We start from the raw sequence: 56,649 nt of genomic DNA on the forward strand, positions 1-56,649 counted from the left end.
GGTCGGTTCCCGCGCCGTGTTGGTGGCCCCCCCCCCCCGCCCCCCGCCCGCACCCCCCCCACCCCGGCCCCGACCCACAACCCACCGCACGCGCTACACAAGCCCCCACCGAAGCCGCACCGGCCGCCGCAGGCATCTCAGGGGCGCGGGACTGTGTCCATATGCGGCTCCGCCGCGTGGGCGCAAAAACGCCCGCCCCCACCGAACCCGCACCCACACCGTCACGACCCCACCGGCCCCGCCCGATCCAGCAACCCCGTCCGCGCAGCCAACGCCGCCGCCTCCAACCGAGACCCCACCCCCAGTTTCATCAGCACCCGCTGCACATGCGTCCGCGCCGTGGACGGCGCTATCCCCATCCCCGCCGCGATCAGCCGCGTGTCCTCCCCGTCGGCCACCCGCACCAGCACCTCCACCTCCCGAGGCGTCAGCATCTGGAGCAACCGCTGCCCCTCGTCATCCGGCTGGGCCGCGGGATTCAGCAGCTCACTGAACGCCCCCTGCAGCAGCTGCGGAGCGACCGCCGCCTCCCCCGCCCGAGCCTTCATGATGGCCCGCTCGACCCCCTCGATCCGCTCGTCGTGCCGGACATACCCCGACGCACCCGCCGCGAAGGCCGCCGCGATCCCGCGAGGGCTCGGCACGGGCCCCAGCACCAGCACCGCCACCTGCGGCCGCTCCCGCTTGATCTTCACGACCGGATCGAACATCCCCGGCTCGGCCGGCGTGGCCGTACCCAGCAGGCACACCTCGGGCGCCCGGCTGATCACCAGCTCCGCCGCCCCCGCGGCGGGTGCCGCCGCCGCGAGCACCCGGTGCCCGCGCAGTTTCAGCGCCGAGGCCAGTGCCTCGGCGAGCAATCGGTGGTCGTCGACCACCATGAGCCGAACTCCCATCGAGCAACCCCCCAGTCCCCCCCATGGATCCGCGTGAATGCCCCACTATGAAGCCCACTGATCCGCACGGGCAGAGGACCTCTCCCGGCACCCTCTCCCGGCACCCCCGCCCTTCATGCCCCCGGAAGCTACACGCTAGTTCGACGTTGCGCTTCCCCTACCGGTGAGAAGTGTCCCGGAAGTGCTGAATTCCCGGCTTTCCTGTCGTTCGAGGACGATGTGCCGCACCTTCACGCGTCCTCGGCCAGCTCCAGCCACCGCAGCTCCAGTTCCTCCCGCTCCCCGGCGAGGTCCCGCAGTTCGGCATCCAGGGAGGCCACCTTCGCGAAGTCGGTGGCGTTGTCGGCGATCCGGGCGTGCAGCTTCGTCTCCTTCTCGGAGATCTTGTCGAGCTGCCGCTCGATCTTCTGAAGCTCCTTCTTGGCGGCCCGCTGATCGGCGGAGCTCTTCTCCACGGCGGGCTTCGACACCACGGGCGCCGAGGCGGCGGCCGCCTCCTCCATGCGCTGCCGCCGCTCCAGGTACTCGTCGATACCGCGCGGCAGCATCCGCAGGGTGGCGTCCCCGAGCAGCGCGAAGACCCGGTCGGTGGTCCGCTCGACGAAGAACCGGTCGTGGGAGATCACGACCATCGAGCCGGGCCAGCCGTCGAGGACGTCCTCCAGCTGGGTCAGCGTCTCGATGTCGAGGTCGTTCGTGGGCTCGTCCAGAAACAGCACGTTCGGCTCGTCCATCAGCAGCCGCAGCAGTTGCAGCCGCCGCCGCTCACCACCGGACAGATCCCCGACCGGTGTCCACTGCTTCTCCTTGTTGAAGCCGAAGGTCTCGCAGAGTTGCCCGGCGGTCATCTCGCGCCCCTTGCCGAGGTCGACGCGCTCCCGCACCTGCTGGACGGCCTCAAGGACCCGCAGGGCCGGGTCGAGTTCGGCGACCTCCTGCGAGAGGTAGGCGAGCTTGACGGTCCTGCCGACCACGACCCGTCCGCCCGCGGGCTGTGTCTCGCCCTCGGTCCGCGCGGCCTCGGCCATGGCGCGCAGCAGGGACGTCTTGCCGGCGCCGTTGACCCCGACGAGACCGATCCGGTCCCCGGGGCCGAGCTGCCAGGTCACATGCTTCAGCAGCACCTTGGGTCCGGCCTGGACGGTGACGTCCTCCAGCTCGAAGACGGTCTTGCCGAGCCGCGAGGAGGCGAACTTCATCAGCTCGCTGCTGTCCCGCGGCGGCGGCACGTCGGCGATGAGCTCGTTGGCGGCCTCGACGCGGAAGCGCGGCTTGGACGTACGGGCGGGGGCGCCGCGCCGGAGCCAGGCCAGCTCCTTGCGGACGAGGTTCTGCCGCTTGGTCTCCTCGGTGGCGGCGATCCGCTCGCGCTCGGCTCGCGCGAAGACGTAGTCGGAGTAGCCGCCCTCGTACTCGAAGACGTCGCCCTTCTGCACGTCCCACATGCGGGTGCAGACCTGGTCGAGGAACCACCGGTCGTGGGTGACGCACACGAGCGCGGACCGGCGCTCGCGCAGGTGCTTGGCCAGCCAGGCGATGCCCTCGACGTCGAGGTGGTTGGTGGGCTCGTCGAGGACGATCAGGTCCTGTTCCTCGATGAGCAGCTTGGCGAGGGCGATACGACGGCGCTCGCCACCGGAGAGCGGTCCGATGACGGTGTCGAGGCCCTGCGGGAAGCCGGGCAGGTCGAGCCCGCCGAACAGCCCGGTCAGCACGTCGCGGATCTTGGAGTTGCCCGCCCACTCGTGGTCGGCCATGTCCCGGATGACCTCGTGGCGCACGGTGGCGGCCGGGTCGAGGGAGTCGTGCTGGGTGAGGACCCCGAGGCGCAGTCCGCCGGAGTGCGTGACGCGTCCGGTGTCGGTGTCCTCCAGCTTGGCGAGCATGCGGATCAGAGTGGTCTTGCCGTCGCCGTTGCGGCCCACGACGCCGATGCGATCACCCTCGGAGACGCCGAGCGAGACACCGTCCAGCAGGGCACGGGTGCCGTACACCTTGCTGACGTTCTCGACATTGACCAGATTGACGGCCATTTCTCTCCTGCCCAGGGGGATCGATCGACCCTCCAGGGTAGTCCGCCCGCTACGCCCCCATCACCGTCGCACCCGGCACCGGCCCCGAGGCCGTACGCACGGCCCGGCAGGTCCCGGAGGCGCGCAGCGCGTCCGCGATCTTCGCCGCCGACTCGCTGTCGCGGGCGAGGAACGCGGTGGTCGGGCCCGAGCCCGAGACGAGCCCGGCGAGCGAGCCGGCGGCGCTGCCGGCCGCGAGGGTGCCGGTGAGCTCGGGGAAGAGGGAGAGGGCGGCGGGCTGGAGGTCGTTGGAGACGGCGGCGGCGAGCGCGTCCGGGTCACCGCTCGCCAGGGCGTCGAGCAGGTGCTCGGAGGCCACGGGCGCGGGGACGTCGAGGCCCTCGGTGAGCCGGTCGAACTCCCGGAAGACGGCCGGGGTCGACAGTCCGCGCTCCGCCATGGCGAAGACCCACGAGAAGCTCCCGCCGACCTCCAGCGTCCTGAGCTTCTCCCCGCGTCCGGTCCCGAGCGCGGCCCCGCCCACCAGGCTGAACGGCACGTCGCTGCCCAACTCGGCGCAGATGTCGAGCAGTTCCTCGCGGGAGGCACCGGTGCCCCACAGGGTGTCGCAGGCCAGCAGCGCACCCGCGCCGTCCGCGCTGCCGCCCGCCATGCCGCCGGCGACGGGGATGTCCTTGGCGATGTGGAGGTGGACGGCGGGATCCAGGCCGTGGCGCTCCGCGAGGGCGATCGCCGCGCGGGCCGCGAGGTTCGTACGGTCGAGGGGGACCTGGGCGGCGTCCGGGCCCTCGCAGGTGACGCGGAGCTCGTCGGCGGGCGTCACGGTCACCTCGTCGTGGAGGCCGACCGCGAGGAAGACGTTGGCCAGGTCGTGGAAGCCGTCGGGGCGGGCGGCGCCGACGGCGAGCTGGACGTTGACCTTGGCGGGGACGCGGACGGTGACGCTCACTGCTGGACCGGCTCCTTGTTCTGTGCGTGCTCGGCGATGCGCGCGAACTCCTCGACGGTGAGCGACTCCCCGCGGGCCTGGGGCGAGACCCCGGCCGCCACGAGGGCGCTCTCGGCGGCCGCGGCCGACCCCGCCCACCCGGCGAGCGCGGCCCGCAGGGTCTTGCGGCGCTGGGCGAAGGCGGCGTCGACGACGGCGAACACCTCGCGCTTCGACGCGGTGGTCTTGACCGGCTCGGTCCTGCGGGTGAGCGAGACAAGGCCGCTGTCGACGTTCGGCGCGGGCCAGAAGACGGTGCGGCCGATCGACCCGGCCCGCTTGACCTCGGCGTACCAGTTGGCCTTCACGGACGGGACGCCGTACACCTTCGAGCCGGGCGGCGCGGCGAGCCGGTCGGCGACCTCCGCCTGGACCATGACGAGGGTGCGCTCGATGCTCGGGAAGGTGTCGAGCATGTGCAGCAGCACGGGGACGGCGACGTTGTAGGGGAGGTTCGCGACGAGTGCGGTGGGCGCGGGGCCCGGCAGGTCGGTGACGAGCATGGCGTCGGAGTGCACGAGGGCGAAGCGGTCGGCGCGGTCGGGCATGCGGGCCGCGATGGTGGCGGGCAGCGCGGACGCCAGTACGTCGTCGATCTCCACGGCGGTGACGCGGTCGGCGGTCTCCAGGAGCGCGAGGGTGAGCGAGCCGAGGCCGGGGCCCACCTCCACCACCACGTCGTCGTTCCTGACGTCGGCGGTGCGGACGATCTTCCGGACCGTGTTCGCGTCGATCACGAAGTTCTGGCCGCGCTGCTTGGTGGGGCGTACGCCTAGGGCGGCCGCGAGTTCGCGGATGTCGGCGGGGCCGAGGAGGGAGTCTGGGGAGGGGCTGCTCACGTGGACAGCCTAGCCGCGGGCCGGTGGGGGCCGGTCGCGCCCGCTCATCCGTGCAGCCGGCCACCGCAGTGCGGCCAAGGGCTCGCCCCCCGCCGGACGTACAGCTTCTTCGCCCGGAGCGTCTGCTCCGCCGCCGGGGCGTCCTGGGGGCGGCCGGACCCGCCGAGCGCCTGCCAGGTCCTCGTGTCGAACTGGTACAGGCCGCCGTACGTCCCCGACGGGTCCACCGCGTTCGGGCGGCCGCCGGACTCGCAGTGCGCGAGGCCCTGCCAGTTCAGATGGTCGGCGCCCCGCACGGAAGTCGGCATCGGCTTCGTGCCCACCCGCACCCTCTGCGTCCGGGGCTCGCGCACCACCTCGACCCGGAGCCGCCGCGGCTTCTGCCGGACCCCGTTGACGGTCCGCAGGGAGTACGTGACCCGGCGCACGCCCGGCGCACCCGCCTGGTCGATGACCTCCGTGCCCTTGAACAGGGAGGCGTCCTCGGTGCGCTCCTCGCGGAAGGGGATCTGCTCCTCGCGCACTTCCTTCGTGGCGGTGATCCGCAGCACCGTGACGGTCTGTCCGTCGCGCGGGAAGCTCCCCGGCGGGACCGAGGTGGTGTCCATGCCGCTGAGCGTGACCCCGGCCTCCTCGACGGCCTCTCCGACGGTCGCCGCGTTCGTCCGGATGGTCCGTGCCCGGCCGTCGGCCATGATCGTCACGGAGCGCTCGGTCCGCACGTCCAGCGCGAGCCCCTCGCGCCCGATCCGCCGGGAGCGCGAGGTGGACACATACGCGCCCTCCGCACGCACCCCGAGCTGTTCGAGCGCTCCGTCCACCGTCCGTGCCGTGGTCCACACCTCACGCGGGTGGCCGTCGAGGGTGAGCCGCAGGGGGCGCCCGTAGCGCACGGCGACCTCGTCCCCGCTGGCGAGCTGCTCGCCGGGCGCGGGCGCGACCACGTCGTGCGCCCCGACCGCGACACCCTCCTCGGCGAGGAGTTCGTCCACGTCGTCCGCGAAGGTGTGCAGGGTGCGCGGCTTGCCGTCGACCGTCAGCTCGATCGCCTTGTCCTCGGCGACGAAGGCGGTGGTCCCGCCCGCCAGGAACGCGACGACCAGTGCCTGCGGGAGCAGCCTGCGCATCGCGCTGTCCTGGCGCTCCGTGGATCTGGCTCTGCGCCGGCGCGCCGCCCGCCGCCCCGCCTCGGGCTGGCGCGGGAGCGGTGCCTCCGTCATCTCGTACGCGGGCCGGTAGGTGTCCTCGTACGCCAGCGTCCGGCCCGTGTCGGGCACCCCGTACACCCCGTAGGCGATCGTCTGCGCGGTGTCCGGGTCGGCGGGGGCCGTGCCGACGGCGCCGTAGGCCTGTGGTCCGTACGGTTCGGTCGGGCCGTACGTCTCGTAGGCCTCGTACGTCTCGTACTGCGAGTTGCTCACGACGACACGCTCCAGGGGTCCGGATCGGGCCCACAGAACCTAGCGGAGCGACCGTCACTCTCCAAAGCGACTCGGCTACCCGGAGTTACGTTCGAGAGGGGGTGATACCCCGTCAGTATCCGAAGGCGCGTGCGGTGTTGGCGGCGAGTGCCGTGGCCAGCGCGTCCTCGTCGATGCCGCGCACGGCGGCCATGGCGCGCACCGTGACCGGAACGAGATAGGGGGCGTTGGGCCGTCCGCGGTACGGCGCCGGGGTCAGGAACGGCGCGTCGGTCTCCACGAGGAGGAGCTCCAGGGGGGCCACGGCCACCGCGTCCCGCAGGTTCTGGGCGTTCTTGAAGGTGACGTTGCCGGCGAAGGACATGAAGTATCCGGCGGCCGCGCAGATCTCCGCCATCTCGGCGTCGCCGGAGTAGCAGTGGAAGACAGTCCGCTCGGGGGCGCCCTCCTCCTTCAGCACGCGCAGGACGTCGGCGTGGGCGTCGCGGTCGTGGATGACGAGCGCCTTGCCGTGCCGCTTGGCCATCTCGATGTGGGCGCGGAAGGACGCCTCCTGCGCCTCCTTGCCCTCGGGCCCGGTGCGGAAGTAATCGAGGCCGGTCTCGCCGACGCCCTTGACCTGCGGAAGTGCGGCCAGGCGGTCGATCTCCGCGAGCGCCTCGTCGAGCGCCGCTGTGCCCCCCGCCTGCCGCGCGCCCTGCCGCGACCAGCCGTCGGGGTCGCCGTGGACGATCCGGGGCGCCTCGTTGGGGTGCAGGGCGACGGCGGCGTGGACGGCGTCGTACCGGGCCGCCGTCTCGGCCGCCCACCGCGAGCCGCGGACGTCGCAGCCGACCTGGACGACGGTGGTCACCCCGACCGACGCGGCTTTGGCGAGCCCCTCCTCCACGGTCCCGTCCTGCATGTCCAGGTGGGTGTGGGAGTCGGCGACCGGCACCCGCAGGGGCTCCGGGAGCGGCGGGGCCGCGTTCTTCTCGCGGGGGCTGTTCGAAGGCATGCCCCGATCCTACGAAAGGGGCATGCCCACCCCGAGGGCAGAGCGGTCAGCTCGCCTTGCGCTGGAAGACGTGCAGCAGGTCGGCCAGGTGCCAGTGGTGGCCCTCACCCGCCACCTGCGCGCCGTCCCCGGGCGCCTCGACGGGGCCGGCGGGGGGCGTGCGGTGCGCCGCGTCACGGGCGGAGGCGACCCTGCCGGGCCGCATGATCCGTACGACGTGGTGGTCGCAGTTCGCGCACGTGGGCTTGGAGAGCGGAGAGGGCACGACCCGTCCGTCCGCCGTGTACTGCACGAACTCCCGGCCGTCGCCGTCGATGTGGTGCTCTATCTCGTACGACTGCTCCCACCCGTGCCCGCAGCGCATGCAGGCGAAGGAATAGGACTCGTTGACGACGGCTGTGGCACCGGGGTGCCCTGCGATCTCGCTCATGCCAGCTCCTGTGTGTCCGCTGGTTCGAAGGACGGGTACGTCCCTCACCCCAGTGGACGCCTCCCGGGACCCGATGGCGACAGGCCTGTCGACTGTTGGAGCCGATTTGGACTTTCCTTGCCGAACCGGCCCGTACGGCCCCGCGGAGCTTTGCATTCCGAGACACCGCTTTGCGCGCACATGGGGCGCACGCTCAGAAGTCATGCGCCCTGCTCAGAGGGGGTGTGACCCACCTCATCCCAGGCCGGGGGACGGGGCGTTCTTCGCGGCGACGACCGCATCGAAAACGACCCGCTTGGGCACTCCCGCCTCAACGGCCACCGCGGCGATCGCCTCCTTGCGCCGCTCCCCCGCCTCCTCCCGCACCCGCACCCTGCGCACCAGTTCCGCGTCGTCGATCTCCTCGGCCCCCTTCTCGGGCGCCCCCTCGACGACGACGGTGATCTCGCCCCGCACCCCTTCGGCGGCCCACTCGGCGAGGAAGCCCAGCGACCCCCGCTTGACCTCCTCGTAGGTCTTCGTCAGCTCCCGGCACACCGCCGCCCGCCGCTCTGCCCCGAACACCTCGGCCATGGCCGCGAGGGTGTCGTCGAGCCGGTGGGGGGCCTCGAAGTACACGAGGGTGCGCCGCTCCTCGGCGACCTCCCGCAGCCGCGACAGCCGCTCACCGCCCTTGCGGGGCAGGAACCCCTCGAAGCAGAACCGGTCCACGGGCAGCCCGGACAGCGCGAGCGCGGTGAGCACCGCGGACGGTCCCGGTACGGCGGTGACGCGGACGTCCTTCTCCACGGCGGCGGCGACCAGCCGGTACCCCGGGTCGGACACCGACGGCATCCCGGCGTCGGTGACGAGCAGCACGCGCGCGCCGCCGAGGAGTTCCTCGACGAGTTCGGGCGTACGGGCGGCCTCGTTGCCCTCGAAGTACGACACGATCCGCCCCTTGGGCGTCACGCCGAGCCCCTGGGTCAGCCGCCGCAGCCGCCGGGTGTCCTCGGCCGCGACCACGTCGGCCCCGGCCAGTTCCTCCGCGAGCCGGGGAGGCGCGTCCGCGATGTCGCCAATGGGGGTGCCCGCCAGGACAAGGGTTCCAGTCACGCCCCCATCCTCCCAGCCGCGCCCCGAACCGGACGCATCCGCCCATGCACGGGACTCACACAGCGCCGTTCCTTACGATGGCGCGGTGACCAGTACCGCGTCCTCCACGGACACCCGGCAGGACCAGGCCCCCCAGGACCGGCGGCCGTCGTGGCAGCAGAGGCTGCGCCGTTTCGGCTACACGCCCGAGGCCGGCAGCGACGTGCGGGAACGCCTGGTGCCGCCCTTCGTCACTCCCAGTCCGCGGATGTGGCAGGTCCTGGGCGTGCCCGGGCCGCTCGCCGAGCGGATCGCGCGCTGGTCGGGCTGGCTGGGGCCGCTGCTGGTGACGCTGGTGGCGGGGCTGATGCGGTTCTGGAACCTGGGCAGCCCGAAGAAGGTGATATTCGACGAGACGTACTACGCGAAGGACGCGTGGGCGCTCGTGCACCGGGGCTTCGAGCTGAGCTGGGGCAAGAACGTCGACAGCCAGATCCTGTCCTCGAACGGGCACGTCCCGCTGCCGACGGACGCCGCGTATGTCGTGCATCCGCCGGTCGGCAAGTACGTCATCGGGCTCGGCGAGCTGATGTTCGGGTTCAACCCGTTCGGCTGGCGGTTCATGACGGCGCTGCTCGGGACGTTGTCGGTGCTGATCGTGTGCCGGGTGGGGCGGCGGATCTTCCGCTCCACCTTCCTCGGCTGCCTGGCGGGCGCGCTGATGGCCGTGGACGGGCTGGCCTTCGTGATGGCGCGGACCGCGCTGCTCGACGGTGTGCTGATGTTCTTCGTGGTGGCCGCGTTCGCCTGCCTGGTCATCGACCGCGACCGGGCCCGGGAGAAACTCGCGGCCGCGCTGCCGGTCGACTCCCACGGGTTCGTGCGCCCCGACGCGGGGGTCGCCGACAAGCTGTGGCTCGGCATGCGGCCGTACCGCTGGCTGGCGGGTCTGCTGCTCGGCCTGGCCATGGGCACCAAGTGGAACGGCGGCTTCTTCATCATCGGGTTCGGCATCATGACGGTGCTGTGGGATGTGGGCTCGCGCCGGGTCGCGGGCGCGAGGCGCCCCTACGACGCGGTCATCAGGTACGACTTCGGCATCGCGTTCCTGGCCATGGTGCCGCTCACGATCGTCACCTACCTCACCTCGTGGATCGGCTGGATCCTCTCGCCCGCGGACGGCACCGGCGGCTACTACCGCAACTGGGCGGCGACCGACGGCAAGGGCGGCAGCTGGACCTTCCTGCCCGACTGGTGGCGCAGCCTGATCCACTACGAGCACGAGGTCTACAAGTTCAACATCGGCCTGTCCTCGCCGCACACGTACATGTCCAACCCGTGGAGCTGGATCGTCGACGGCCGCCCGGTCTCCTACTTCTACGAGTCCCCCTCGCCCGGCACCGACGGCTGCCCGGCGGACGCGGGCGAGAAGTGCGCCCGCGAGGTCCTGGCGATCGGCACGCCGCTGCTGTGGTGGGCCGCCTGCTTCGCGATCCTCTACGTCCTGTGGCGCTGGTTCTTCCGCCGTGACTGGCGGGCGGGCGCCATCGCCTGCGGCGTCGCGGCCGGCTACCTCCCCTGGTTCAACTACCAGGAGCGCACGATCTTCTTCTTCTACACGATCGTCTTCCTCCCCTTCCTCTGTCTGGCCGTCGCCATGATGGTCGGCGCCCTCATCGGCCCACCGCGCGCCTCCGACACCCGCCGTGTGGCGGGCGCCACGGCGGCGGGAGTCCTGGTCCTCCTGATCGCCTGGAACTTCATCTACTTCTGGCCGCTGTACACGGGGACGGCGATCCCGATCGACGACTGGCGGTCGCGGATGTGGCTGGACACGTGGGTCTGAGGACTCCGAGTTCACGTATGTGATTGAGCACCCGCTCCCACGAATCAGGAAACTCTTACCCCGCTTGTCACACCCCCCGCTTAGGCTGCCCCCAACAACGGGGTAATCGGGGAGGTGGCCACACCATGGCCAAGGGGGTGAAGGTCGCTGTCGTCAGCACGGTGTTCGCCGTGATGGTCGGCGGGGCCGGATACGGCGCGTACAACTTCGTGTCGGCGATGAGCGACGACGGCAGCGGTGGCGTCGGGGACGCCAAGCGGAGCGGGCCGCCCAGCGCCGACGAGATCAAGGAGACCTCCCGGGACTTCTTCGCCGCCTGGGAGAAGGGCAACGCGGTGAGCGCGGCCGCGCTCACCAACAACAGCACGACGGCCGAAGTGCTGCTGACGGACTACGCGGCGGACGCCCACATCGGCGACGTGCGGATCACCCCCGGCAAGGCGACCGGCGCGACCGTGCCGTACAGCGTGAAGGCGACCGTGTCGTACGAGGGGAAGTCGAAGCCGCTCGCGTACAGCAGCAAGCTGACCGTCGTGCGCGGGGTGACCACCGGCAAGGCGCTCGTCGACTGGCAGCCCTCCGTGGTGTACCCGAAGCTCCAGCAGGACGACCGGCTCGTCACCGGCGCGTCCGCCAACCCGGCCATCGAGGCGGTGGACCGCGACGGCAAGGTGCTGACCAAGGAGAAGTACCCCTCCCTCGGCCCGGTCCTGGACGCCCTGCGCGAGAGGTACGGCAGCGACGCCGGCGGCACCCCGGGCATCGAGCTGGTCATCAAGCATCCGGACCAGACCCCCGACACCTCCCTGCTGACCCTCGCCGAGGGCAAGGCGGGCAAGCTGCGGACCACCATCAGCGCCACCGCGCAGGCGGCCGCGGAGAAGGCGGTCAAGCTGTACGACCAGTCCTCGGTCGTCGCCGTCAAGCCCAGCACCGGCGAGGTGCTGGCCGTGGCCAACAACCGCACGGACGCCTTCAACGCGGCCTTCGAGGGCACCAAGGCCCCCGGCTCCACCATGAAGATCATCACCGCCGCGATGCTCATCGACAACGGTGTGACCTCGATGAACGGCCCGGCACCCTGTCCGCCCGACGCCGTGTGGCAGGGGCAGACCTTCAAGAACCTCACCGGCATGCAGCCCAACGAGAACGCCACGCTCGCCAACAGCTTCATGCGGTCCTGCAACACCGCCTTCATCAAACTGATCGACGAGAAGCCGCTCACCGACGAGTCGCTGACCCTGGAGGCCCAGGACCGCTTCGGGATCGGCGAGGACTGGAGGACCGGCATCGTCTCCTTCGACGGCAAGGTCCCCGCGGTCAGCGGTCCGGACCGCGCGGCGAACGCGATAGGCCAGGGCCAGGTCCAGATGAACCCGCTGAACATGGCCTCGGTGACGGCCACCGCCATCACCGGCGCCTTCCGCCAGCCCTACCTGGTCTCGCCCAAGCTCGACGACCGCGAACTGGCCACCGCCAAGGGGCTGCCGTACAACACCGCCTCCCAGCTGAAGCAGATGATGCGGCTCACCGCGACCCAGGGCACCGCCGCCAAGGCGATGGCGGGGCTCGGCGGGGACATCGGCGCGAAGACGGGTTCCGCGGAGGTCGACGGACAGCAGGTGTCCAACAGCTGGTTCACCGGCTTCCGCGACGACATGGCCGCGGCGGCCATGACGGAGGAGGGCGGCCACGGCGGCGACGCGGCGGGCCCGATTGTCGCAGCTGTGCTACGAGCCGCAGGCTGAACTCATCCGGGCTGGACAGGGACTCTAGGCTGTTGCCGTCGTTGGGATGGATGAGGGCAACGGGGACCCTGGGAACTGGCGGAGGAATCGGAAGCCGTGGGTAGCAGAAGGCGCGTCGCCGAGCGACGGAAGACCAAGCCCGCCGTGGTCGGCGGGATGATCGCCGTGGTCGTCGGCGGCGCCGGCTTCGGCGTCTACGCGCTGTACGGCGCGGGGGCCGCGGCCGACGACCGGACGCAGAACACCTCCGTGTCGGCCCAGGACCACAAGCCGAAGGTCAAGACGGGGCCGCTCTCGGCGACCGAGGTCACCACCACCGCGACCACCTTCCTGACCTCCTGGCAGCAGGGCAAGGTGGGCACGGCCGCCGCCGCGACGAGCGACACCGCGGCCGCCACCGCCCTCCTCACCGACTACGCCAAGGACGCCCACATCACCGGCGTGACCCTCGCCCCGGGCACCCCCACCGGCGACACCGTGCCCTTCTCCGTGAAGGGCACGGTGTCGTACAAGGGCCTCACCAAGCCGCTGGAGTACGCCAGTTCGCTGACCGTGGTCCGCAACACCGGCACCGGGAAGCCGCAGGTCGACTGGACCGCCTCGGTCGTCCACCCCGATCTGACGGACGGCGACACCCTGGTCACCGGCGAGTCCGGCACCCCGCCGATCAAGGCGGTCGACCGGAACGGCGGCGAGATCACCGCGGCCGAGTACCCGTCGCTGGGCACGGTGCTGGACGGTCTGCGCGAGAAGTACGGCAAGAAGGCCGGCGGCAAGGCGGGCATCGAGCTGCGGGTGATCCGCGGCAAGGAGTCCAAGTCCTCCGACAAGACCCTGGTGGAGCTCAGCAAGGGCACCCCGGGGACCGTGAGGACGACCCTGAACCCGACACTCCAGGCGGCCGCCGAGGCACAGGTCGCCAAGCAGGCGAGGTCCTCGGTCGTGGTTCTGCGCCCCTCGACCGGCGAGATCCTCGCGGTGGCCAACGCCGGCCACGGCTTCAACACCGCCTTCCAGGGCTCCCTCGCGCCGGGCTCCACGATGAAGGTCATCACCTCCTCGCTGCTCATCGAGAAGGGCCTCGCGTCGGCGGACAAGCCGCACCCGTGCCCGAAGTACTTCACGTACGGCGGCTGGAAGTTCCAGAACGACGACAAGTTCGAGATCAAGGGCGGCACCTTCAAGGCGAGCTTCGCCCGCTCCTGCAACACCGCCTTCATCAGCCAGGCCGGCAAGCTGGACAACGACAGCCTGACCAAGCAGGCCCAGCAGGTCTTCGGCCTGTCCATGAACAACTGGGCGATCGGCGTCCCGTCCTTCGACGGCTCGGTGCCGGTGCAGAGCGCGGCCCAGAAGGCGGCCTCGCTCATCGGCCAGGGCGGGGTCCGGATGAACCCGCTGAACATGGCGTCCGTCGCCGCCACCATCGAGTCGGGCACCTTCAAGCAGCCCTACCTGGTGTCCCCCTCGGTCGACCACCGCACCCTGGCCACGGCCTCACGCACGATGTCCTCGGGCACGCTCTCGCAGCTGCGCGAGCTGATGGCGTACACCGCGGGCTACGGCACGGCGGCCGAGGCGATGTCCGGGGTGTACGGCAACGTCGGCGCGAAGACCGGCTCCGCGGAGGTCGACGGCCAGAAGAAGCCGAACGGCTGGTTCACCGCGTACCGGGGCGACCTCGCGGCCGCGGGCGTCGTCCAGGCGGGCGGCCACGGCGGCGACACGGCGGGCCCGATCGTGGCGACCCTGCTGAAGCTGGGCGGCTAGGGCCTGTCGTTTGGATCAGGCCGGCTGTGAGGTGCGGTGCTTTTCAGCGGACTCGAGCGGGGTCTGGTGCGTGCAGCTGCAAGGCGGAGGAGGGAGTCGACGCGGAGCGTCGGCGACCGACGACAACGCCGCAGATGTGCGTGCCAGACCCCGCGACGCCGGGATGATCCAAACGACAGGTCCTAGCCCCGGACCGGAGTGGTCGCCGCCATGTACGTCCGCCGCAGGAATCTGAGCAGGGCCTTCTGCTCGAACTGCACCACCGACACGCCCTGCGGCGAGTGGAACTCCACGACGGCCTGCACCCGTCCGCACGGCCACACCCGCACCTCTCCGGTGCCGACCGGCGCCCTGAGTCCCTGCTCCAGGAGCGCCCGCGAGAAGGTCCACTCGGGGGTGCCCGGCAGGCCGATCCGTACCGAGCGCGGGTCGGCCTCCGGGTCGTAGCGCAGGACCACCGGGACCGCCTCGTCCTGCGCGATGTCCGCGTCGGAGACGATGTGGGCTCGTGCGTACTGTTCGACTACAGACATCGTGACGGCCCTCTCACGCTGCGTAACCTGTGCGGAAGCTGTGCGTCCACCCCCCTCCCAGCGTCGCACATTTCCCGTGTTCCGCCCCCTGGACCGAAAGCCCGTGACTTGCTGTTCGTGGCACGACTCTCTTGCAAAGAGTTCGCAACAAGCCACTATCATCGAACGGTGCATGTGCCTGACGGATTCATAGACGCCCCCATCTCGGCAGCGACCGGAGTCGTCGCCGCGGCCGCCGTCGCGGTGAGCCTGCGCGGTGCCCGCCGTGAACTGGACGAACGCACCGCGCCGCTGGCCGGCCTGGTCGCGGCGTTCATCTTCGCCGTGCAGATGCTGAACTTCCCCGTCGCGGCCGGAACCAGCGGACACCTGCTCGGCGGGGCACTGGCCGCGATCCTCGTGGGCCCCTGCACGGGAGTCCTGTGCGTCTCCGTGGTCCTGCTCATGCAGGGCATCCTCTTCGCGGACGGCGGCCTGACCGCGCTCGGCGTCAACATCACCGACATGGCCGTCGTGACCACGGTCGTGGCGTACGCCGTCTTCCGCGGGCTGGTGAAGGTGCTTCCGCGCAGGCGGAGTTCGATCACCGCGGCCTCCTTCGCGGCCGCCGTCCTCTCCGTGCCCGCCGCGGCCGCCGCGTTCACCCTGGTCTACGCGATCGGCGGCACCACCGACGTCTCCCTCGGCAAGGTCGCCACCGCGATGATCGGCGTCCACGTCCTCATCGGCATCGGCGAGGCGGTCATCACCGCGCTGACCGTCGGCGCCGTCGTCGCCGTACGCCCCGACCTGGTGTACGGCGCGCGGGGCCTGAAGCAGAAGCTCAAGCTGCGGGTCGGCGACGAGCTGGTCGACGCACCGGACACCGCGCCGGTCGCCGCCGCCCGTTCGCACCGCAAGGTGTGGATCACCGGCCTGGTCACCTCCCTGGTCCTCGCCGGGTTCGTCAGCTTCTACGCCTCCGCCGCCCCGGACGGGCTGGAGAAGGTCGCCGCCGACAAGGGCATCGACGCCAGGACCGAGAAGCACACCACGGCGGACTCGCCGCTCGCCGACTACGGCGTGAAGGACGTCGAGAACGCCCGCCTGTCCGGGGGGCTGGCGGGCGTGATCGGCGTCGGCGTCACCGTCGTCGCGGGCAGCACGGTGTTCTGGGCGGTGCGCAGGCGCCGTACGACCGACACCACCCCCGTCAGCACGAGCAGCGTCTGAGATGGGCGCCGGGCACGCGCACAGGCTCTACCGGCACGGGCACTCGCCCGTGCACGCCCTGCCGCCGCACACGAAACTCGCGGCCGTCTTCGCCTTCGTGGTGGTCGTGGTCTCGACCCCGCGCGAGGCGATGTGGGCGTTCGGCCTGTACGCCGTCCTCCTGGGCGTCGTCGCCTACCTCGCGCGCGTGCCCGCCCGGTTCCTGCTGAAGCGGCTGCTGATCGAGGTGCCGTTCGTGGCGTTCGCGGTGCTGATGCCGTTCGTCGCCGAGGGCGAGCGGGTCGGGGTGCTCGGGATGTCCCTGAGCGTGAGCGGCCTCTGGGGCGCCTGGAACGTGCTCGCCAAGGGCACGCTCGGCGTCGCCGCGTCGGTGCTCCTCGCCTCCACCACCGAACTGCGCGAACTGCTCCTCGGCCTGCAACGGCTGAGGCTCCCCCCGCTCCTCGTCCAGATCGCGTCCTTCATGATCCGCTACGGCGATGTCATCACCGACGAGATGCGGCGCATGCGGATCGCGCGGGAGTCGAGGGGGTTCGAGGCGAGCGGCGTCAAGCACTGGGGCGTCCTCGCCAAGTCGGCCGGCGCGCTGTTCATCCGCTCCTACGAGCGCGGCGAGCGCGTGCACCTGGCCATGGTCAGCCGCGGTTACGCCGGTTCGATGCCGGTCATCGACGAGGTGACCGCGTCCCGGGCGCAGTGGTCGTACGCCCTCGCGCTGCCTGTGACCGCCCTCGTCGTCTGCGTGTTGGGATGGACTCTGTGACAGCTTCCCTCGAAGTGACCGGACTGGCCTTCGCCTACCCCGACGGGCACCAGGCCCTGTTCGGCGTGGACTTCTCGATCGCGCGCGGCGAGCGGGTCGCGCTGCTCGGCCCGAACGGCGCCGGCAAGACGACCCTGGTGCTGCACCTCAACGGCATCCTGAGCGGCGGGGTGGGCACGGTGAGGGTCGCCGGGCTGCCCGTGGACAAGAAGCACATGGCGGAGATCCGGCGCCGGGTCGGCATCGTCTTCCAGGACCCCGACGACCAGCTCTTCATGCCGACCGTGCGCGAGGACGTGGCGTTCGGACCGGCGGCGGCCGGGCTGCGGGGGCCCGAACTGGAGGAGCGTGTGGACCGTGCGCTCACCAGGGTCGGCATGGCGGAGTTCAAGGACCGGCCCCCGCACCATCTCTCCTTCGGCCAGCGGCGCCGGGTGGCGGTGGCGACCGTCCTCGCCATGGAGCCGGAGATCCTCGTCCTGGACGAGCCCTCCTCCAACCTGGACCCGGCCTCCCGCCGCGAACTCGCGGACATCCTGCGCTCGTTGGACGTGACGGTCCTGATGGTCACGCACGACCTGCCGTACGCCCTTGAGCTGTGCCCGCGCTCGCTGATCCTGAGCGAGGGCACCATCGCCGCGGACGGCAAGACCGCCGAACTCCTGGCCGACGACGCCCTGATGCGGGCCCACCGGCTGGAGTTGCCCTTCGGATTCGATCCGCGGTCCGTGACAATGGGCGGGTGACGAACGAAGAGGACGCCGGATCACTGCTGCTGGACGACCAGCTGTGTTTCGCGCTGTACGCCGCCCAGCGCGCGGTGACGGCCGCGTACCGGCCGCTCCTCGACGAGCTGGGGCTCACCTACCCGCAGTACCTCGCGCTGCTGGTGCTGTGGGAGCGCGGCGAGACGACGGTGAAGGAGCTGGCGAGCGCCCTGCGCCTGGACTACGGCACGGTCTCGCCCTTGCTGAAGCGCCTGGAGGCGGCGGGGCTGGTGCGCCGGGAGCGCGCGGCGGCCGACGAGCGCTCGGTGCTGGTCGCCTGCACGGCCCGCGCGGAGGAGCTCAGGGAGCGCGCGGCCTGTCTCCCGGGCGCCCTGCTCGCGGCGACGGATCTCGACGGCACGGAGGCAGGGCGGTTGCGCGAGGAGTTGTGGCGGCTCGCGCGACGGGCGGACGCGGCGGCCGAGCGCCCCCACTGACCTCCTGTTACCTGAAGTCACTACCCCTGGTGGTCCGGCCCCGACCTACCGGCCGGTACCTTGTGCACGATGTACTTGCGCGCACTTCTCCGGGGGGAGATCAGCCATGCCTGAGGAAACAGCCGTCGACACCCGGCCGACGAAGATCATGTACGTAGCCGAGGCCACCGCGCACGGCGGCCGGGACGGCTATGTCACCAGCCAGGACGGCCAGATCGAGCTGAAGGTCGCGATGCCGCCCGCGCTCGGCGGGGACGGCAACGGCACCAACCCGGAGCAGCTGTTCGCCGCCGGGTACAGCGCCTGCTTCCACAACGCGCTGATCCTCGTCGGCAACCGCGCGGGCTACGACCTCAGCGGCTCGACGGTCGCCGCGAAGGTCGGCATCGGCCCGAACAGGACCCAGGGCTACGGCCTCGCGGTCGCCCTGAGCGTCTCCCTCCCGATCCTCGACGCCGGCCTCGCGGCGAAGCTCGTGGACGCGGCCCACGAGGTCTGCCCGTACTCGAACGCGACCCGCGGGAACATCGACGTGACGATTCTGCTTGGCTGAGAGGGGCACCGAGCAGCAGCAGGAGGAGTACGGCGTGGACGTGAACGGCACAGTCGCCGAGGGCTTCGAGCCGGTCAGGGACGTGTTCGCGCGGAACTTCGAGGCGCTCGGGGACCGGGGCGCGGCGGTCGCCGTGTACCGGGACGGGCGCAAGGTCGTCGACCTGTGGGCCGGCACCAAGGACATCGACGGCACCGGGCCCTGGGAGCGCGGTACCGCGCAGGTCGTGCGCTCGGCGACCAAGGGCGTCGCCGCCGCCGTACCCCTGATGCTGCACCAGCGCGGGGAGCTGGACCTGGACGCGCCGGTGGCCGAGTACTGGCCGGAGTTCAAGGCGCGCGGCAAGGAGCGGCTGCCGGTCCGGCAGGTGCTCAGCCACCGGGCCGGGCTGCCGGTGATCGACCGGCCGCTCACCCCCGAGGAGGCCCTGGACCCGCTCAGGGGCCCCGAGGCGGTCGCCGCGCAGGCACCCGCGTGGGAGCCCGGCACGGACCACGGGTACCACGCGCTGACGTACGGCTGGATGCTGGACGAGCTGGTGCGCCGGGTGACCGGGCTCGGTGCCGGTGAGTGGATCGCGCGGGAGATCGCCGGGCCGCTGGGGGCGGAGTTCTGGCTCGGGCTGCCGCAGGCGGAGGAAGCCGCCGGGCGGGCGGGGCGGGTCGGCCGGGTCGAGGCGCCGGAGCCCACCGGTGCCCTGCGCGCGCGTCCCAAGCGGTCCGTCACCGAGGCCTACGAGGATCCCGGCTCCCTCACCCGCCGCGCCTTCGCCGCGATCACCCCCTTCCCCGACCAGAACGCACCGGAGTACCGGGCGAGCGCCCTGCCCGCGACCAACGGCATCGCGACGGCGGACGGGCTGGCCCGGATCTACGCGGCGCTGATCGGCGAGGTCGACGGAGTACGGCTCTTCGACCCGGCCACGGTCGGGCTCGCCCGCGCCGAGGAGTCGGCGGGCCCGGACCGGGTGCTCGTCGTGAACACCCGGTTCGGGCTCGGCTACATGCTGCACGGCAGCGCGTCGCCGTTCCTCGGCGCGGGCTCCTTCGGGCACCCCGGCCGCGGCGGCTCCCTCGGCTTCGCCGACCCGGAGACCGGCATCGCCTTCGGCTATGTCACCAACGGCTTCCGCAAGACGGTCACGGCGGACCCGAGGGCGCAGGCGCTGGTCAGGGCGGTGCGGGCGGCCCTGTAGCGGCTGGCAGGGCTCATACGTTGATGGTGTGGGACGTCCGCCCCGACACCTCGTCGATCTCGTCGTGCGCCTTGGTCAGCAGCTGCATGGCGAGTTCGTTCAGGGCACGCGCGCCCGCGACCTCCTCCCCCACCCTCGGCTGATTCGTGTCGCTGCGGTGACGGCTGGCGTGTCCGTGCGCCCGTACCTCGGTCCCGTCGGGCAGGCGCACCATCGCGACCGCCCGGGTGTGCCGATCGTCCTCCAGGAACTCCATTTCCACATGCCATCCCACTGCGGTGCGCATCATGACGGTCACCTCCGGAGTGTGTCCTTCCAGGGTGCTCCTCGATGAGCGGCCGCGCACGGGGCGCTGTTGCGGACATCACGGGCCCCGTTCACCGGCCGTTCATGTCAGGACATGCATCATTCAGGCTGAACGACCACTACACGGGGGGACGGCCATGGTTCCGCGCAGGTCCGCGCTGGGTACGTCACTCGCCGCCGGGCTGCTCGTCTGCGTCACCGGGTGCGGCGCGGCGGACGGCGGTGTCCGGACCGAGGGCCCGGCCCCCACCCGTGTCCCCTGGACCGGACCCGTGTACGTCCTGAACTGGGAGTCCGAGCCCGCCGAGCGACCCGGCCTGATGGACCTGACCGACTACACGACCCTGGACTGGATGCGGTGGCGCGGCTGGGGCTCGCCCCGGGCCACCGCGACCGGCTTCGTGATGGACTACGCCTGCACCTCCGACTGCCCCGGGGACGCGCTGCCGAGCTACCGGGTCGAGATCGTGCTCAGCGGGCTGGTGAAGCGCCAGTACGCGGCGTACTACAGCCACGCGGCCGTCACCCCCGTGCACCGCCCCGCGCCCGACTGGGCGGAGGACGTGAGCAGCGTGCCCCTGCGGGTGCCCAAGCCCTGACAACGCAGCCCTGACGACGTTGCCCGGCCCACGGGAGAGACAGACCATGCACGACATCCTGCTCGTCGAGGACGACGAGATGATTCGCGAGGCCACCCGGCTGACCCTGGAGGGGCACGGCTACCGTGTCCGCGCGGCGGCCGACGGGGTGCGCGGCCTTGAGCTGTTCCGCGCGTCCCGGCCCGACGTGGCGATCCTCGACATCATGCTGCCGGGCCTCAACGGGGTGAGCCTGGCGGGCCGTATCCGCGAGGAGTCCGGTGTCCCCGTGCTGCTGATCTCGGCGCGCAACGACCCGGTGGACGTGGTGATGGGCCTGGAGGCGGGCGCCGACGACTATGTGACCAAGCCGTTCGACGGCCCGGTCCTGGTCGCCCGGGTCCGCTCGCTGCTGCGCCGGGCGGCACCCGCCCGACCGGCCCCGCAGGACCACGGAACCCCTCGCCTGTGCTTCGGTGACCTGGAGTTCTGCCCGACGACCCTGGAGGTACGGCGGGGCGGGAGCCCCCTCGCGCTGACCACGACCGAGCTGAAGCTGGTGCGGGAGTTCGCCGGCGCACCCGGCATCGTGCTCACCCGGGATCTGCTCCTGGAGCGGGTCTGGGACTACGCCTGGTCCGGGGACACCCGGGTGGTGGACGTCCATGTGCAGCGGCTGCGGGCCAAGATCGGCCGGGAGCGGATCGAGACGGTACGGGGCTTCGGCTACCGGCTGTGCCGCTAGGCCGCTGTGAACATCGGTACGAAAGTCGCCGTAGCCGTCGCCACGGCGGCCGTGGCCGTCGCCGCCGTGATCGGCGTCCTGGTCCACCGGGTCACCGCCGCCGACCAGCTCTCCACCGCCCGCTCCGAGCTGGACCGGCAGTTGGTCGGCGCCGCCTACGACTACGCCGCCGCGCGCAGGTCCCCGGCCCGGATCAACCCACCGGATCTGCCGGGGCCGGTGGCGGACGCGGTGCGGAGCGGGTCCCGGGTGACGTATCTCCACGACGGCAGGCTGTGGGCGGCGACGCAGGTGGCGGATGGGGAGGTGCTGACGCTGTCGCGGTCGTACGCACCGGAGATCCGGCGGCTCGCGACGCTGGACCGGACCCTGGCGGCGGTGGGGGCGGGCGCGATCGTGCTGGTGTCCCTGGCGGGGCTGTTCCTCGGGATGCGGATGGGCCGCCGGGCCGAGTCCGCCGCCCGCACCGCGGAACGCATCGCGAACGGCGACCTCGACGCCCGGGTCCGGCCCGGCGGGCGGGACGAGATCGCCCGCCTGTCGGCCGCCGTCGACACCATGGCGGACGCGCTCGGCGCCCGTCTGGAGGCGGAGCGCCGGGTGACCGCCGACATCGCGCACGAGCTGCGCACGCCGGTCGCGGGCATGTCGACGGCGGCCGGACTGCTGCCGCCGGGGCCGGCCACGGACCTGATCGTGCGGTCCGTGACGAACCTGCGCTCCCTGGTCGAGGACGTTCTCGAAGTGGCCCGCCTGGACGCCCGGGTCGCCGCGCTGGACACGGAGGAGCGACAGGTCGGCGCGATGGCCCGGCGCGCGGTGACCGGCCTCGGGCGGACCGGGCAGGGGCCGGACGAGGCGGAAGCCGGGGCCGGCCGGTGGCAAGCCACGGCAGACGACGGGACCGGCCAAGTGCGGGTGGTCGTGGTGGCCGACGCCGTCGTGGTCACCGATCCCCGGCGTGTGGAACGGGTGCTCGCCAACCTCGTCTCCAACGCGCTGCGGCACGGGGCGCCGCCCGTCGAGGTCGAGGTGGACGGGCCCGTCGTGCGGGTCCGGGACCACGGTGAGGGCTTCCCGGCCGATCTCCTCGCGGTGCTGCACACCTCAGGACCGCAGCGGTTCCGTACGACCGCCGCGGGCACCGGGACCGGGCTGGGGCTGACGATCGCGGTCGGCCAGGCGCGGCTGCTGGGCGCCCGCCTGACGTTCCGCAACCGTCCCGACGGCGGCGCGGAAGCCGTGCTCACCCTTCCGGACCGGCCTTCAGGGTGAGCCCGTCGTGATGAACCGCTGATACACAGTCGTGCGGCGGTCGAGATGTTCGCTTCCTACGTTCCTCACGCCGGCCCGACCGACAGGCCGGGATCCCCAGTGAAGGAACCACCTCGTATGAACGCAACCCTCGCCACGGCCCCCGCGCGCCAGGAGCGCACCGCCGGGCAGACATCCGGGCCCTGGTGGCGCAGCAAGCGTCAGCTGTCCGTCCTGCTGCTCCTCGCCGCCCTGTTCACGGGCGCCTTCCAGACCGTCCCGGCCCTCCAGAACCACGCGGGCGCGGCCGTCTCCGGAAACCTCAACGGAACGACCAGCCCGCCGAGCGGCTTCAACACCGCGATCAACTACTGGTCGAGCCAGGGCTGGCCGGTCAGCACCTCGAACCGGACGCACACCCGGATCCTGTGCGAATGGGACGGCGTCCACAACTACTGCGTCAACCACCGCCAGTTCATCGACGGCGGCGGCCGCTACAACGACCGCGACGGCCAGCTGCGGCGGTACCTCCTCAACGGCTACTCGGGCCCGCAGGTCTGCTCCCAGCACGGCTCCACCGTGTGCACCGGCCGTCCCGCGAGCAGCTGGATCGGCAACTTCCACGAGTACGACGTGAACTGGCGCCACACCCGCGGCGCCGCCCGCGACGCCATGCGTATCGTCCGCGTGCACGGCGGCCCGAACGACGGTGACACCTTCGTGACGACCGACCACTACCGCAACTTCACCTTCATCGGCTCCCGCCACTGACACCGCCGGCACCCCGACGCTCCCTGAGCGGGCCGACCCCCTGACAGGTCGGTGGACGGATCCACCACTCCCCCATGGGTCCGTCCACCGGCCGCCGTACGAAGGAGTCCACCCAGAGATGACACCGAGCAACGCCGCCTGGGAGGCCATGCCGGAGGAGGAGTCGGAAGCGCGCTGGTCGCGGTTCATCGACCGCTTCCGTTTCCACCCCGGCGTGCACCCCGAGGACTGGCCCGCCGTCGACGAGCCGGCGCCGTCGGTCACCTACGACCTCACGCCCCTCTTCGAGGCGGCGGAGCCGGAGTCCTCGGCCGTCCTGGACCGTCTGGAGCGGCAGGTCCTGGCCTCCCTGACCGAGGCGTTCCCCGCGGGCGAGCGCCTGGCGGTGCTGGACTGGCAGCACACCGGCCAGTGGTTCCGCCCGCATCTGGCCGCGGACGTCCCCTGGCCGGTGCCGGTCTTCCCGAACGGCGACTACCACCTCTTCCTGACCGAGGACCTGACCGACGGCATCCTCGGCCACCCCTGGGAGCGGACCCTGTGCGTCTTCGGCCCGCGCCTGACCGCGACGCTGGTCCCGCGGCTGAACTGGCTCCCGGTCGCCCGGTCACGGTCGTGAGCGACCAGGGCCCCGGTCCGGGGCCCTGGTGCGGTCGGGCCGGTCAGCCGTCGGACTCGGCCGACGGAAGGTAGGCGCCCGGTACCTCGGCGGGGGCGTAGACCTCCTTGTCGCCGGGGTACGGCTTGGTCCAGTCGTGGGTCTGGTACCAGGTGTAGCGGTTCATCTGCTCGGCGTTGGCGTAGTCCGGCACGGCGTGCGCGCCGGTCAGGCGCTGGTGCGAGGCCCAGGTCTTCCACTCGGCGGCGAGGTCCTGCTTGGCCGCCGGTACCGCCGCGGAGGTCGGCGCGGGGGCCGCGTCGGTGTCCTGGGCGGCCGGGGTGTCCGGGCCGCAGGAGGGCGTGGGGCTCACGCCGAGGGTCAGCGAGGTGCGGTTGGGCACCGCGGTGAACGGGGTGGGGTCCGGCTTGCTCGTGAACGCCCCGTACATCGGGGTCGCCGCGCTGTCCTTCTGGTTCATCGGGTGGATCCCGAGGATCTGCTCGACGGTGCGGATCATCGTGATCTGCGTGTAGTAGTGGCTGTCGACGGTGCCGTGCTGGGCGTAGGGGCTGATGACCTGGACCGGGGCCCGGTGGCCGTCGACGTGGTCGAGGCCGTTCTGGGAGTCGTCCTCGACGACGAAGATCGCGGAGTCCTTCCAGTACTTGCTGTGGGAGATCTCGTCGACCATCCGGCCGACCGCGAGGTCGTTGTCGGCGACCTCGGCGGCGGCGTTGGCCGGGCCGCCGGTGTGGTCGTTGGAGAACCAGAACATGTTCAGGTTCGCCGGGCCGTTCTTCTCGAAGTCCTGCTGCCAGATCTGTTCCTTGTAGATGTCCGGGACGCTGAGGTCGAACATCGGGAAGCCCTGCACCGACACGTCGTTCAGGGACGGAATCGCCGAGCCGGTCTGGATGGGGTACTGGGTCCCCGCATCGGTCGCGGCCATGTTCTTGGTGTCGCAGTACAGGTTCTGCCAGGTGGCACCGGCCGGCTTGGTCTCCGTCGACTGGAACTCGCCGAAGTCCTTGACCGACTTGCCGGCCGCCTGCGCGCCGCTCCAGATGAAGCCGGACTTCTGGTGGCCGAGGACGTCGTTCTCGGTGTCGTAACTGCGCGTGTACTCACCGGCGGAGGACTCGGTGTACTCCGGGTTGTCCGACTGCATCAGCCAGTTGTGGCCCTCGGCGGAGTTGGTGCCGATGTCGTAGAAGTTGTCGTAGAGGCCGAACTGCTGGGCCAGGGCGTGCTGGTTGGGTGTGACGTTCGCGCCGAAGGTCGTGAGCGCCGGGTCGCCGTCGCCCTGCGGGAGGTCGCCGTAGACCTGGTCGTAGGTGCGGTTCTCCTTGACGAGCAGGAAGACGTGCTTGATCGTCGAGGGGTCGCCGAGGCGGGCCGGGACCGGGACGGGCCTGGCGTGACTGGTGCCCTTGGCGGTGGTGACCGAGCCGGGCGTCCAGCCGTTCTGCTGGAAGACCTTGGCGGTCTGCGCCTTGACGACGAGGTCGCTCGGCAGCGTGAACTCGGTGAGGCTGGACGTGGTGTCGTGGGTGCCGTGTCCGGAGGCGGTGGTGGGCCGGCGGGCGTCTATGCCACGGGTGTTGGAGACGACCACCTTCTTGCCTACTGTGGTGATCTCGGCGGGGAAGTAGTCGGTGGGGAGCAGGCCGACGTAACTGGCGGGCTCCTGCGCCGACTTGTACCGGTAGACGGCGACCGCGTCGGCCCGGCCCAGCGTCACCAGCAGGTGGCCGTCGTCGGTGAGGGTGACCGCGTCGGGCTCGTAGCCGACCTTCGCCTCGGGCCAGGGCTGGGTGGCGATGGTCTGGACGACCTTGTCCTTGCGGGTGTCGATGACCGAGACGGTGTTGTCGGCGGTGTTGGTGACGAACACCGTGCCCTTCTTGGCGTACACGGCGGTCGGGTGCAGGCCGACGGTGATGGTCTGGACGGCTTTGCCGCCAAGGGTGTCGATGACACTGACCGTGCCGGACGTCGAGGCACCGGTCTCGGGGTTGGCCGGCACCTGGGTGCCGTACGAGTTCATGGTGGTGTCGCCGGCCTTCGCCGGACGCCCGCCCTCGTTGCTGACGTACAACGTGCCGCCGACCAGGGCGAGTCCACGGGGCGCGTTGCCGACAGGCCAGCTCTGCTTGACGGTTCCGGTCGCCGCGTCGATGGCGACCACCGTGTTCTGGCCGTTGACCGCGGAGTACACGGTGGAGCCGTCGGCGGAGAACACGGCCGCGCCCACCAGCGCCTGCTGGGAGCCGACGGCCGGGATGTTGACGGCCACCGGGTGGGCCAGGGTGCCGTCCGCGTTGACGGTGAACTTGGTGTAGCCGTTGGCCTGGCCGAGCCACAGCTGCTTGCCGTCGGGCGAGTAGGTGGGTCCCTCCTGGCCGACCGCGGCACTGCTGATGCGCAGGTCGTCCGCCGCGCTCGCGCCGATCTTCTGCTTCACCTGCCCGGTCGCGAGGTCCAGGATGACGAGGGCGGCGTCGCCGTCGGTGACCGCGGCCGCGAGGTGGGTGCCGTCCGGGCTGACCGTGGACGACATGATCTTGCCGTCGTTGATGACGGTCCGGCTGCCGTACGGCTTGAGGTACTGGTCGCTGGAGATGACCTCGCCCTTGGCGGTGTCCTGCGCGACCTGCTGGGTGCCGAACTGGTAGGTCGAGGCGACCGCGGTGCCGGTGACGCCGAGGGCGACGGCGATGCCGGCCGTCACCAGCGTGGTCCGACGGCTGAGGCGTCTGACCTGTTGGCGGCTCCGGCGCTGCCGAGTTACCTGCATGGGACTATCCCTTCGAGGTGGTGTCCAGCAGCTCGACGTTGCCGTCGAACTGCCACAGCGGGTTGGGCGCGTCCCCGGTGGAGGTCCGCACCAGGAAGTAGCCGTTCACTTCCTTCGGCCCGTCGCCGTCGGCGACGAACCGCCCGTCCGATCCGACGTCCAGCTGATAGACAGCCGTCCCCGCCACCGGTACGCCGGGCAGGTGCCAGGTCACGACACACCGCCAGTCATTGCCCGCCCCCCGCTGAGCGGCCTGGCCGTCGCTCTTGGTGCACGCCGCCGAGGCCCTGAGCTGCGCCTCGGTGACGGCGGGGCGGTGGAGTTGTTCGGTCTGGATGCGGTAGAGGTGGGCGAAGGCCGTGGCGAGGGAGCGCTGGACCTTGGCCTGGGTGATGCCCGTCGAGGGGGCCGCCACGGCGATCACCGCGACGCTGAGCGCGGTCAGCGCGGCGAGCGGCAGCACGCCCACCGTGACCGCGCGGCGCCCGGTACCGTCGTAGGCGAGGTGGGTGAAGTCCCGCCGCAGGAACAGCAGATAGGCCAGTCCGGTCGCGAGCAGGGCCCACGCCAGGCTGACGGCGACGCCGATCAGGAGCGGGGCGAGCTGGGCCGGGGCGGTGAACAGGCCGTTGAAGGAGACGAAGGCGTAGCCGGGCAGGGCGAGGCGTACCGCGACGGGCAGCGGCAGCATCTGGGCGACCTGCATGCCGAGCGCGACCAGCGGGGGCAGCAGGAGTCCCATGGGGGACCGCCCGAGGGCGACCGACCCGAGCAGGCCGATCGCGGCGAGGGCCAGGGTGGGGGCGAGGGCGGCGGCCCAGGCGAGCAGGACGTTCCGCGCGGCGTCCCCGGCGGACAGCAGATGGCCGTCGAGGCCGACGAGCGGCTGGTCGCCGACGGACGCGAGGCCGCCGACGGTGCTGGAGCAGGCCAGCCCGGCCACCAGCAGCAGGATGACGGTGAGGCTGGCCAGCGCCTTCGCCACGAAGATCCGCCGCGGCGAGCGGACCGCCACCAGCAGGTGCCGCCAGGTGCCGAGCCGGTCCTCGGCGGCAAACACGTCACCGGCGACCACGGAGGTCAGCAGCGGCAGCGCCCAGGTCCCCGCGAAACCCAGCATCACCAGCGGCCCGGCCCAGCCGGTGGCGTGCATCCAGCGGCCGAAGAGGGTGTCGGAGGGCAGGGTGCTCTGTTGGCCGACCCCGGCGACGAAGAGTCCCGGCGCGATCCAGCAGGCGAGGACGAGGAGGCGGATACGCCACTGGGAGACGAGCTTGACGAGCTCGAAGCGGTAGCTGCGCGAGACCGGGACCGGGCGGAGGGGGACGGGGGCCGCGCTGAGGGTGGTGGTCATCGGCCCGCCACCCGGTTCTCGGTCAGGGCCAGGAACGCGGCTTCCAAGGGCGAGACCACGGGCGCGAGTTCACGCACCGCGACACCCGACGTCACGAGCCGCGTCACCAGGTCGTCGAGGGCGGGGACCTGTGCGCGGACGACGAGCAGTTCGGTGTCCTGCCGTGTTCCGGCATCGTCGACGATCCGGATCCCGTCCGTGCCGTCGGCCAGCCGCCGCGCGGCCCCCGGGTCGGACGTCCGTACCCGGTAGTCGAGTTCACGGCTCTCGGCGGCCAGCTTGCCGAGCGGCCCCGAGAACACGACCCGGCCGGTGGCGAGGATGGTGACCTCGGAGCACAGCGCCTCCAGGTCGTCCATGCGGTGGCTGGAGAGCACGATGGCGGTGCCGTCCGCGGCGAGCCGGGTGAGGACGCGGTGCACATGCCGTTTCCCGGCCGGATCGAGGCCGTTGGCGGGTTCGTCGAGCACGAGCAGCCGCGGCCTGGTGAGCAGTGCGGCGGCGAGGCCGAGCCGCTGGCGCATGCCGAGGGAGAAGCCGCGGGCCTTGTCGTCGGCGACGTCGGTGAGCCCGACCTGGTCGAGCACGTCGTCGATGTCGGCCGTACGACCGTCCCGGCCGCGGAGTCGGGCCAGCGCGGCGAGGTTCTGCCGGGCGGTGAGCGAAGGGTAGAGACCGGGGCCGTCCACGAACCCGGCGACCCCGTCGGCAGCGGCGAACGCCCGCCCGGCCGGCGCCCCCAGGATCTCCAGGCGGCCGTCGTCGGCGACGGCGAGGCCCAGCAGGAGCCCGAGCAGAGTGGTCTTGCCGGCGCCGTTCGGTCCGACCAGGCCGTGGATCTGTCCCCGCGTCACATCGAGGTCGACGCCGTCGAGCGCCACGACATCACCGAAGCACTTGGTGATCCCGCGGGCCCGGACTGCGTGGAGTGCGTCCATGAGTCCCTTGCGTCCCTTCTTTCGCGGTCCGCAGGGACCTTAGGGACGACACCCGGCCCCGCCACGGACGTCCGCCTGAACGCCCAGGGAACGAAACGTCAAGGCATCGGCAAGTAGGCAAACGAAGGGGCGGGGTTGGGCGGGACTTGGGCGGGACTTGACCGGCTCGGGCCGACAATGAGTTCGACCGCCCCTCCCAGGGCGGTCCCTGCGAACGGGAGACCTCGATCAGCAGAACGCTCGTGGCGGTGTGGGGACTGGCGGCGACGCTCTCACTCGCTGGCTGCACCGACGACCAGGACGATGCCGGGGCCCCTCCCCGGACATCGCCGCCCCGTTCCGTCTCGGCACCGGCGAAGCCGTCGACGCCGTCGACGCCGGACAGTGTCAACCACGTACCGGGCGAAACCGTGGCCAAGGCTCCGGCTTACCCGGACGGCAAGGCCGTGGTGCGGAGGGCGAACGTCCAGGGCAGCGAAGAGCTGGAGATTCCGGGCGGACTGAAGGCCGGGCACCTCGCGGTCCTCGTGAACTGCCAAGGAGAGGGAACGCTCACCGTCGGCCAATGACCGCTGTCCCATTAAATCTACCTTTGCAGCGATCACCATCGAAACAGGAAAAGAAATTACTTTCCGCAACAATGTAATGAATGTGACTCCTCAAGGGAAGCTCAGAAAGATTCCATGAGGGTTGCATCAAAGCCTCACCTATGTGAATGTCATGAGCACACGGAGTTGCCGAATAAATTCGAAAGCTCCAGTTTAGGGGGGGCTCGCACCTCTCTTTCGCTCTTCCGGTTCCGCAAACGGAAAGCGCCCCTTCCTCTATGGCGTGCACCCTCAAGAAATGGATCAGAGTGAACATAGGCAAGAAGCTCCTTACGACGGCTGCGCTCACTACGGCAGGTCTTGCTCTCGCAGCCGCGCCGGCCATGGCTCAGAGCAACGCTCACGGCTACGCCTCCTACGAATCGTGCGGCGCGCTCAGCTGCATCACCGTCGAAACGGCTGAAGGCTGGTTCACGGCCGAGGGCGAGACCCTGAAGGTCTGCGATATCCATCCTGACGGCCACCGCGCGGCGGGCGAACTGCAGTGGTACAGCGGAGGTGCCACCCACATCTACGGTGCCGCTGCCACCGGCGGTGAGGGCTCTTGTGCCACCTGGAGTGACAAGGACATCCCCGAGGGCACCTCGGTCACGATGCGACTCTGGGACCAGGACGGAGCTTCCGGGAGCCGTCAGCACACCAAGGAATACCACGGCACCGCGTGATCCACAGTTGACCGTGTGACCGGTCAACGCTAATCGGCCCCGCTGAGCATCGGCTCAGCGGGGCTTAGTGCTGCGAAGCGGCAGGCAATGCCGAATACAACGCGCTGTTCGGAAAATGCGATCAGGCCGAGGCCGGCGAGAACGAAGAGCACCGTACCGGAATCCGGCATCGCGTAGACAAGGGATCATGCAATAGCGGCACTCAGCCGCGATCCGACGTCGCCCCTCCCTAGGGCCGTTCCGCCACCCCGTCCCGTCATGCAGGATGCTCGGATGACCCCGTCTCCCTTCGTACGCCCCTACCGCCCCCAAGACCGCGCCGCCCTCGAGGACATCTGCGTCCGCACCGCCCACGCGGGCCGGGACAGCCGCCCGCACTACCAGGACCCCGGCGTCTTCCCGGCGGCCTTCGCGGCGCCCTACGTGCATCTCGAACCGGAGCTGGCCTTCGTCCTGGACGACGGGGAGGGGCGGGCCGTCGGGTACGTCCTCGGGACCGCCGACACGCCCCGGTTCGTCGAGGACTACCGGGTGAAGTGGCTGCCCCTGGTGGCCGACCGCTACCCGGAGCCCCGCCACGAGCCCCGCACTCCCGACGAGGAGATCGTCCGGCTCCTGCACCGCCCCGAGCGCATGCTCGTGCCCGAAGTCGCCGCCTACCCCGCCCACTTGCACATCGATCTGCTCCCGGAATGGCAGGGGCGCGGGTACGGGCGGGCGCTCATGGAGACCTTCCTGCGCGCCCTGCACGAGCGGGGCGTGGCCGCCGTACACCTGTCGATGGTGTCCGCCAACACGCCCGCCCGTGCCTTCTACGACCGCCTCGGCTTCCACGCGATCGACGTGCCGGACGCCGACGCGACCGTCACCTACCTGGGCCGCTCGACGAGTCCGGCCGAGGAGCTCAGGATCCGGCGCTGAACGCGACGTCCTTCGCCGCCACCACGTCCGCCCTGCGGCCCGGTGCCGAGTGGTACCGCCAGTAGAGGTTGGTGTGCGCGATGACCTGGTCCGGCGGCGGGGAGCCCCACTTGCTGTTGTCCGGGGCGGTGTGGGCGTCGGCGACGAGCGTGACGTCGTAACCCCGCACGAAGGCGCCGTGGATGGTGGAGCGTATGCAGGCGTCGGTCTCGGCGCCGGCCACCACCAGGTGCCCCACCCCGGCGCGGGCCAGGACGTCCTCCAGGTCCGTGTCCTCGAAGGAGTCGCCGTACGACTTGTGCACCAGGGGCTCGGTGTCCAGGCGGGGCAGCTCGGAGACGTACTCCCAGGCTTCGCTGCCCTTCTCCAGCCCCTCGTCGGAGTGCTGGACCCAGACGAGGGTGACACCCTGCTCGCGGGCCCTGTCGACGAGGGAGGCGATGGCGGCGACGACCTCGTCGCGCTGGTACGCCTCGGCGACGACGCCCTTCTGGACGTCGATGACGAGCAGTGCTGTGTGGGGCCGTTCAGACAGTGTGGTCATGTCCCTCACGCTAGACCGTGCCACTGACACTCACCCCGCTGGAATCCGGGCCGGGTCGGCCCGGACGAAACCGGCCAGTGCGGGCGCCCCGTCCCCACGGATCCCTCACCGGCCGGTTCTCATCTCAGGCGGTACGTCAGACGCGTACCAGCTCCCGGTCCTCGTCCGGATCCGCGTCCTTCTCGGCCCGGGTGCGCAGGCCCTCGCCCTCGACGTCGACGTTGGGCAGCGCGCGGTCCAGCCACTTCGGCAGCCACCAGGCGCGGCGGCCGAGCAGGGCGAGGACCGCGGGGACGATCGCCATGCGGACCACGAACGCGTCGAAGAAGACGGCGATCGCGAGGCCGAAGCCGATCATCTTGATCATCGACTCGCCGGAGCTGATGAAGCCCGCGAAGACGGCCATCATGATGACCGCGGCGGCGACCACGACCCGGGCGCTGTGCTTGAACCCGGTCACGATGGCCTGGCTCGGGGACTCGCCGTGGACGTAGGCCTCGCGCATGCGGGTCACGAGGAAGACCTCGTAGTCCATCGCGAGGCCGAAGACCACGCCGACCATGAAGATCGGCATCATCGACATGATCGGGCCGGTCTCCTCGACGCCGAGCACCCCGCCCAGCCAGCCCCACTGGAAGACCGCGACGACGGCGCCGAGCGCGGCGAGCACCGAGAGCAGGAAGCCGAGGGCCGCCTTCAGCGGGACCAGGATCGAGCGGAAGACCACGATCAGCAGGAGGAAGGCGAGGCCGACCACCAGGCCCAGGTACGGGATCAGGGCGTCGGAGAGCTTCTGCGAGAAGTCGATGTTCATCGCGGTGGTGCCGGTGACCAGGACGTCCGCGTCCGCCTTGGACGCGACGTCGTCGCGGATGGCGTGCACCAGGTCCTCGGTCCGGGTGGAGGACGGCTTGGAGCCGGGGACGACGGTGATGGTCGCGGTGTCGCCGGCCTTGTTGAAGGCCGCCGGGGTGACCGTGACGACGTCCTTGAGGCCCTTGATCCCGTCGGTCACGGTGGTGGCGGCGGCCTTCGGGTCGTCGCTGTCCTTCGCGTCGACCACGATCATCAGCGGGCCGTTGAAGCCGGGCCCGAAGCCCTCCGAGAGGAGGTCGTAGGCGCGGCGCTGGGTCGTGGACGTCGGCTGCGAACCGTCGTCGGGCAGGCCCAGTTCCAACTGGCTGACCGGCAGCGCGACGGCCCCGAGGCCGACCACGCCGAGCAGCAGCACGGCGACGGGACGGCGGATGACGAAGCTCGCCCAGCGGGTGCCCAGGTTGGGCTTCACCACCGCTGTCCCGGAGGACTTCTCGCGCTTCTCTCCCGCCGGGCGGATCTTGCGGCCCGCGTACCCGAGCAGCGCGGGGATCATGGTCAACGCGATGAGGACGGCGATCACGACCGTGCCGGCCGCGGCCAGGCCCATCTTGGTCAGCATCGGCACGTTGACGACGGCGAGACCGGCCAGCGCGATCACGACCGTGAGGCCGGCGAAGACCACCGCGGAACCGGCGGTGCCGGTGGCCCGGCCCGCCGCCTCCTCGCGGTCGCGGCCCTCGGCCAGCTCGGCGCGGTAGCGGGAGACGATGAACAGGGCGTAGTCGATGCCGACCGCGAGGCCGATCATCCCCGCGAGCGTGGAGGTGGTGCTGCCGAGGTCGAGCGCCTTGGCGAGGACGGCGATGGTGGAGACGCCGATCGACACGCCGATGATCGCCGTCAGCAGCGGCAGCCCCGCCGCGACGAGCGAGCCCAGGGTGATGACCAGGACGACCGCGGCGAGGGCGAGTCCGATGACCTCACCGATCGCTCCCGCCTCCGGCTGGGCCTGGAGCGCGTCGCCGCCGACGTCGACGGTCAGGCCGGTGTCCCGGGCCTCGGCGGCGGCCTTCTCCAGGGCGTCCTGGGTGGCGTCCTTGAGCTCCATGCCGGGAACGTCGTAGCGCACCGACGTGTAGGCGACCGTGCCGTCCTTGCTGACCGCGCCGGTCGTGAACGGGTCGGTGACGGAAACGACCTCGGAGCCGTCGCCGAGTTCCTTGACGGTCTTGGCGACGGTCGCCCTGTTGGCGGCGTCCGTCATCTTCTCGCCCTCGGGCGCCTTGAAGACCACGCGTCCGGTCGCGCCGTCGGCGCTGGCCCCGGGGAAACGCTGTTCCAGCAGGTCGAAGGCCTTCTGGGCCTCGGTGCCGGGGATGGAGAAGGAGGTCGAGCCGGCCGCGGGGGCGCTGAACGCGCCGACGCCCGCGAGCGTCAGCAGGGCCACCCACATGAGGGCGACGAAGTGCCGTCGCCGGAAGGCGAGCCGGCCGAGTTGGTAGAGGAAAGTGGCCACGAAGGCGTACTCCCGGTCAGGTCGTGGTTCTTCAGGGCAGGGGTGTTCAGCCCGACGACGTGAGCGGTTACGTCAGGTGGAGGGCTTGCTGGGGCGACTGTGGGTCAGTCGTTCGGAACACCGAGGGCGGGGAGGACCACGGCGTCGATGTACGAAAGGAGGAAGGCCTGGGTCGGCGGCAGCTCGTCGATCATCGTGCGGGCCGCGAACCCGCCGATCATCATGTGCATCATGAACTCGATCGCCGGGTTGTCGGGGCGTACCTCGCCCCGGTCGATCGCCCGCTGCACCAGTCGGCGGAACTGCGCCGTCTCGGGTTCGATGAGATGCTCGCGGAACGCCTTCAGGAGATCCGGGTTGCCGTGGATCGCCATGGCCAGGCCCCGCATGAGCGCGGAGTTCTGCTCCATCGTGCAGTCGTCCGAGCGCATGGTGAGGGCGTGCAGGTCGCCCTTGAGGGACCCGGTGTCGATGTCGTCGAGACCGATACCGCCCGGCTTGCTGTGCCGCACGGCTTTCGCCACCAGCTCGGCCTTGCCGCCCCACTGGCGGTAGAGCGTGGCCTTGCTGGAACGGGTGCGGGCGGCGACGGCGTCCATGGTGAGGGCGTCGTAGCCGACCTCGCGGAGCAGTTCGAGCACGGCCTCGTAGAGCTCGGCCTCGCGCTCGGGGGTGATGCGGCTGCGACGTGCGGTCGAGACCTCGGTCATGTCACTCACCCTTTCCGCTCCGGTACGTGGAACGACACTGTTTCGTACGACACGAATGTAGCGCATCCGCCAGCGAAACGAAACTGTTTCGTTCGTGTTGCGGGTCACCTCAGTCCGTCCCCGGTGGATTTTTCACAAGTTGCTCCGGTCCATCCCCGGGAAAAGCATGGGGAGGTGAGCTATCTGCGCCTTCCGCATCTGAGCGGCGACCTGCTGTGCTTCGTGGCCGAGGACGACCTCTGGCTGGCCCCCCTCGACGGCCCGGGCCGAGCCTGGCGGCTGACCGTGGACCGCACCAAGGTCGGCCACCCCCGCTTCTCACCCGACGGCCGCCACATCGCGTACACGAGCTGGCGCAGTCTCGTCCCCGAGATCCATCTGGCGGACGTGGACGGCGGACCGGCCCGGCGGCTCACCTACTGGGGCTCGACGGACACCCAGGTGTGCGGCTGGACCCCCCAGGGGACGATCCTCGCCGTCGCCTCCCACGGCGAGCCCTTCTCCTACTTCACCTGGGCGTACAAGGTCCCCACCGACGGCTCCCCCGGCCAGAAGCTCCCCTGGGGTCCGGTCTCCGACATCCAGGTCGCCGACCGCAGGACGCTCCTCCTCACCGGCACCCCGCCGCACGAGCCGGCCGCCTGGAAGCGCTACCGGGGCGGCGCCACGGGCCGCCTGTGGCTGCACGGCGAACGCCTGCTGCCCGACCTCGGCGGCCACCTCCACTCCCCGATGTTCGTCGGCGACCGGATCGCCTTCCTCTCCGACCACGAGGGCGTCGGCAACCTCTACTCCTGCGCCCACGACGGCTCCGACCTGCGCCGCCACACCGACCACGACGCCTTCTACGCCCGGCACGCCTCCAGCGACGGCACCCGGGTCGTGTACCAGTGCGCGGGCGACCTGTGGATCGTCGACGACCTCGCGTCCGCCGAGCCGCGCAGACTCGACGTACGGCTGAGCGGGCCGCGCGCGGGACGCCGTACCTACCAGGTGCCGGCCGCCCAGCACGTGGACGGCATCTCGGTCGACGAGACGGGCCGCGCGAGCGCGGTCGTCGTCCGCGGCAGCCTGTACTGGCTGACCCACCGGGACGGCCCGGCCCGCACGATCACCGACACTCCGGGGGTACGGGTCCGGCTCCCCGAGATGCTCGGTTCCGTCGGCCAGGTCGCCTACGTGACGGACGCGGAGGGCGAGGACGCCGTGGAGATCGCGTACCTGCCGCGGGCGACCGGTGACCGCGAGCCGCGCCGGCTGGCCTCCGGAGAACTGGGCCGGGTCCTGGAGCTGGTCTCCGACCCGAGGGGTGAGCGCCTGGCCGTCGCCGCGCACGACGGCCGCCTGCTGCTCCTGACCGTGTCCGATGATGCGGCTGACGCCGCGGGGACCGAGGAGTCCGGCGGGGCGGTCACCGAGCTCATCCGCTCGGTCAACGGCCCGGTCCGCGACCTCGCCTTCTCCCCCGACGGCTGCTGGCTGACCTGGTCGCACCCGGGGATCGGCCGCTCGCTGCGCCAGATCAAGATGGCCCGCATCAAGGACCGCCTGATCGTCGACGTGACCAACGGCCGCTTCGAGGACGAGAACCCGGTCTTCACCCGGGACGGCCGCTACCTCGCCTTCCTCTCCTGGCGCGGTTTCGACCCGGTCTACGACGTCCACACCGGCGACCTGTCCTTCCCGCTCGGCTGCCGCCCCTACCTGGTCCCGCTGTCCTCGGCCACCCCTTCCCCCTTCGCCCTGAACCCGGAGGGCCGCCCGGCCGCCGGGGGCCTGGACCCGGTCGAGGACGGAAGCGGCGAGGGCGGCGACGGCGGCGCGGTGACCGTCGAACTCGAAGGCCTGGAGAGCCGGGTGACTCCCTTCCCGGTCCCCGCCTCCAAGTACTCGGCGCTGTACCCGGTCGCGGGCGGGGGCCTGGTCTGGCTGCGGTGGCCGATCTCGGGGGCGCTCGGCGAGACCTTCGTCAACCCGGACGACACCTCCGAGCGCCCCACCCTCGAACACTTCGCCATCAGCAAGGCGAAGAAGACCGAACTCGTCGAGCACCTGGACTGGTTCGCGGTCAGCGGCGACGGCTCCCGGCTGGTCCTCGTCGACGAGGGCGACCTGCGCGCCACCCCCGCGACGGAGTCCGGCGACAGCGACTCGACCGTCTGGATCGACCTGCGCCGCATCCTCCACGAGGTCGACCCGGCCGCCGAGTGGCGCCAGTCGTACGAGGAGGCGGGCCGCCTGATCCGGGCGTACTTCTGGGATCCCGGGATGTGCGGCATCGACTGGGACGCGGTGCTCGACCAGTACCGCCCGCTGCTCGAACGGGTCGCCTCCCCCGACGAGTTCGCCGACCTCCTGCGCGAGGTCCTCGGCGAACTGGGCACCTCCCACGCCTACGTCACCGCCGCCCGCCGCAACGAGGGCCCAGCCCACTACCAGCGCCGCCAGGGCCTGCTCGGCGCCAACTTCGTCCTCAGGGACGGCGGCTGGACGGTCCGGCGGATCCTGCCCGGCGACTCCTCGGACTCCAAGGCCCGCTCCCCGCTGGCCGGCACCGGCATCCGCGAGGGCGCCGTCCTCACCCACGTCGACGGCCGCCCCGTCGACCCGGTCACCGGCCCGTATCCACTCCTCGCGGCGGCGGGCGGTACGACGGTGGAGCTGACGTTCACCCCGGCGGAGGGCGAGGGCAGGGCCCGCCGGGTGGCGGTGGTCCCCCTCCTCGACGAGAGACCGCTCCGCTACCAGGACTGGGTGGCCAAACGCCGGGCCGTGGTCCGGGAGTTGAGCGGCGGCCGCTGCGGCTATCTGCACATCCCCGACATGGGCGGCTCGGGCTGGGCCCAGTTCAACCGGGACCTGCGCATGGAGGTCTCCCGCCCCGCCCTCATCGTCGACGTACGCGGCAACGCGGGCGGCCACATCAGCGAACTGGTCGTGGAGAAGCTGACCCGCACAATCCTCGGCTGGGACCTGACGAGAAACGCCCAGCCGGTGTCGTACGCCTCGAACGCCCCGCGCGGGCCGGTGGTCGCCCTGGCCGACGAAGCGACCTCCTCGGACGGCGACATGATCACGGCGGCCTTCAAACTCCTGAAGCTGGGACCGGTGGTGGGCCAGCGCACCTGGGGCGGAGTGGTCGGCATGACCGGCCGCCACCAGCTCGGCGACGGCACGGTGATCACGGTCCCGATGAACGCGGCCTGGTTCGACGCGTACGGCTGGTCGGTGGAGAACCAGGGCGTCACCCCCGACCTGGAGATCCTCCGCACCCCCCTGGACTGGGCGGAGGGCCGCCACGCCCAACTGGACGACGCGGTCACGCTGGCGCTGGACCTCCTGGAAACCAACCCCCCTGCAACACCGCCGGACTACCGGGACGTACCGAACAGGGCAAGGCCCAAGTTGCCGCCGAGGTCTTGAGAGGGCCGCGAGAAGCCCCACCGGCCGACAGCCGAACAACGACAGTGTGGGGCGCCCTCCAACCAACAGAGGACGCCCCACACTTCAAGCAGTGACTACATGTCGTAGTCGGGGTCGAGCCGCTCCTGCTCCTCGCGGCGCATCCGCTCGGCCTCCTCGTCCCGCATACGCTCACTGTCCTGCTCGCCGCGGCGACCCCGCTCCCGGCCCTCCTGGGCCTTCTGCTTGGCCTGCTGCTGCCACTGCTCGGACTTGTCCTGGAACTGGTCCTTCATACCCATGTGGGTTCACTCCCGTGGGGGTGAGGGGAAGAGCCCCTGGCCGGGGCCTCGACCAGATTCACACGCCCGGACAAAGAACGCATTTCGATCAGTCACGGTGCGTAGCGGGGGCCTTGGCGCGAGCCTCCTCATCAGCCGCCCCACCTGCACCGACGAGCCCGATCCGCAGTCCCTCCAACCGCTGCCCGAACCGCCGCATCTCCCGCTGTCCGACGGTCCCGATGAGCCCCGGCAGATACCCCCGCATCCCCTGCATCCCGCGCAGCCACCCCTGCCCGTACACGTGACTGGACCGCCGCTCGATCCCCGCCACGATCCGCTCCACCGCGGGACCCGGCGGATACGTCTTGTTGGCCGGCCACGGCAGCCGCTGCCTGAGCTCCCGCATGACGTCGTCCTGGTCGGCCCCGCGCACCATGTCGGTGTCGGTCCACGACAGATAGCCCACCCCGACCCGCACGCCCCGGTGGCCGACCTCGCCGCGCAGGCTGTGCGCGAACGCCTCCACACCGGACTTGGACGCGCAGTACGCGGTCATCATCGGCGCCGGGGTGATCGCCGCGAGGGAGGCGATCTGGAGCAGATACCCGCGGCTCTCCATCAGCACCGGAAGGAACGCCCGTGCGGTGACGGCCGATCCGATGAGATTGACCTCGATCACCCGCCGCCACGCCTCCGGATCGGAGTCCACGAACGGCCCGCCGGTCGCGACCCCGGCGTTGGCGACCACGATGTCGACCTTCCCGAACCGCTCCTTCACCTCCCCCGCCACCCCGGCCATCGCCTCGTGATCCGTCACGTCGGCGTACCAGTGGTCGCTGTCACCGTGCAGCCGCCCGGAGAGCTGCTTGAGCGCGTCCGGTTCGAGGCCGACCAGCGCGACCTTCGCCCCGCGCGCGGACAGCTTGCGGGCGAGCAGCTCGCCCACGCCCCGCGCGGCCCCCGTGACGACCGCGACCTGTCCTTCCAGACCGACCCTGCTCATGCGCCCTCCTTGACCTGGACGTACGTGGTGACGAGTTCCCGGATCCGCGCGCTGACCTGCTCGGGCGCCTCCACCGGTGTCATGTGGCCGACGCCGGGCAGCTCGGTGACGCCGAGGCAGTCCGGCAGCGCGGCGGCCAACTGGTGTGCGTGCACAGGCGGGGTGAGCCGGTCGGCCGTACCGACGAGGACGGCCGTCGGCACGGTGAGCTGCCGTACACCGTGGTCCAGATCGAGCAGGTCGAGCACCCGCGACCAGGCGTACCGCACCTTGCGCGGGCAGGCGTGCACGATCCGCGCGCACGCCTCCACCATGTGCGGGGCCGAACCCGGGCCCATCGTGCCGTACTTGAGGATCCGCAGCGCGAGCGGCGTGACCGGCCCGAGCGGCGCCCGCGCCCCGAGGACCCGCCGGGTCAGCCAGGTCCGCAGCCGCCCGGCTCGGATCGGGACCAGGGTCGACTCGGCGACCAGCCGCGACGAACCGGTGCTGCACAGCAGGACGGCCGCGGCATGCGCACGGAACCCCGGGCGTTCCGCCGCCGCCATCACCGTCATCCCACCCATCGAGTGACCGACGATCACCGCCTTCTCACCCTCCCCGAGCACCGCTTCCAGTACGGCTTCGAGGTCGTCGGCGAGCCCGTCCGCACTGCACGCCGGGCTCGCCGGACTGCGCCCGTGGCCGCGCTGGTCGTACGCGACGACCCGGTGGTCGACGGAGAGTTCACGGATCTGCGCGGCCCAGAAGGCGGTGGAACAGGTCCAGCCGTGGGCGAGGACGACGGGCGGCGCGTTCCCGGGCCCGTGCACCTCCACGTGCAGCCGGGCGCCGTCGGCGGAGAGGGCGGTGAGTTCACGCGCCGGGGCGGGCGGGGCGTAGGGCCCGGAGGAGACATGCGCCGGTCGGCTCATACGGCGGTCACCTCCGCGTGCGCCGGCACCCGCAGCACCTCGTACTCGGCGAGGTCCACCCGCCGGGTCGCCCGCCGGAACTCGGTCGTCGTGCCGGGCCAGATCGTGCTGTTGCGGCCGTTGGCGTCCAGGTACCAGCTGGTGCAGCCGCCGGTGTTCCACACCGTGCGCTTCATGCGCTCCTGCACCCGCTGGTTCCAGGCCTGCACGGCGGAGGGGCGGGCGTCGAGGGCCACGCGGCCGCCGAGGACGTCGAGTTGGCGCACGAAGTCGGCCAGGTAGTTCAGCTGGGACTCGATCATCAGGATCATCGAGGAGTTCCCGAGGCCGGTGTTGGGCCCGATGACGGTCATCCAGTTGGGGAAACCGGCCACGGAGGCACCCCGCAGCGCCTCCATCCCGCCCTTCCACGCCTCGGCGAGGGTGCACCCGTCCGCGCCGACGACCCGGTCGGCGATCGGCATGTCGGTGACGTGGAAGCCCGTGCCGAAGACGATCGCGTCGGCCTGCGTCTCGGTGCCGTCGGCGGCGACGAGAGTCGATCCCTCGACGCGGCTGAGCCCGCTCGCGACCACGTCCACGTTGGGCTGGGCGAGCGCCGGGTAGTAGGTGCTGCTCAGCAGGATCCGCTTGCAGCCGATGCGGTAGTCGGGGGTGAGCTTGGCGCGCAGCGCCGGGTCCTTGATGGCGCGGGCCATGTTCCGCTTGGCCAGCTGCTCCACGGCACCGAGTTCGTTCGGGTGCTTGGTGAACGCCTGGACCTGCAACTCCCTGATCCCCCACTGCAGTCCGCGCCGGACCTGGGTGGTGAAGGGCAGCAGCCGGTGCAGCCGGCGCTCGGCGCCGCTGATCGCCCGGTCCACGCGGGGCAGGACCCAGGGCGGGGTGCGCTGGAACAGCGTGACGTGCTGGGCGAGCGGCTGGACGGCCGGCACGATCTGGATGGCCGAGGCACCCGTCCCGATCATGGCGACCCGCTTGCCGCGCAGGTCGTAGTCGTGGTCCCAGCGGGCGGAGTGGAAGACCTTGCCGGGGAAGGAGTCGAGCCCCGGGATGTCCGGGATCTTCGGATCGGAGAGCGGCCCGGTGGCGGAGACGACGAAGTCGGCCGAGAGACGGCCACTGGCGGTCTCGATGTCCCACCGCAGCTTCTCGCCGTCCCACGTCATCCGCTTCACCTCGGAGTCGAGGCGGAGGTGCGGGCGGAGCCGGAAGACGTCCGTCACATGCTCCAGATAGGCGCGGATGTGCTCCTGCCCGGAGAAGGTGCGCGGCCAGTCGGGGTTGGGCGCGAAGGAGAACGAGTACAGGTGGGACGGCACATCGCAGGCACACCCCGGATAGCTGTTGTCCCGCCAGGTCCCGCCCACGCCGCCGGCCCGCTCCAGCACGACGAAGTCGGTGACCCCCTCCCGCCGCAGCCGTACGGCGGCTCCCAGCCCACCGAACCCGGACCCGACCACCGCCACCCGCACATGCTCGTGTTCGGCCATGCCGACACCCTTCCCTGCGCGACTCCGCCAGTGAACACTGGCGCAATGGGAGGGTAGAGCAGGTCCGTACTCATGGGTAGGGGGCGGGGAGAAGGAAAGTTACCGCGGGTACGACATAGGGTGCGGGCGTGGCAGAAGACGGAGGACGACACGAGTACCGCATGGAGGAACTGGCCCGCCTGGCCGGCATCACGGTGCGCACCCTGCGCTTCTACCGCGAACGCAAACTCATCCCGCCCCCTCGCCGCGAGGGCCGTATCGCCTGGTACGACGACCACCACCTGGCCCGCCTGCGCACGATCGCGGCCCTCCTGGAACGCGGCCACACCCTCACCGGCATCGCGGAACTGGCGGAGGCCCTCGACCACGGCCGCGACGTCGCCGACGTCCTGGGTGTGACACCTCCCACGGAGGAGGAACCGGTCCGCCTCACCCCCGAGGAACTCGCCGCCCGCTTCGAGGGCGAGGTCACCGCGGAGAACCTCGCGGCCGCGCTCGACCTCGGCTACCTCGGCACCGACGGCGACGAGATCGTCCACATCAGCCGCCGCCTCCTGGACGTCTCCTCCACCCTGGTCCGCGAGGGCATCCCCCTCGGAGAGGTCCTGGCAGCCGGCAAACGCGTCCGCGAACACGTCGACGACCTCGCGGAAATGTTCGCCGACCTGATCCTCCGCCACGCCGACGAGAACGACCTCCAACGCCTGCGCCCCCTGGCCCGGAGCGTGGTGGAGGCAGAACTGTCACTGGCCCTGGACCGGCGGTTGCGGAAGCGGGACCAGAGGGCCGACTAGAGGTCGTAGACGACCGTCACGGGAGCGTGGTCCGACCAGCGCTCGGCGTGCGTGGCGGCACGCTCGACGTACCCCTTGAGGGCCTTGGCGGCCAGCCCCGGCGTGGAGACGTGGTAGTCGATCCTCCAACCGGAATCGTTGTCGAACGCCCGCCCCCGGTACGACCACCACGAGTACGGCCCCTCCACGTCCGGATGCAGCGACCGTACGACGTCGACGTAGCCCCCGTCGTTCTCGTCGAACACCTGCGTGAGCCACGCCCGTTCCTCCGGCAGGAACCCGGAGCTCTTCTGGTTGGCGCGCCAGTTCTTGAGGTCGGCCTGCTGGTGGGCGATGTTCCAGTCGCCGCAGACCACGACTTCACGGCCGTCGGCGGCGGCACGGACCCTCAGATCCTTCAGGTACACCAGGAACTCGTCCATGAAGCGCACCTTCTCGTCCTGCCGCTCGGTGCCGACCTCGCCGGAGGGCAGGTAGAGGGAGGCGACGATGACGCCGGGCAGGTCGGCCTCGACGTACCGCCCGCTGGTGTCGAACTCGGCCGAGCCGAAGCCGATCCGGACCCGGTCCGGCTCACGTCGGGTGTAGAGGGAGACCCCGGCCCGCCCCTTGGCGGCGGCGGGAGCGTGCACCACGTGCCAGCCCTCGGGGGCGCGGACCGTCTCGGGCAGCTGCTGCGGCTCGGCGCGCACCTCCTGAAGGCAGAGCGCGTCGGCGGAGGTGTCCGCGAGCCACTCCACGAAGCCCTTCTTCGCGGCGGCACGCAGCCCGTTCACATTGGCGGAGGTCACAGTGAGCACCCGGGAACGATACCGGCACACTGGAGGGCATGATGATCCGCCGTGTCCCCTTCGACCACCCCGACGCCGTGAAGCTCAACGACCAGGTCCAGGCCGAGTACCACGTCCGCTACGGCGACGGCGGCGACGCCACCGAGCTGGCCCCGACGGACTTCGAGCACCCGAACGGCGTGTATCTGATCGCGTACGACGAGAGGGACAGCCCCGTCGCCACGGGCGGCTGGCGCGCCCAGGACACCAACGGCGAGGGCAATCTGGACGGCGACGCCGAGCTCAAGCGCATGTATGTGATCGAGTCGATGCGCGGCCGCGGTCTCGCCCGGCGCATCCTCGCCGCCCTGGAGGACCACGCCCGCGCGGCCGGCCGCCGCCGCATGGTCCTGGAGACCGGCACCAAGCAGCCGGAGGCCATAGCCCTGTACACGTCCAGCGGCTACGAACCCTGCGTGAAGTTCGGCTACTACCGCTTCCACGAGGAGAGCCGCTGCTACGCGAAGGCGCTGTGAGCCGGCCATACACAAGGCAGCCGTACACATGACAGAAGACCCGCTCCTGAATCAGGAGCGGGTCTTCATGATGCGTGGACCTGAGGGGATTTGAACCCCTGGCCCCCTCGATGCGAACGAGGTGCGCTACCGGACTGCGCCACAGGCCCTTGCAACGAGTGAAACTCTAGCATCCCCGTCCGGGTGCTTGGAAATCCGTTCCCGGCTGGTCAGAGCGCGGGGATTTCGGCGCCCTCTCTCACTCGTTGGCCGCGCGCGGCCGCTCGCCTTCCTCGTACTGGTCGAAGAGCGGGGTGCGGCCACGCTCGCGTGCCCGGCGGGCGGAGGCGGCGCGACGGGCGTCGGTACGGCCGTCCGCCGAGGGCATGTCCTCCGCGTCGGCGGAGGCGTCCTCCGTCTCCCCGTCCTCCGCCGTCTCCTGACCGGAGTGCTCGGGGGCCACGGCGCTGGACCGGGCCGAACTCCACGCGTCCGGTGCGCCGAGGTCCACGTCCGCGGTGGCCCGCGGAGCTACGGGGGCGGTGACATAGGTCGGCAGCGGCACCGGTACCGGGTCCCAGCTGTCGCCGTGCCCCGGCCTGCGCTGGCGCTCGCGCTGCTGGTCGACCCACTCGGCGTGGTCGGTCTGCTCGACGAGGGCGCGCCGGTCGGCGGCGAGCGCCGAGAGGCCGGGATCGGTCTCGGTGCCTGGTCCCTCGTCCGGTTCGTCGGCGTCCACGCCGGTGCTCACGGAGGCGCGCCGGCGCGGCTGGCGCGCGCGTTCCCGCAGGTGCTGGGCGGCGGCCTCGGCCCGGCGTCGGTCCATCTGATAGGCGAAGCGGCGGCGTTCCTGGGAACGCAGGTACGCGATGTAGGCGCTGAGCATCACGGCGGGCACGCCGGGCGCCCACAGGAAGGCGAGTCCTCCGACGGCGGCGACGATCGCGCCGAGCGTGAAGGCGAGGAAGAGCATGACCGTCGTACGCCGTCGGCGCGCGAGTACCTTCGTGCGCCGGGCGCGCGCGGCGGCCGCTTCCGCGGCGGCCGTGCGGCGGGCGGCGGACACGGGGGGCTGCTTCCGCGTCGGGGCGTCGCCGTGGTCGGGCGCGGGCGGGTTCGTTTTCGCGCGCGCCGGGTCGCCGTGCCCGGCTTCCCGCCCTGTGTCCCGTTCCGCTTCCCGCGCCTGCTCGCGCGTCGCCTGGGCCTGCGGACGGTGCGGAGGCATGGCGAAGGCCCGGACGTCCACCGAGTCGGTGACGGCATCCGGTTCGTCGGCGCCGTGCTCCCCCTCGTCGGTGGAGCGCGCGCGCAGGTCCTTGGCGTACCGACGCTCCATGCCCGCCCGTCCGGAGAGCAACCGGATGGCGGTGCTGAAGCGTTCCGTCGGACGGGCCTCGTTCAGCTCGTCCTGCCTACGGAGCCACATCGGCACCAAGTAGGCGGCCCAGGCCCCGACAATGACTGCGTAGATGAGGCCGCTGCTGCTCACGCCTCACACGGTAGAGGGGTTTGCGTGAGGCCATCTGCCAATTGCGCCGGTGTGTCGCACGATCTGGCTGATATTTCGAGCTTTTTTTGTGACCGATCCGATCAGCAGACCGCCCCAGTCGCGAATTCAATGCCCCGAGACGGTCATGCACCGATCATTTTCGAACATCTATTCCATTTCCGGGACCGGCGAACGACTATGCGGGATTGTCGTGCGGTGTACTGCGGGAGCGGGCCCGCTGCCAGCGCCTCAGCAGCCCGTCGGGTACCTCTTCCGCGGTGAGCGCGAACACGAGATGGTCCCGCCAGGCCCCGTCGATGTGGAGATAGCGCGGCCGCAGTCCCTCCTCGCGGAATCCGAGTTTCTCCACGACCCGTCGGCTGGGCCCGTTCTCGGGGCGAATACAGACCTCGATGCGGTGCAGACCCACGGTGCGGAAACAGTGGTCCACGACAAGGGCCACGGCGGTCGGCATGACTCCGCGTCCGGCCACCGACTGGTCCACCCAGTAGCCGACGTGTCCCGAGCACATCGAGCCCCAGGTGATCCCGGCGACCGTCAACTGCCCGACCAGCTGTCCCCGGTACTCGATGACGAACGGCAGCATCCGCCCGGCGTTCGCCTCGGACCTCAGGTGCCGGACCATCTGGCGGTAGGTCGGCCGGTGCGCGATCGGGCCGGTCGGGGTGGGCGGCGGAATGGTCGCCTCCCAGGGGCGCAGCCAGTCCCGGTTGCGCCGGTTGACCTCGCGCCAGACCCGCTGGTCGCGCATCTTTATCGGCCTCAGGACGACATCGCCGTCCGCCAGTACGACGGGCCAGGACGGGCTGTTCAGCTCGCACCCCCACTGCCGGCGCCGGGTCTTGGGTGGTCGCCGCCGCGGAGCTGGTCGACGGCGTGGGTCAACAGGGGCTCCAGGACGGCCAGTCCGTCCTTCACCCCGCCACTGGAACCCGGCAGGTTGACGATCAGTGTGCGTCCCGCGACCCCGGCCAGGCCCCGGGAGAGCGCGGCGGTCGGCACCTTGTCCCGTCCGAACGCCCGGATGGCCTCCGCGATGCCCGGCACCTCGTGGTCGATCACCGCGCGGGTCGCCTCGGGGGTGCGGTCGGTGGGCGAGATGCCGGTGCCGCCGGTGGTGACGATCACGTCGTATCCGGCCTGCGCTCCCGCGCGCAGGGCCGCCTCCACGGGGTCGCCGTCGGGGACGACCTCAGGGCCGTCGACAGTGAAGCCGAAGCCTCTCAGGCCGTCGGCGATCAGCGGGCCGCCCTTGTCCTCGTAGACGCCGGCGGCCGCCCGGTTGGAGGCGGTGATCACGAGTGCGCGGTACGTCATGCCCGGCTCCAGTCGCCGGACTTGCCGCCCGTCTTCTCCTCCACCCGTACGTCCGTGATGACCGCTCCCTTGTCGACCGCCTTGACCATGTCGATCACGGTGAGCGCGGCGACGGAGACCGCGGTGAGGGCCTCCATCTCGACGCCCGTGCGGTCCGTCGTCTTCACGGTGGCCCAGATCTCCACGGCGTCGTCCGCGACCGACAGCTCCAGTTTCACACCCGACACCGACAACGGGTGGCACAGCGGGATCAGATCGGGGGTGCGTTTGGCGCCCATGATGCCCGCGATGCGCGCGGTGGCCAGGGCGTCGCCCTTGGGGACGCCCTCGCCGCGCAGCAGCTCGATCACCCGGGGCGACACGAGCACGCGCCCGCTCGCGCGCGCGGTGCGTGCGGTGACGTCCTTGCCGGAGACATCGACCATGCGGGCGGCTCCCGCCTCGTCGATGTGCGTCAGTCGGTCCTGCGTACTCATGGTTGTGCGGCGCTCCCGGTCCGGCCTGTTGTGCGCGACACGGTACCGCCAACCTGGGGTGCTCAGCCGAGCAGGACCACTTCGACCTCGGTGCCGGGCTCGACGGACTCCACGTCCTCCGGTACGACGATCAGCGCGTCCGCCCGCGCGAGGGCCGCCACCAGATGGGAGCCCGCGCCGCCGACCGGGGTGACCGCGCCGTCGGCGTACATGCCGCGCAGGAACTGCCGGCGCCCCTTGGGCGAGGTCAGCGCCTTGTCCGCGGTGAGGGTGGCCCGGGTCCGCGGCCGGTGGACGTCGTCGAGGCCCATGAGGGTGCGGATCGCGGGGCGGACGAACAGTTCGAAGGAGACGTACGACGACACGGGGTTGCCCGGCAGGGCGAGGAGCGGTGTGTGGTCGGGGCCGACGGTGCCGAAGCCCTGGGGCTTGCCGGGCTGCATGGCGAGCTTGCGGAAGTCGACGCCGCTGCCCGGCTCGTCCTCGTCACCGACGGAGGACAGCGCCTCCTTGACGACGTCGTACGCCCCGACGCTGACGCCGCCCGTGGTGACCATGAGGTCGGCGCGGACGAGCTGGTCCTCGATGGTGGAGCGCAGGGTCTCGGCGTCGTCGGCGACGGCGCCCACCCGGTAGGCGATGGCCCCGGCGTCCCGGGCGGCGGCGGTGAGGGCGAAGCTGTTGGAGTCGTAGATCTGGCCGGTGCCGAGGCTCTCGTCGGGCGGGACGAGCTCGCTGCCGGTGGACATGACGACCACGCGCGGGCGTGGGCGCACCCGGACGGTGCCGCGGCCGATGGCGGCGAGCAGGGCGATCTGCGGCGGGCCGAGGACGGTGCCGGCGTCCAGGGCGCGGTCGCCGGCCCGTACGTCGCTGCCCTGGGCGCGCACATGCGCGCGTGCCTCGGCGGGCCGGTACACGTAGACGTGCCCCTCGGCGCCCTCGGGGGCGAGGCTGCGGGCGCGCATCGAGCTGACCGGGCCCTCGCCGAGGCCTCCGTCGGTCCATTCGACGGGGACGACGGTCTCGGCGCCGGGCGGCAGCGGGGCGCCGGTCATGATGCGGGCGGCCTGGCCGGGGCCGACGTGGAGCAGTTCGGAATGGCCCGCCGCCACGTCCCCGACGACGTCCAGGACGGCCGGGAACTCCTCGCTCGCGCCCGCCACGTCCGCGACCCGCACCGCGTACCCGTCCATGGAGCTGTTGTCGAACGGGGGCAGGGACACCGGGACCGTGACGTCCTCGACCAGGACGCAGCCCTGGGCGTCGAGCAGTTGCAGCTCGATGGGTTCGAGGGGGCGGACGGTCGCGAGGATGTCCTCCAGGTGTTCGTCCACCGACCAGAGGTGGTCCTGGCCGGCGGTGCGGGGCGCGGCGCTGCTCAAGTGCCTACATCTCCTCGGCTACGTAACTGCGAAGCCAGGTCCGGAAGTCCGGGCCCAGGTCTTCACGTTCGCACGCGAGTCTGACAATGGCACGCAGATAGTCGCCGCGGTCGCCGGTGTCATAGCGGCGGCCCTTGAAGACGACGCCGTGCACCGGGCCGCCGACCTTCTCGTCCTGCGCGAGCTGCTGGAGGGCGTCGGTGAGCTGGATCTCGTTGCCCCGGCCCGGCTCCGTCTTGCGGAGTATGTCGAAGATGCGCGGGTCGAGGACGTAGCGGCCGATGACCGCGTAGTTCGACGGGGCGTCGGCGGCGTCCGGCTTCTCGACCAGGCCGCTCACCCTGACGACGTCGCTGTCCTCGGTCTCCTCGACGACGGCGCAGCCGTAGAGGTGGATCTGCTCGGGCGCGACCTCCATCAGCGCGATGACGCTGCCGCCGTGCTGCTCCTGGACCTCGATCATCCGCTTGAGCAGGGGGTCGCGGGCGTCGATCAGGTCGTCGCCGAGGAGGACGGCGAAGGGTTCGTGGCCCACGTGGGGGGCCGCGCACAGGACGGCGTGGCCGAGGCCGCGGGGGTCGCCCTGGCGCACGTAGTGCATGGTGGCGAGGTCGCTGGACTCCTGGACCTTGGCGAGCCGGCTGGCGTCGCCCTTCTTCTGGAGGGCGGACTCGAGCTCGTAGTTGCGGTCGAAGTGGTCCTCGAGGGGGCGCTTGTTGCGTCCCGTGATCATGAGGACGTCGTCGAGGCCCGCCGACACGGCCTCCTCGACCACGTACTGGATCGCCGGCTTGTCGACCACCGGCAGCATCTCCTTGGGAGTGGCCTTGGTTGCCGGCAGGAAGCGGGTGCCGAGCCCGGCTGCCGGAATGACAGCCTTGCTGATCCGAGGGTGCGACTGAGTCATGTCCGCACCTTAACCGGTGCCTTTGCCTGGAATCTGGGGATCCGGTTAATAAGCTCTTATATGAGCGTATGGGAAGGGTACGGGTGCACACTTTGAGTCACGTCGGACGTCCCACCGAGCCTGACAAGCGAGCGTTGCGTCGAGACTACCTGGCGGTGAGAAACAGGTTGACGGCCGATGACGTGCGGGAAGCGGCGTCCGCGCTGGCCGGCCAGGCCCTCGATCTGCCCGAGCTCACGGGTGCCCGCACCGTGGCGGCGTACGTCTCGGTGGGGAGCGAGCCCGGCACGCTCACGCTCCTGGACGCGCTGCGCGAGCGGGGCGTGCGCGTGCTGCTCCCGGCGCTGCTGCCGGACAACGATCTGGACTGGGGTGCCTACACCGGCGAGGGCTCTCTCGCGCGCGTGCAACACGGCGGAAAGATGACCCTCTTCGAGCCCGTCGGCGAGCGTCTGGGCCCGGACGCCGTGACCGGCGCCGACGTCGTGCTGCTGCCCGGCCTCGCGGTGGACGGGCGCGGGATGCGCCTGGGGCGCGGCGGGGGGTCGTACGACCGGGTGCTCGCGCGCCTGGAGCGCGCGGGCGCACGACCGGCGCTGGTGGTGCTCCTGTACGACTCCGAGGTCGTCGCGCATGTCCCGGCGGAGGCACATGACCGCCCGGTGCACGCGGCGGTGACGCCGTCGGGTGTGCGCCGTTTCCGCTCCCCCGCGTGAGACCTGCAGGAGAAAGGCCCTCCACGCGCGCGGAGGGCCTTTCCCGGGGCTACCGCCGCAGGGTCACGGCTTCAGCAGCAGGGTGTCGCTCGTGCTCTTGTCGACGGCGGCGTCCGAGAACGACCAGTCGAGCAGCTCGCCCTTGACCCACTTGCCGGTCTGGTCGGTGTAGTGCGCGCTGTAGGCGTGCCCGGAGGCGCCGGTGAGGTTGATCCACTTTGATTTGTCGAGGTCACCGAGGTTGACCACCATGCGCATCGAGGGCACCCAGACGACGCCGTAGCCGCCCGCCGCGTTCCAGCCGGTCGCGTTGACCGTCGCCTCGCCGCCGCTGAGCTTCCAGGGGCCGCGGTTGAGCATGTACTGGAGGAAGCCGGGACCGTCGACGCCCAGGGTCTGGTTCTTCAGGAACAGGCGGTGCAGCCGGCCCCAGCTCCAGGTGTCGATGTCCTTGCCGAGCTTGGCGGTCAGCTCCCAGCGGGCGTCGATCATGGCGCGCTTGAACAGGTCGTCACGGTTGGTGGCCGCAGGACGGTCACCGACGCCCTTGGGGGTCTTCCACCAGTCGCTGTTCTCGTCGTCCATGAGCTTGCGCACGACCTCGAACCAGCGGTCGCCGCCGTCCGGCTGCGCCTGGTCGGCGGCGCGCTGACCGCACTCGCGGACCTTGTCCGCCTCGTCGGCGGGCCCGGTGGTGTTGATGGGGTCGACCCACAGGCACTGGCCCTTGACCCGCAGCTCCTTGGGCAGCTTGTTGCCGAACGCGAGCTTGAGGATGTTGCGCCACACCGCGTTGAAGTAGGCGGCCGCGGCCGAGTCGGCGTCCTGGGTGTAGTCCCAGCCCTCCAGGAGCTCCTGCGCCTGGCGGACGTCCTTGTCCGGGAGGTCGATCTTCAGCAGCTTGGGCACCAGCAGCTTGGCGATCTCACTGCTGTTGTCGAGCTGCATCTGGCGCATGTCGTCGGTGGAGATCTTGCCGCCGCCCTTGATCTTCTGCTCGATCAGGTCGGTGATGCGCTGGCTGCGGGTGCCGTAGCCCCAGTCCGTGGTGAGCGTGTAGGGGTACTTGTCCTTGTCGACCACGGCCTGGTTGGCGGTGACGATGTAGCCGCGCTCCGGGTTGTACTCGTAGGGCAGCTCGTCCTGCTCGATGTACTTGCCGGTCCAGCGGTACTTGGGGTCCCAGCCCGGGGCCGGGATGGCACCGGTGTCGCCCTTGGCGCGGATCGGGATACGGCCGGGCAGCGTGTAGCCGATGTTCTCCGAGTCGGCGTAGACGAGGTTCTGCGAGGGCACGTCGAACAGGGCCGCCGCCGCGCGGAACTCGCTCCAGTTCGACGCCTTGTCCATCGCGAACACGGCGTCCATGGAGGTGCCGGGGTCGAGCGCGGTCCAGCGCAGGGCGACGCCGTAGCCGTCGCCGCGGTCGGGGGCCGCGTTGTCGACGGTGGCCTTCTTGCCGACCTTGACGAGCTCGTCGTAGCGGTCGGAGAGCAGGGGGCCGTTGTTCGTCTCACGGACGACGATCTTCTTGGACGCGCCGCCGGCGACCTTGATGGTCTCCTCGCGCGTGGTGAACGGCTTCGTCCTGCCGCCGTAGAGGTAGCCGTCGCCGGAGAGCTTCTCCAGGTAGAGGTCGGTGACGTCGACGCCGGAGTTCGTCATGCCCCAGGCGATCTTCGCGTTGTGGCCGATGACCACGCCGGGCATGCCCGCGAAGGTGTAACCGGAGACGTCGTACTGGCACTTGCTGGAGACGGTCCGGCAGTGCAGACCCATCTGGTACCAGACGGACGGCAGCGAGGCGGACAGGTGCGGGTCGTTGGCGAGCAGGGGCTTGCCGGTGATGGTGTGCGTGCCGGCGACGACCCAGGAGTTGGAGCCGATGCCCTGGCCGTTGACCCCGACGGCCGTGGGGACGTCGTCCAGGACCTTGTAGAGGCCCGAGAGCTGGCTCTGCAGGGCCGAGGCGGTCGAGGTCGAGGCCGACGTGCCGGTCGCGGTGCCGCCCGTGGCCGTTCCGGTGCCCGTGCCTGTTCCGGTGCCGCTCGTGGACGTTCCGGAGCCGGACAGGCCGTTCTGCTGCGAGCTGCCGTCCTGCTCGAAGGTCCCGGTCAGCTCGTTGTACTGGCCCTCCTGGACGATCGCCTGGTTGCGGCTGTACGGGTACTCCGGGTACAGGTCGGCGATCTGCTTCGGGCCGAGGCGGCTGGTCATCAGGGCGCGGTCGATCTCGTCCTGCATGTTGCCGCGCAGGTCCCAGGCCATCGCCTTCAGCCACGCGACCGAGTCGACCGGGGTCCACTTCGCGGGCTTGTAGTCGTTCTTGAAGCCGAGCGCCGCGTACTCCAGCGAGATGTCCTTGCCGCTCTTGCCCTGGAGGTAGGCGTTGACTCCCTTGGCGTACGCCTGGAGGTACTTCTTGGTGGAGGCCGACAGCTTGGTGTCGTACTCCTTCTTCGCGACCCGGTCCCAGCCCAGGGTGCGCAGGAACTCGTCGTCCTCGACCTGGCCCTTGCCGAACATCTCCGACAGGCGCCCGGAGGTCATGTGCCGGCGCACGTCCATCTCGTAGAACCGGTCCTGCGCCTGCACGTAGCCCTGCGCCATGAACAGGTCCGCGTCCGAGGAGGCGTAGATCTGCGGGATGCCGTAGCTGTCGCGCTTGACGTCCACCGGACCCGACAGGCCCTCGAGCTCGACCGAGCCCTTGGTCTGCGGGAAGGACGCGCGGACCGTGCTTACCGACCAGTACCCGCCGTAGGCGACGGCGCCGACGAGGGCCAGTACGAGGACGAGAACGATCAGGCGGGCTCTGCGCCCCTTCTTCCTGCCGGACTTGCCGGGCTGCTGACCCGATGAGGCGGTGGTGGTGGGGGGCATCGCTGTCCTTGCTGTCCTAACGCGAGCGGCAGGGCGGGCTGTGCTTTCCAATGAGCGCTGGAGCAACCATAGGCGCAGCACTCAGGCCGACTTGACGCGGAGTAGGGAACGAACGCGGACGAGCGTTCGATCTCGCCTCGCGGAGTGTCAAGAAATCGTCAAGAGTTAGGTAAGGTAACGAAGTACTTGGATGCGGAGGTCCGCCACTTCGTGTCCTATGTACGTGAGCTCACGCGCGCGTGATGCGGGTGAGCCAGGGAAGGGAACGGCCGCTGACTGTCCACCACCTCAACCAGCTCCTGCTCGTCTGCTCGCTCGTCCTGCTCGTCGCCGTGGCAGCGGTCCGGATCTCCTCGCGCAGCGGGCTCCCCAGCCTGCTCGTGTACCTGGGGATCGGCATCGCCATGGGCCAGGACGGCATCGGCGACATCCACTTCGACAACGCCGAACTGACCCAGGTCATCGGGTACGCGGCCCTGGTCGTGATCCTGGCCGAGGGCGGCCTCGGCACGAAGTGGAAGGAGATCAAGCCGGCCCTGCCGGCCGCCACCGCGCTGGCGCTGGGCGGGGTCGCGGTGAGCGTCGGGGTCACGGCGACGGCCGCGCACTACCTGATCGGCCTGGAGTGGCGCCAGGCGCTCATCATCGGCGCGGTGGTCTCCTCCACGGACGCGGCGGCGGTCTTCTCCGTGCTGCGCAAGATCCCCCTGCCCGCGCGCGTGACCGGCACGCTGGAGGCCGAGTCCGGTTTCAACGACGCCCCTGTCGTCATCCTGGTGGTCGCCTTCTCCCAGACCGGTCCGGTCGAGCACTGGTACACGCTGATCGCCGAGATAACCCTGGAGCTGGCCATCGGCGCGGCCCTCGGCATCGCGGTGGGCTGGCTGGGCTCCTGGGGCCTTCGGCACGTCGCCCTGCCCGCCTCCGGCCTGTATCCGATCGCGGTCATGGCGATCGCCGTCACCGCGTACGCGGCGGGCGCCCTGGCGCACGGCAGCGGCTTCCTCGCCGTCTACCTCGCCTCCATGGCGATGGGCAACGCCAAGCTGCCGCACTGGCCGGCCACCCGCGGTTTCGCCGACGGGCTCGGCTGGATCGCCCAGATCGGCATGTTCGTCCTGCTCGGCCTGCTGGTCACCCCGCACGAGCTGGGCGACGACGTCCTGCCCGGCCTCGTCATCGGGCTGGTGCTGACCATGGTGGCGCGGCCGCTGAGCGTCTTCCTGTGCCTGACGCCGTTCCGGGTGCCCTGGCAGGAGCAGACCCTCATGTCCTGGGCCGGGCTGCGCGGCGCCGTGCCCATCATCCTCGCGACGATCCCCATGGTGAGCGGCATCGAGGGCAGCCGTCGCGTCTTCAACATCGTCTTCGTCCTGGTCGTCGTCTACACCCTCGTGCAGGGTCCGACACTGCCCTGGCTGGCGCGCAAGCTGAGCCTGGGCGGGGACTCGGAGGCCGCCGACCTCGGGATCGAGTCCGCTCCCCTGGAGCGGCTGCGCGGGCACCTGCTGTCCGTCGCGATCCCCGAGGGCTCCCGGATGCACGGCGTCGAGGTCAACGAGCTGCGGCTGCCGGCCGGGGCCGCGGTCACCCTGGTCGTCCGCGATGAAAAATCGTTCGTTCCGCTGCCCACGACCGTGCTGCGACGCGGGGACGAACTGCTCGTCGTCGCCACCGACCCGGTCCGCGACGCCGCCGAACGGCGCCTGCGCGCGGTGGGCCACGGCGGCAAGCTGGCCGACTGGCTCGGCACCGGCGGCACCGGCGGCACCGGGAGCGCTCGTTAACAGCGTGTTTCGCGCCCCCTGTACGATGGGGGCGCACTCCTGATCGAACCAACTCTGCCTGACGCAGAGCTGGCGCGACCGTATGGCGGCCGGGACGTCCCTCGTGACGTGGTCTTCGGCATCTACCGCAGTCCGCGCAAGAGGACAGCTCTCGGCGCCCCCTTTGCCAAGGGGCCGCGCTACCAGGCGGCAGAAAGGCACGGGCCGTGGCATCCACGGTCACCTCCTCCCGCCCGGGATACGGGCAGCTGCTACGTACCCGCGGCGCCTGGACGTTCCTGCTCCCCGGCTTCGCGGCACGCCAGCCGTTCGCGATGCTCACCCTCTCCCTGGTGCTGCTCGTGCAGCACACCACCGGCTCCTACGGCGCGGCGGGCGCCGTCGCGGCCGTCACCGGCGTCTCCATGGCGCTGTTCGCGCCCTACAGCGGCCGTCTCGCGGACCGCCACGGACAGCGCGCCGTCCTGGTCCCCGGCGTCCTGCTGCACACTCTGTCGGGCCTGTCCCTGACGGCCCTGGCCCTCGCGCACGCGCCCTTGTGGGCCCTGTTCGCGGCGGCCGTGCCCACCGGCGCCTCGGTGCCGCAGATCGGGCCCATGGTGCGCGCCCGCTGGGGCGTGAAGCTCCAGGACTCGCCCCTGATGACCACGGCGGCGGCCTTCGAGTCCGTCACGGACGAGCTGACCTTCGTCTTCGGCCCGCTGCTGGCCACCGCGCTGTGCACCGCCGTCCACCCCGCCGCGGGCCTGCTGACGGAGGCGTCGCTGACGCTGCTCGGCGGTCTGCTGTTCGCCGCGCAGAAGAGCACGCAGCCGTCCGTCGGTCTCGAAGGGCACGCACGCGTGGAACACGCCTCGGCGCTGCGCGTCCCCGGCGTGCGCGTCCTGATCGTGACCTTCCTGGGCATCGGTTCCGTCTTCGGCGGCATGCAGGTCTCCCTGGCCGCGTTCAGCCAGTCGATCGGCGAGCCCGGCCTGAACGGTGTCCTGTACGGCGTCTTCGCCGCGGGCAACATGCTCTCCGGCCTGGTCTGCGGCGCCATCGCCTGGAAGGTGGCCCCCCGGCGACGCCTCGTCGTCGCGTACGGCGCCCTCGCGCTGACGGCCTCCGGCCTGTGGGCCGCGCACTCGGTGCTCGTCCTGGCCGGCCTCGGCCTCCTGGTCGGCATGTGCATCGCGCCCGCCCTGATCACCGGCTACACCCTGGTCGAGGACCTGGTCCCGGCCGGCGCCCGCACCGAGGCCTTCACCTGGCTGACCGGAGCGGTGGCGCTCGGCCAGGCGGCCGCCGTCACGATCGCCGGGCAGCTGGAGGACCGCTTCTGGGGCGGCGCCGGGTTCCTGGTGCCGATGGGGGGCACGGTGCTCGCCCTGGTGACCCTGGTGGCGCTGCGTTCCCGGCTCGCGACGCGGCCCCGCGGCCGTACCGTCGCGCGTGGCGTCGGTCACCGAGTGCCGGTGGCAGTGGACTGATTCTCAGGAATACGTCACTATGGACCATCGTTAGCACTCATTGAGTGAGAGTGCCAGGAGGAAGACAGTGCCCACCTATCAGTACCAGTGCACCGAGTGCGGCGAGGGCCTCGAGGCGGTGCAGAAGTTCACCGACGACGCTCTGACCGAGTGCCCGAACTGCCAGGGTCGCCTCAAGAAGGTGTTCTCCGCGGTCGGCATCGTCTTCAAGGGCTCCGGCTTCTACCGCAACGACAGCCGCGGCTCCTCGTCGAGCACCTCGCCGGCGTCGTCGTCCTCGAAGCCGTCGACGTCCACGTCGTCGTCCGAGTCGTCATCGTCGTCCTCTTCCTCGTCTTCCTCGTCCTCCTCGGACGCGAAGTCGTCGAGCTCGGGCACCTCGTCCAGCAGCA

General features: G+C 71.1%; 52 protein-coding genes and 1 tRNA gene (1 of these 53 only partly in view). 24 read left to right on the top strand and 29 right to left on the bottom strand.

The annotated features are described in order from the left end of the window. Window positions 1-221 precede the first annotated feature (221 nt). The 8 genes from ACFYZ8_RS37865 to rsmI form a co-directional block, all read right to left on the bottom strand. On the bottom strand, window positions 222-896 hold the full coding sequence (locus ACFYZ8_RS37865; RefSeq protein ID WP_359039049.1) for a LuxR C-terminal-related transcriptional regulator: 675 nt from the start codon (window positions 894-896) through the stop codon (window positions 222-224). Between the two features lie 230 nt (window positions 897-1,126). Continuing rightward, complete coding sequence (locus tag ACFYZ8_RS37870) at window positions 1,127-2,929, bottom strand: ABC-F family ATP-binding cassette domain-containing protein (RefSeq protein ID WP_388542232.1); 1,803 nt, start codon at window positions 2,927-2,929, stop codon at window positions 1,127-1,129. Window positions 2,930-2,978: 49 nt separating this feature from the next. Continuing rightward, a complete protein-coding gene (locus ACFYZ8_RS37875) occupies window positions 2,979-3,878 on the bottom strand; it encodes a 4-(cytidine 5'-diphospho)-2-C-methyl-D-erythritol kinase (RefSeq protein WP_388542230.1) in 900 nt (299 codons plus the stop codon). After that, complete coding sequence (gene rsmA / locus ACFYZ8_RS37880) at window positions 3,875-4,756, bottom strand: 16S rRNA (adenine(1518)-N(6)/adenine(1519)-N(6))-dimethyltransferase RsmA (RefSeq protein ID WP_359039043.1); 882 nt, start codon at window positions 4,754-4,756, stop codon at window positions 3,875-3,877. Before rsmA ends, ACFYZ8_RS37875 begins: the two co-directional genes overlap by 4 nt. Before the next feature lie 44 nt (window positions 4,757-4,800). Beyond that, window positions 4,801-6,177, bottom strand: a complete 1,377-nt coding sequence (locus tag ACFYZ8_RS37885; RefSeq protein WP_388542229.1) for a ubiquitin-like domain-containing protein — start codon at window positions 6,175-6,177, stop codon at window positions 4,801-4,803. A 112-nt stretch (window positions 6,178-6,289) separates the two neighbouring features. Next, complete coding sequence (locus ACFYZ8_RS37890; protein ID WP_359039039.1) at window positions 6,290-7,174, bottom strand: TatD family hydrolase; 885 nt, start codon at window positions 7,172-7,174, stop codon at window positions 6,290-6,292. A 46-nt stretch (window positions 7,175-7,220) separates the two neighbouring features. Next, window positions 7,221-7,604, bottom strand: a complete 384-nt coding sequence (locus tag ACFYZ8_RS37895; RefSeq protein WP_388542227.1) for a hypothetical protein — start codon at window positions 7,602-7,604, stop codon at window positions 7,221-7,223. A 234-nt stretch (window positions 7,605-7,838) separates the two neighbouring features. After that, complete coding sequence (gene rsmI, locus ACFYZ8_RS37900; protein WP_359039035.1) at window positions 7,839-8,699, bottom strand: 16S rRNA (cytidine(1402)-2'-O)-methyltransferase; 861 nt, start codon at window positions 8,697-8,699, stop codon at window positions 7,839-7,841. A gap of 85 nt (window positions 8,700-8,784) precedes the next feature. On the opposite strand from rsmI, the gene ACFYZ8_RS37905 reads away from it, so the two are divergent. The 3 genes from ACFYZ8_RS37905 (at window position 8,785) to ACFYZ8_RS37915 (ending at window position 14,042) form a co-directional block, all read left to right on the top strand. Then, window positions 8,785-10,524: a dolichyl-phosphate-mannose--protein mannosyltransferase gene (locus ACFYZ8_RS37905; RefSeq protein WP_388542225.1), complete on the top strand. Its 1,740-nt coding sequence runs from the start codon at window positions 8,785-8,787 to the stop codon at window positions 10,522-10,524. Window positions 10,525-10,649: 125 nt separating this feature from the next. Next, window positions 10,650-12,272: a penicillin-binding transpeptidase domain-containing protein gene (locus ACFYZ8_RS37910; protein WP_388542223.1), complete on the top strand. Its 1,623-nt coding sequence runs from the start codon at window positions 10,650-10,652 to the stop codon at window positions 12,270-12,272. Between the two features lie 96 nt (window positions 12,273-12,368). Next, window positions 12,369-14,042 (top strand): penicillin-binding transpeptidase domain-containing protein, encoded by a 1,674-nt coding sequence (locus ACFYZ8_RS37915; RefSeq protein WP_388542221.1) that lies wholly within the window; start codon window positions 12,369-12,371, stop codon window positions 14,040-14,042. A 182-nt stretch (window positions 14,043-14,224) separates the two neighbouring features. Here ACFYZ8_RS37915 and ACFYZ8_RS37920 read toward each other — a convergent pair whose 3' ends face one another. Further along, window positions 14,225-14,575, bottom strand: coding sequence for an SsgA family sporulation/cell division regulator (locus ACFYZ8_RS37920; RefSeq protein WP_359039027.1), 351 nt, complete (start codon window positions 14,573-14,575; stop codon window positions 14,225-14,227). A 168-nt stretch (window positions 14,576-14,743) separates the two neighbouring features. Here ACFYZ8_RS37920 and ACFYZ8_RS37925 point away from each other — a divergent pair, with 168 nt between their 5' ends. The 6 genes from ACFYZ8_RS37925 (at window position 14,744) to ACFYZ8_RS37950 (ending at window position 19,502) form a co-directional block, all read left to right on the top strand. Then, window positions 14,744-15,787, top strand: coding sequence for an energy-coupling factor ABC transporter permease (locus tag ACFYZ8_RS37925; RefSeq protein WP_359039025.1), 1,044 nt, complete (start codon window positions 14,744-14,746; stop codon window positions 15,785-15,787). Window position 15,788: 1 nt separating this feature from the next. Beyond that, window positions 15,789-16,550, top strand: coding sequence for a cobalt ECF transporter T component CbiQ (cbiQ, locus tag ACFYZ8_RS37930; protein WP_388542219.1), 762 nt, complete (start codon window positions 15,789-15,791; stop codon window positions 16,548-16,550). Next, a complete protein-coding gene (locus tag ACFYZ8_RS37935; RefSeq protein ID WP_359039021.1) occupies window positions 16,538-17,296 on the top strand; it encodes an ABC transporter ATP-binding protein in 759 nt (252 codons plus the stop codon). Before cbiQ ends, ACFYZ8_RS37935 begins: the two co-directional genes overlap by 13 nt. Beyond that, window positions 17,293-17,754 carry a MarR family transcriptional regulator gene (locus ACFYZ8_RS37940; protein ID WP_359039019.1) on the top strand — a complete coding sequence of 154 codons (462 nt, stop codon included), beginning with the start codon at window positions 17,293-17,295 and terminating at the stop codon, window positions 17,752-17,754. The genes ACFYZ8_RS37935 and ACFYZ8_RS37940 overlap by 4 nt, the downstream gene beginning before the upstream one ends. 106 nt (window positions 17,755-17,860) lie before the next feature. Beyond that, a complete protein-coding gene (locus tag ACFYZ8_RS37945) occupies window positions 17,861-18,307 on the top strand; it encodes an organic hydroperoxide resistance protein (RefSeq protein WP_359039017.1) in 447 nt (148 codons plus the stop codon). A 34-nt stretch (window positions 18,308-18,341) separates the two neighbouring features. Beyond that, window positions 18,342-19,502 (top strand): serine hydrolase domain-containing protein, encoded by a 1,161-nt coding sequence (locus ACFYZ8_RS37950; RefSeq protein ID WP_388542243.1) that lies wholly within the window; start codon window positions 18,342-18,344, stop codon window positions 19,500-19,502. Window positions 19,503-19,515: 13 nt separating this feature from the next. Here the strand turns inward: ACFYZ8_RS37950 and ACFYZ8_RS37955 are convergent, their stop codons facing one another. Then, window positions 19,516-19,791 carry a DUF1876 domain-containing protein gene (locus ACFYZ8_RS37955; protein WP_388542216.1) on the bottom strand — a complete coding sequence of 92 codons (276 nt, stop codon included), beginning with the start codon at window positions 19,789-19,791 and terminating at the stop codon, window positions 19,516-19,518. A gap of 154 nt (window positions 19,792-19,945) precedes the next feature. Between ACFYZ8_RS37955 and ACFYZ8_RS37960 the strand changes: the two genes are divergently transcribed. The 5 genes from ACFYZ8_RS37960 (at window position 19,946) to ACFYZ8_RS37980 (ending at window position 23,775) form a co-directional block, all read left to right on the top strand. Continuing rightward, a complete protein-coding gene (locus ACFYZ8_RS37960; RefSeq protein WP_388542214.1) occupies window positions 19,946-20,407 on the top strand; it encodes a hypothetical protein in 462 nt (153 codons plus the stop codon). 46 nt (window positions 20,408-20,453) lie between these two features. Next, complete coding sequence (cseB, locus tag ACFYZ8_RS37965; protein ID WP_388542213.1) at window positions 20,454-21,131, top strand: two-component system response regulator CseB; 678 nt, start codon at window positions 20,454-20,456, stop codon at window positions 21,129-21,131. A gap of 6 nt (window positions 21,132-21,137) precedes the next feature. After that, the gene (locus ACFYZ8_RS37970; RefSeq protein WP_388542211.1) at window positions 21,138-22,406 is read left to right on the top strand and encodes an ATP-binding protein; all 1,269 of its coding nucleotides are present in this window, start codon (window positions 21,138-21,140) and stop codon (window positions 22,404-22,406) included. 117 nt (window positions 22,407-22,523) lie between these two features. Continuing rightward, the gene (locus ACFYZ8_RS37975) at window positions 22,524-23,156 is read left to right on the top strand and encodes a ribonuclease domain-containing protein (RefSeq protein ID WP_388542209.1); all 633 of its coding nucleotides are present in this window, start codon (window positions 22,524-22,526) and stop codon (window positions 23,154-23,156) included. Window positions 23,157-23,274: 118 nt separating this feature from the next. Continuing rightward, window positions 23,275-23,775 (top strand): DUF2716 domain-containing protein, encoded by a 501-nt coding sequence (locus ACFYZ8_RS37980; RefSeq protein ID WP_388542208.1) that lies wholly within the window; start codon window positions 23,275-23,277, stop codon window positions 23,773-23,775. A gap of 43 nt (window positions 23,776-23,818) precedes the next feature. On the opposite strand, the gene ACFYZ8_RS37985 is transcribed toward ACFYZ8_RS37980, so the two are convergent. From ACFYZ8_RS37985 to ACFYZ8_RS37995, 3 genes are read right to left on the bottom strand one after another with little or no spacing between them, the layout of a single operon-like run. After that, a complete protein-coding gene (locus ACFYZ8_RS37985; protein WP_388542206.1) occupies window positions 23,819-26,554 on the bottom strand; it encodes a phosphoesterase in 2,736 nt (911 codons plus the stop codon). 4 nt (window positions 26,555-26,558) lie between these two features. Then, window positions 26,559-27,908: an ABC transporter permease gene (locus ACFYZ8_RS37990; RefSeq protein ID WP_388542204.1), complete on the bottom strand. Its 1,350-nt coding sequence runs from the start codon at window positions 27,906-27,908 to the stop codon at window positions 26,559-26,561. Continuing rightward, entirely contained in the window at window positions 27,905-28,846 is a 942-nt protein-coding gene (locus ACFYZ8_RS37995; protein ID WP_388542203.1) for an ABC transporter ATP-binding protein, read from the bottom strand. The genes ACFYZ8_RS37990 and ACFYZ8_RS37995 overlap by 4 nt, the downstream gene beginning before the upstream one ends. Window positions 28,847-29,256: 410 nt before the next feature. Here ACFYZ8_RS37995 and ACFYZ8_RS38000 point away from each other — a divergent pair, with 410 nt between their 5' ends. The 3 genes from ACFYZ8_RS38000 (at window position 29,257) to ACFYZ8_RS38010 (ending at window position 31,040) form a co-directional block, all read left to right on the top strand. Then, on the top strand, window positions 29,257-29,415 hold the full coding sequence (locus ACFYZ8_RS38000) for a hypothetical protein (RefSeq protein WP_388542201.1): 159 nt from the start codon (window positions 29,257-29,259) through the stop codon (window positions 29,413-29,415). Between the two features lie 287 nt (window positions 29,416-29,702). Continuing rightward, the gene (locus ACFYZ8_RS38005) at window positions 29,703-30,119 is read left to right on the top strand and encodes a hypothetical protein (RefSeq protein WP_359038995.1); all 417 of its coding nucleotides are present in this window, start codon (window positions 29,703-29,705) and stop codon (window positions 30,117-30,119) included. Window positions 30,120-30,392: 273 nt separating this feature from the next. Continuing rightward, a complete protein-coding gene (locus ACFYZ8_RS38010; RefSeq protein WP_388542198.1) occupies window positions 30,393-31,040 on the top strand; it encodes a GNAT family N-acetyltransferase in 648 nt (215 codons plus the stop codon). On the opposite strand, the gene ACFYZ8_RS38015 is transcribed toward ACFYZ8_RS38010, so the two are convergent. From ACFYZ8_RS38015 to ACFYZ8_RS38025, 3 genes are all read right to left on the bottom strand, one after another. Continuing rightward, window positions 31,024-31,584 carry an isochorismatase family protein gene (locus ACFYZ8_RS38015; protein ID WP_388542197.1) on the bottom strand — a complete coding sequence of 187 codons (561 nt, stop codon included), beginning with the start codon at window positions 31,582-31,584 and terminating at the stop codon, window positions 31,024-31,026. The genes ACFYZ8_RS38010 and ACFYZ8_RS38015 overlap by 17 nt on opposite strands. 136 nt (window positions 31,585-31,720) lie before the next feature. Beyond that, window positions 31,721-33,919, bottom strand: a complete 2,199-nt coding sequence (locus tag ACFYZ8_RS38020) for an MMPL family transporter (RefSeq protein WP_388542195.1) — start codon at window positions 33,917-33,919, stop codon at window positions 31,721-31,723. Window positions 33,920-34,023: 104 nt separating this feature from the next. Beyond that, window positions 34,024-34,629: a TetR/AcrR family transcriptional regulator gene (locus ACFYZ8_RS38025; RefSeq protein ID WP_359038987.1), complete on the bottom strand. Its 606-nt coding sequence runs from the start codon at window positions 34,627-34,629 to the stop codon at window positions 34,024-34,026. Window positions 34,630-34,803: 174 nt separating this feature from the next. Here ACFYZ8_RS38025 and ACFYZ8_RS38030 point away from each other — a divergent pair, with 174 nt between their 5' ends. Next, window positions 34,804-38,052: a S41 family peptidase gene (locus ACFYZ8_RS38030; RefSeq protein ID WP_388542193.1), complete on the top strand. Its 3,249-nt coding sequence runs from the start codon at window positions 34,804-34,806 to the stop codon at window positions 38,050-38,052. 95 nt (window positions 38,053-38,147) lie between these two features. Here the strand turns inward: ACFYZ8_RS38030 and ACFYZ8_RS38035 are convergent, their stop codons facing one another. From ACFYZ8_RS38035 to ACFYZ8_RS38050, 4 genes are all read right to left on the bottom strand, one after another. Beyond that, a complete protein-coding gene (locus ACFYZ8_RS38035; protein WP_359038983.1) occupies window positions 38,148-38,333 on the bottom strand; it encodes a hypothetical protein in 186 nt (61 codons plus the stop codon). A gap of 88 nt (window positions 38,334-38,421) precedes the next feature. Then, complete coding sequence (locus ACFYZ8_RS38040; RefSeq protein WP_388542191.1) at window positions 38,422-39,318, bottom strand: SDR family oxidoreductase; 897 nt, start codon at window positions 39,316-39,318, stop codon at window positions 38,422-38,424. Beyond that, on the bottom strand, window positions 39,315-40,232 hold the full coding sequence (locus tag ACFYZ8_RS38045) for an alpha/beta fold hydrolase (RefSeq protein WP_388542190.1): 918 nt from the start codon (window positions 40,230-40,232) through the stop codon (window positions 39,315-39,317). The genes ACFYZ8_RS38040 and ACFYZ8_RS38045 overlap by 4 nt, the downstream gene beginning before the upstream one ends. After that, complete coding sequence (locus tag ACFYZ8_RS38050; protein WP_388542188.1) at window positions 40,229-41,725, bottom strand: flavin-containing monooxygenase; 1,497 nt, start codon at window positions 41,723-41,725, stop codon at window positions 40,229-40,231. Before ACFYZ8_RS38050 ends, ACFYZ8_RS38045 begins: the two co-directional genes overlap by 4 nt. 161 nt (window positions 41,726-41,886) lie before the next feature. On the opposite strand from ACFYZ8_RS38050, the gene ACFYZ8_RS38055 reads away from it, so the two are divergent. Continuing rightward, complete coding sequence (locus ACFYZ8_RS38055) at window positions 41,887-42,519, top strand: MerR family transcriptional regulator (RefSeq protein WP_359039058.1); 633 nt, start codon at window positions 41,887-41,889, stop codon at window positions 42,517-42,519. On the opposite strand, the gene ACFYZ8_RS38060 is transcribed toward ACFYZ8_RS38055, so the two are convergent. Beyond that, window positions 42,516-43,319, bottom strand: a complete 804-nt coding sequence (locus ACFYZ8_RS38060) for an exodeoxyribonuclease III (protein WP_388542186.1) — start codon at window positions 43,317-43,319, stop codon at window positions 42,516-42,518. The two genes, ACFYZ8_RS38055 and ACFYZ8_RS38060, sit on opposite strands and share 4 nt — an antisense overlap. A 29-nt stretch (window positions 43,320-43,348) precedes the next feature. Here ACFYZ8_RS38060 and ACFYZ8_RS38065 point away from each other — a divergent pair, with 29 nt between their 5' ends. Next, on the top strand, window positions 43,349-43,825 hold the full coding sequence (locus ACFYZ8_RS38065) for a GNAT family N-acetyltransferase (RefSeq protein WP_388542184.1): 477 nt from the start codon (window positions 43,349-43,351) through the stop codon (window positions 43,823-43,825). Window positions 43,826-43,900: 75 nt separating this feature from the next. Here the strand turns inward: ACFYZ8_RS38065 and ACFYZ8_RS38070 are convergent. The 7 genes from ACFYZ8_RS38070 to galU form a co-directional block, all read right to left on the bottom strand. Continuing rightward, a tRNA-Ala gene (locus ACFYZ8_RS38070) sits at window positions 43,901-43,974 on the bottom strand. A gap of 89 nt (window positions 43,975-44,063) precedes the next feature. After that, on the bottom strand, window positions 44,064-45,293 hold the full coding sequence (glpR, locus tag ACFYZ8_RS38075) for a gephyrin-like molybdotransferase receptor GlpR (RefSeq protein ID WP_388542182.1): 1,230 nt from the start codon (window positions 45,291-45,293) through the stop codon (window positions 44,064-44,066). Window positions 45,294-45,489: 196 nt separating this feature from the next. Beyond that, window positions 45,490-46,128 (bottom strand): GNAT family protein, encoded by a 639-nt coding sequence (locus tag ACFYZ8_RS38080; RefSeq protein ID WP_359039055.1) that lies wholly within the window; start codon window positions 46,126-46,128, stop codon window positions 45,490-45,492. Then, on the bottom strand, window positions 46,125-46,631 hold the full coding sequence (locus ACFYZ8_RS38085; protein ID WP_359038970.1) for a MogA/MoaB family molybdenum cofactor biosynthesis protein: 507 nt from the start codon (window positions 46,629-46,631) through the stop codon (window positions 46,125-46,127). The genes ACFYZ8_RS38080 and ACFYZ8_RS38085 overlap by 4 nt, the downstream gene beginning before the upstream one ends. Then, window positions 46,628-47,107 carry a cyclic pyranopterin monophosphate synthase MoaC gene (gene moaC / locus ACFYZ8_RS38090; RefSeq protein WP_359038968.1) on the bottom strand — a complete coding sequence of 160 codons (480 nt, stop codon included), beginning with the start codon at window positions 47,105-47,107 and terminating at the stop codon, window positions 46,628-46,630. Before moaC ends, ACFYZ8_RS38085 begins: the two co-directional genes overlap by 4 nt. Before the next feature lie 62 nt (window positions 47,108-47,169). After that, window positions 47,170-48,492 (bottom strand): gephyrin-like molybdotransferase Glp, encoded by a 1,323-nt coding sequence (gene glp, locus ACFYZ8_RS38095; RefSeq protein WP_388542180.1) that lies wholly within the window; start codon window positions 48,490-48,492, stop codon window positions 47,170-47,172. Between the two features lie 4 nt (window positions 48,493-48,496). Beyond that, window positions 48,497-49,399, bottom strand: coding sequence for a UTP--glucose-1-phosphate uridylyltransferase GalU (galU, locus tag ACFYZ8_RS38100; protein ID WP_388542178.1), 903 nt, complete (start codon window positions 49,397-49,399; stop codon window positions 48,497-48,499). A 68-nt stretch (window positions 49,400-49,467) separates the two neighbouring features. Between galU and ACFYZ8_RS38105 the strand changes: the two genes are divergently transcribed. Beyond that, window positions 49,468-50,115 (top strand): 5-formyltetrahydrofolate cyclo-ligase, encoded by a 648-nt coding sequence (locus ACFYZ8_RS38105; protein ID WP_388542176.1) that lies wholly within the window; start codon window positions 49,468-49,470, stop codon window positions 50,113-50,115. A 63-nt stretch (window positions 50,116-50,178) separates the two neighbouring features. Here the strand turns inward: ACFYZ8_RS38105 and ACFYZ8_RS38110 are convergent, their stop codons facing one another. Continuing rightward, window positions 50,179-52,998, bottom strand: coding sequence for a penicillin acylase family protein (locus tag ACFYZ8_RS38110; protein WP_388542174.1), 2,820 nt, complete (start codon window positions 52,996-52,998; stop codon window positions 50,179-50,181). Between the two features lie 242 nt (window positions 52,999-53,240). Here ACFYZ8_RS38110 and ACFYZ8_RS38115 point away from each other — a divergent pair, with 242 nt between their 5' ends. The 3 genes from ACFYZ8_RS38115 to ACFYZ8_RS38125 form a co-directional block, all read left to right on the top strand. Next, window positions 53,241-54,785: a potassium/proton antiporter gene (locus ACFYZ8_RS38115; protein WP_359038958.1), complete on the top strand. Its 1,545-nt coding sequence runs from the start codon at window positions 53,241-53,243 to the stop codon at window positions 54,783-54,785. Window positions 54,786-54,991: 206 nt separating this feature from the next. Then, on the top strand, window positions 54,992-56,257 hold the full coding sequence (locus tag ACFYZ8_RS38120; protein ID WP_359038956.1) for an MFS transporter: 1,266 nt from the start codon (window positions 54,992-54,994) through the stop codon (window positions 56,255-56,257). A 67-nt stretch (window positions 56,258-56,324) separates the two neighbouring features. Then, window positions 56,325-56,649, top strand: the 5' portion of a protein-coding gene (locus tag ACFYZ8_RS38125) for an FmdB family zinc ribbon protein (protein WP_359038954.1). 14 nt of this gene lie beyond the right edge of the window; only the first 325 of its 339 coding nucleotides appear in the window; it begins with the start codon at window positions 56,325-56,327; the stop codon falls past the right edge of the window.

Source organism: Streptomyces sp. NPDC001668, from assembly GCF_042893155.1.
Lineage (GTDB): Bacteria > Actinomycetota > Actinomycetes > Streptomycetales > Streptomycetaceae > Streptomyces.

Coding starts and splice junctions, on each gene's coding strand:
- ACFYZ8_RS37865 (WP_359039049.1), bottom strand. CDS start 896: ATGGGAGTTCGGCTCATGGTGGTCGACGACCACCGATTGCTCGCCGAG.
- ACFYZ8_RS37870 (WP_388542232.1), bottom strand. CDS start 2,929: ATGGCCGTCAATCTGGTCAATGTCGAGAACGTCAGCAAGGTGTACGGC.
- ACFYZ8_RS37890 (WP_359039039.1), bottom strand. CDS start 7,174: ATGCCTTCGAACAGCCCCCGCGAGAAGAACGCGGCCCCGCCGCTCCCG.
- ACFYZ8_RS37895 (WP_388542227.1), bottom strand. CDS start 7,604: ATGAGCGAGATCGCAGGGCACCCCGGTGCCACAGCCGTCGTCAACGAG.
- ACFYZ8_RS37910 (WP_388542223.1), top strand. CDS start 10,650: ATGGCCAAGGGGGTGAAGGTCGCTGTCGTCAGCACGGTGTTCGCCGTG.
- ACFYZ8_RS37920 (WP_359039027.1), bottom strand. CDS start 14,575: ATGTCTGTAGTCGAACAGTACGCACGAGCCCACATCGTCTCCGACGCG.
- cbiQ (WP_388542219.1), top strand. CDS start 15,789: ATGGGCGCCGGGCACGCGCACAGGCTCTACCGGCACGGGCACTCGCCC.
- ACFYZ8_RS37935 (WP_359039021.1), top strand. CDS start 16,538: ATGGACTCTGTGACAGCTTCCCTCGAAGTGACCGGACTGGCCTTCGCC.
- ACFYZ8_RS37945 (WP_359039017.1), top strand. CDS start 17,861: ATGCCTGAGGAAACAGCCGTCGACACCCGGCCGACGAAGATCATGTAC.
- ACFYZ8_RS37955 (WP_388542216.1), bottom strand. CDS start 19,791: ATGATGCGCACCGCAGTGGGATGGCATGTGGAAATGGAGTTCCTGGAG.
- ACFYZ8_RS37960 (WP_388542214.1), top strand. CDS start 19,946: ATGGTTCCGCGCAGGTCCGCGCTGGGTACGTCACTCGCCGCCGGGCTG.
- cseB (WP_388542213.1), top strand. CDS start 20,454: ATGCACGACATCCTGCTCGTCGAGGACGACGAGATGATTCGCGAGGCC.
- ACFYZ8_RS37975 (WP_388542209.1), top strand. CDS start 22,524: ATGAACGCAACCCTCGCCACGGCCCCCGCGCGCCAGGAGCGCACCGCC.
- ACFYZ8_RS37980 (WP_388542208.1), top strand. CDS start 23,275: ATGACACCGAGCAACGCCGCCTGGGAGGCCATGCCGGAGGAGGAGTCG.
- ACFYZ8_RS37985 (WP_388542206.1), bottom strand. CDS start 26,554: ATGCAGGTAACTCGGCAGCGCCGGAGCCGCCAACAGGTCAGACGCCTC.
- ACFYZ8_RS37990 (WP_388542204.1), bottom strand. CDS start 27,908: ATGACCACCACCCTCAGCGCGGCCCCCGTCCCCCTCCGCCCGGTCCCG.
- ACFYZ8_RS37995 (WP_388542203.1), bottom strand. CDS start 28,846: ATGGACGCACTCCACGCAGTCCGGGCCCGCGGGATCACCAAGTGCTTC.
- ACFYZ8_RS38010 (WP_388542198.1), top strand. CDS start 30,393: ATGACCCCGTCTCCCTTCGTACGCCCCTACCGCCCCCAAGACCGCGCC.
- ACFYZ8_RS38015 (WP_388542197.1), bottom strand. CDS start 31,584: ATGACCACACTGTCTGAACGGCCCCACACAGCACTGCTCGTCATCGAC.
- ACFYZ8_RS38025 (WP_359038987.1), bottom strand. CDS start 34,629: ATGACCGAGGTCTCGACCGCACGTCGCAGCCGCATCACCCCCGAGCGC.
- ACFYZ8_RS38035 (WP_359038983.1), bottom strand. CDS start 38,333: ATGGGTATGAAGGACCAGTTCCAGGACAAGTCCGAGCAGTGGCAGCAG.
- ACFYZ8_RS38040 (WP_388542191.1), bottom strand. CDS start 39,318: ATGAGCAGGGTCGGTCTGGAAGGACAGGTCGCGGTCGTCACGGGGGCC.
- ACFYZ8_RS38045 (WP_388542190.1), bottom strand. CDS start 40,232: ATGAGCCGACCGGCGCATGTCTCCTCCGGGCCCTACGCCCCGCCCGCC.
- ACFYZ8_RS38050 (WP_388542188.1), bottom strand. CDS start 41,725: ATGGCCGAACACGAGCATGTGCGGGTGGCGGTGGTCGGGTCCGGGTTC.
- ACFYZ8_RS38055 (WP_359039058.1), top strand. CDS start 41,887: ATGGAGGAACTGGCCCGCCTGGCCGGCATCACGGTGCGCACCCTGCGC.
- ACFYZ8_RS38065 (WP_388542184.1), top strand. CDS start 43,349: ATGATGATCCGCCGTGTCCCCTTCGACCACCCCGACGCCGTGAAGCTC.
- ACFYZ8_RS38085 (WP_359038970.1), bottom strand. CDS start 46,631: ATGACGTACCGCGCACTCGTGATCACCGCCTCCAACCGGGCGGCCGCC.
- moaC (WP_359038968.1), bottom strand. CDS start 47,107: ATGAGTACGCAGGACCGACTGACGCACATCGACGAGGCGGGAGCCGCC.
- galU (WP_388542178.1), bottom strand. CDS start 49,399: ATGACTCAGTCGCACCCTCGGATCAGCAAGGCTGTCATTCCGGCAGCC.
- ACFYZ8_RS38105 (WP_388542176.1), top strand. CDS start 49,468: ATGGGAAGGGTACGGGTGCACACTTTGAGTCACGTCGGACGTCCCACC.
- ACFYZ8_RS38110 (WP_388542174.1), bottom strand. CDS start 52,998: ATGCCCCCCACCACCACCGCCTCATCGGGTCAGCAGCCCGGCAAGTCC.
- ACFYZ8_RS38115 (WP_359038958.1), top strand. CDS start 53,241: ATGCGGGTGAGCCAGGGAAGGGAACGGCCGCTGACTGTCCACCACCTC.